Raw genomic sequence first — 56,051 nt, 5'->3', positions numbered from 1 at the left:
AGTCGGCGGGCAGGCCGACCGTGTCCACAGCGATGATCCCCACCGTGCGCGGACTGATGAGATCGGCAACCGCTTGCGGATCGATGGTTCCGGTGTCGGGGCGCACGTCGGCGAACACCGGTGTAGCGCCGACGTATTTCACCGCGTGCGCGGGTGCGGGGAAGGTGAAGTCGGCAACGATGACTTCATCTCCTGGCTGCACGCCCAGGGCGAGCATCGCCAGGTGCAGGGCGGCGCCGCAGTTGCTCAGCGCGACCGCGCCGGCGGCACCGTAGCGCTGGGCCAGCTCCTGCTCTAGCGCTTTGCCTTGTGGGCCTTGGCCTGCGGGCCAGCCTGAGGCGAAGACTTCTTTGACCGCGGCTAGTTCCGTGTCGCCCAGGCTCGCGTGCACCAGCGGGATGTTGTCCATGGCTTACCTTTCTGGCCCGTATCGCAGCGGCGTGATCTGGTTGACGTCATAGCGGTCGCGCAGCCGTTGCACCGCTTCGGGGTCGACGGTCTGCCCAGCCGAGAAGATGTCAAAGATCTCCTCGAAATACCGCTCGTGATCGGGCGACGGATAGCTTTGAAACAGCATGCGGGCTGGCTTGCCGGTGGCGTTACGGAACGCGTGCGGGCAGCCGGGTGGCACGAACATGCAGCTTCCCTGCCCCGCCCGCACGACCCGGTCGCCAGCGGCGGATTCCCAGTCGTACCAGTTATCCCCACCCCGGCGCACCGGCTCGAAGGCCAGCAGGTCGAGCTCGCCTTCCAAGACGTAGAAGAACTCCTGCGACCGCGCATGACTGTGTGCGCCAACGTCAAACCCCGGCGGCACCACCACTTCGAAAGCCGACACGAAGGAGCCGTCAGCGCCGGTGACTTTGAACGTGACTTCCTGCGCTTTGGTCACGAGCTTGCGGCCTTGCCCGGCCGGCATCACGAGCCCGCTCATGCCACCCGGCTCCGTGCTGTCTGGGCCAGTTCCCGTGGGTAGGCAGGTGCTGTGGTCCACCGGCCGAGCGCCATTTCCGCGGTGATGCCTGGGCCGAAGCCGGCCACGATGCCGGTCGCTCCGGCGATCGGTTCTTCTTCGTCGAAGAGCCGCCGCAGCGCGTCAAAGACGACCGCGCTGGCGATGTTGCCGTATTCGGTGAGCGTCGCCCAGCTGTGGCGGAACATCTTGCGGTCGACATCGAGGAACTTGCTCAGATCGTCGAGGATGCGCGGGCCGCCGGCGTGGATGATGTAGAAGTCGAGATTGCCGATGTCCCAGCCGTGACCGGCCGCTAGCCCGCGCAGCACAGGTGCCAGCGGCTCCATCGTGCCGGGCACCCGCCGGTCGAGCTGGAAGTGAAACCCTGTGGCCCGAACGGAATAGGAGATCCATTCTTCGGTGCCGGGGATGAGGTAGGAGGCGTTGCGCTCCAGGGCCATGCCGGTGCCGCCGCTGCCCCGCACGACGGCGGCCGCGACGGCGTCGCCAAACAGCCCGTCGGATAGCAGCGAGCCGACTCCGTCGTCGTCAGGCTGATAGCACAGCGAGCAAAACTCGCACGCGACAATGAGGACGTTGCCGTCGGGATAGGCGGTGCAAAAGTCGTGGGCACGGTTGATGGCCGCGCCGCCGGCCGCGCAGCCGAGCTGGGCGATGGGAATCTGCCGTGTCCCTGACCGGAATCCCATGGTGTTGATGAGCCAGGCGGTCAGTGACGGCATCAAAAATCCGGTGCACGACACGTAGATGATGGCGTCGATGTCGCTCACGTGAAGGTCCGCGTTGGCCAGAGCTTCTTGGATGACTCCCGGGCATCGTCGCTTTGATTCGGCCTCATAGATCCGGTTGCGTTCGGCGAACCCCGGATGTTTAAGCGTTTGCTCGATCGGCTGCACGATGTGCCGTTTACGCACACCGGTGTTCTTGATTAATCGCATCACTAAGGGAAGCTGTGGCTTTCCGGCGTGTACCCGTTCAGCGAATTCCAGCGTTTCTTCCTGCGTGATGACATATTCCGGCACGTTGACCGATGGCTTGCATAGCGTTGGCATATAAGAGATCCACCTTCTCTAGCGTCCGTGCTCGTAAAGCCCACCTACCAAAGCGCTATGCCCGGGTCTTCGCGGCACTCAGAATCGCCTGCACGGGAATGACATCCGGAGGTATCTCGGCCGCGTCCTTGATGATGGTCTTCGTGACGGTGAACCCGCACTCGGTTAGCCATCGCACGTAGGTGGACAGTTTTTGCGGGCCGCCCTGGCCCATGGTGCAGCCGATGAAGAACGCTGGGAAGAAGTCCACGTTGTAGTTGCCGCGGTCGCGGAGGTCTTCGGGGTAAACGGGCACCATGATGTGCACCTGCCCGCCGATGTCCAGAGAACTGTTGACGCCATTAAGAATCCGCAACACGTCATCGCGGTCGAACATGTCCAGGAAGTGCTTGATCAGCACCACGTCAAAGCCCTGCGGCACACCGTCGAAAACATCGCCGCCGATGAACGAGCAGTGCTCGTGCACACCGTTGGCGCGGAAGTTTTCCAGGCAGTCGTCTTCCTTTTCCGGCAGGTCGAAGGTGGTCACGCGCAGACCGGGTGAGTTCTTCAGCCGGTACGTGTTGATCGCGCCGAGACCGGTGTTGCCCGCGAGGTCGAGAACCTTTGCCCCGGCTGGAATGTCGATGTTGCCGAAGAACCACGGGTCGACGCGGGCCGTCACCGTGTCCATGAGGGTGCCCCACGATTCGCGCAGGTCCCGGTGTTCGGCCACCGCGGCGTAGAGTGTGCCGCCGGAGCCGTAAAGTTCTTTCAGGCCAGTCAGTGTGCCGGTGCGGGCGCTGTCGGTGAGGTAGAACAGCTGACGCAATGCCACGACTTTGATCATGTTCATATAGGTGAGCGCTCGCTGCAGGTCGGCTTTGGCCACGTCAGCGAGCGCCGCTAAGAAATAGGTGGCGTCCTGTTCGCGGTACCCGATGAATCCTTCTTTCACCAGAAGGAACAGGAGTTGTTCCACAGCATCGGGTTTGACGCCCACCGCGGCGCCGAGCTTCTCTGCTGTCATGCCTGGCGTGTCGCGCAACGCGTCGATGATGCCGAGTTCGAAACAGGACAGCAATGTCATGAATCGCGATGGCCCGACCATATATTCGCGGAACCGGGCGAGGGTCGCTTCAGGCGTCATTTCACTAATCCTTGCTCGCGAAGCCGGCGCGATAGCTCGATGCGCTGCACCTTGAGCGTGGCTGTCCGGGGTAGTTCGGCGTGGGGAATCTGAACTGGCTCGGCCAGTTGCGGAAAGCCGGCAGCCGCGGCACGCCAGCGTTCACGGTCGAGCGGAACGTCCTCATGGGTGCACAGCACCGGGATCGGCTCAGAGTTGGGCCCTGGCACGACAACCAGTTCGACGAGCTCGTCCAGCCTGCCCAGCATGAAGTCCTCGATCTCCAGGCTGCTGCGCACACCGGGAATCATGTCGACCTCACGGTCGAGCATGTGCACACAGCCGAGTTTGGTGCGGTAGCCGACGTCGCCGGTGCGCCACCATTTGCCGAACCTGTTGGCGTCATAGCGGTCCTGCTCACCGAAATACGTCTTGGCCAGGCCTTCCCAGCCGACTTCGATGAAGCCTGGGTTCTGCTCGGAGGGCCGTTTTCCGTTGCGGCTCACGATGCGCACCTTGGCCGAGCCGGGCATGGCGAATCCGACGCAGCGGCCGTCCGCCTTGTGCGCCGACTTACGGAAATAGGGCCTGCCAACGGCAGGGCCGACTTCGCTTTGGCCGTATATCTGGAAGAACAGCGGCGCCCGGCGCTCAGATGCCTTGAGCAGCCGGCTCATCGTGCGCGGATGAATCGCGTCGAAGGTGCTGCTGAAGTATTTCACCGACGCGAATGGCTTACGTGGATCGTCGGCCAGGCCTTCCCATTCCATCAGCGAATTGGGCAGCGCCTCGATGAAGCCGGGCTGGTTTTCCAGAAAGAACCCGGCGACTTTGCCTGGGTCGGATTCGTTCATCAGCAACACCGGCATGTCCCGCAACAGGGCCAGGGCCATCGCGGCGAACATTCGCGAGTGGACAAACGAGATGTGGATCGCCACGGTTTCGCGTTTGCGCATCAGCGATAGCAGCCACCATTGTGGCGTGAGCCGGGCCGCCATGGTCCGGGGCGTGTGCACGACAAGCTTGGGAATGCCTGTGGTGCCAGACGTGTGGGTAATCATCGCGGGCTCGTCCTGCGGGCGGAACACCGGCTTGACGCGCGGTGAGCCAGCAAGCTCACTTAGCGATTTCGCTCCCGGGCTATGTCCACTCACGACAATCACCTGCCGGGTGACGGCGGCGATCGGCACGTCGGCGAGCACGCCGAGTTTGCCGGTGTCGGTCAGCAGCACGGGCTGATCTAGCCGTGCCAGCAGCGCGGCGACATTAACCGCATTAAGAGCAGGAGAAAGCATCACTGGTACCGCGCCTATGCGCGCGGCAGCTGTGGCTAGTACCCAAACATCGGAATTTGCGGTCTTATAAATCACGAGATGCTCACCGGGCCGCACCCCGCCGGCTGACAGCCTTCCTGCCAGGTCGTCGACGTGACCGGCCAGTTCAGCGATGGTGATGCGTCTTCCCGCCGCTGGGAGGACATCTAGGTCGTGATCCAGCGTGAGCAGCGTGGAACCATATCTGGCCGCGGCCATCTCGGGCACGACACCAAGGTGCAGGCCATTTTTCCGTAACGACCTGTGGAGCATGAAGCCCGCCATCTAGACCGCCTCCTTTACAGATTTTCGGGCAATCCAAGATGCGGGTGAATATATCCCACAGACTCTTTCATGTGAATATATCGATGGGAAATTTCCTTTTACGGCAACGTTAATCGCCTGCGTATGGGCTACATGCGGAAAGCCGCCAGCATTCACTCTTGACGTTGGTGCCTTAGCGCTTCAGCGCTTCCAAGGCCGCAACTTCTCCGGGTTCCGCACGACCCAGATGTGCTTGATCCGCTCGCCCACGACGTCGAAGGCCAGCACCGTCACGGTGACGCCGCCTTCCTGGGCCACGAGGCCGGGCTGGCCGTTGACCGTGCGTTGCAGCAACGTCCACCCCACCGCGCGCGTCGCGATATCCACCAGCGTCCGCGCGACCTGCTCGCCGCCCCGAATCGGGTCAAGCACGGCGCTCACGAGGCCGCCGCCGTCGGCGATAGTCGTGGCACCCGGGTCGAGGATGCCGATGAGCGCGTTGATGTCCTTGGCTTCCCAGGCCAGCTTGAAATCCCTGACCACGCTGGCCTTCTGCGCGGTTGTCGTCGCGGGGGCTTCAGCCGCACGCACGCGGCGTCGGGCCGAGGAAGCCAGCTGACGGCACGCCGCCGGGGTGCGCCCGACGATCTCGGCCACTTCAGTGAAGGAATAGCGAAAGACATCGTGCAGGATGAACGCGACGCGTTCGGCCGAGGTCATCGACTCAAGCACGACAAGGAAGGCCATGTTGATCGATTCGTCCAGGGTGACACGATCAGCGGGGTCAGCGATGGCACCACCGGTGCGGCCATTGACCCACTCCGTCGGGTCCGGCACCGGCTCTGGGACCCATTCGCCCACATAGCTTTCCCGCCTGGCCCGGGCCGATCCCAGCACATCGAGGCAGATCCGGCTCGCGACTTTGGTCAGCCAGGCACCGGGCGACTCGATGGCTTTCTGCTGCAGCTCAGACAGCGAATACCACCGGGCATAGGTCTCCTGAACCACATCTTCGGCGTCAGCCAGCGAGCCAAGGAGCCGGTAAGCGAGGTTGATCAGCTGACGGCGTTCGCTCATGATCGCGCTCAAGCCGGGATCGAGCTGACCTCCTGGCTCTTCTTGCGTGCTCACGGTGTGGCCGTCCCTCCATCGCAGCTGCCTCACTTATCCGACGAAACAGCCCGCCGAAGTGTGAGGCCTCACATTATGAGCCCCCGCGTCGTCGTACTAGTGAATGGCCGAGAGGGAGGAAACAGATCTTGGAACCCGTGAACGTCGCGATCATCTACTACAGTGCCAGCGGCACCCTGCATACCCTGGCGAAAGCCGTTGCTGAAGGGGCCGAGAAGACCGGTGCCAACGTGCGGCTGCGCAAGGTCACCGAGCTGGCTCCGCAGGAGACGATTAACACCAACCCGGCATGGGTGCAGCACATTCAGGACAGCTCCGATGTGGAGGTTGCCACCAACGACGATGTGGCTTGGGCTGACGCTGTCCTGTTTGGCACACCTACCCGCTTCGGCAATCTGTCCTACCAGCTCAAGGCATTTATCGATGGCGCCGGTCCACTGTGGATGCAAGGCAAACTCGCTAACAAGATTTACTCGGCATTCACCGCCAGCCGCACTGCGCACGGCGGGCAGGAATCCACGATTCTGGCGCTGTCCAACGCGTTCTACCACTGGGGCGGCATCATCGTGCCGCCCGGCTACACCGACCCGATCCAGTTCCAGTCCGGCAACCCCTACGGCACGTCACACGTGGCCGGCGACGGCCCACCCGGTGACGTGCAGCTGGAAGCGGCGCGTTACCAAGGCAGGCGCGTCGCCGAAACCACGGCCGCCCTCAAGGCGGGGCGCACCGTCTAACCCACAGACCATCACTCTTATGCGCTCGCAACGTCTCGGCAGCCGGCCGGGCACGCACGCCCGGCCGGCTCTGAGACCCGCATAATCTAGGCGCCCGTCACCCCATGGCGGGCGCCTAGGTGCATCACACCTGGCCTAAGTCGCGGCGAGTTACTGCCCCGCCGTCACTCCAGATGATTTGGCCGTTGAGATAACTCGCCCAGTCGCTGTTGAGAAACAGCAGAACCTTCGCCTGTTCATCAGCGGTCGCGAGCCGCCCCATCGGCCGGGGCGGCCGCAGGATCGCCTCCCCGAGCACCTTGACCGAATGCGCGAGGAAAGGTGTATCGGTCACCCCCGGGGCCAGGACGTTCACCCGGATCCCGCTTTCACAAAGCGTGAACGCCCGGTCCACCGTGTAGACAATCATCGTCTCTTTGGCGACCCGGTAGGCATCACGCTCGGCCAGGTAAGCGTCGTTCTCGTTCGCCCAGGCCACCGCGTCAGCGAACGTTTCGGTCGCGGCCAGCTGCCGCAGTCTGTCCACATTGGCCGTCCAGTCGCGGCCCGCTATCGACGCGGTGCTAACGATGGCCGACCCCTGCGGCAGGCGCGGCACCACACCTTCGAGGAACGCGCGGTAGCCAATGAAATTCACCCGCAGCACGGTTTGCCGGTCAGCGGCGCCACTGGACAATCCAGCGCAGTTGAAAAGCGACCACACTTCGCCCGGCAATTTCCCGGCCGAGGACTCAATGGACTGCATGTCACCGAGATCGGTCTGCACGAAGTGGTCGAGGTGATAGCCCGGCGGCACGCGATCGACGCCGATGACGTCGGCACCAGCGGTGAGCAGCTGCCGGGCGACCGATTCGCCGATGCCTGACGAACACCCGGTCACGACGGCTGGCTTGCCGCGATATGACGCCAGAAGGTCACTCACGGCCGGCTCCCGTCGCTTAGCCGGTCGAGGTAAAGGTCGCCAAGCAGCGTGGTGACCTCCCCGGCCAGAAGTCTGTCCATGTCCACTTCGGACTGAAGGAACTGGACGCACACGTCAAGCAGCCGCCGTTTGAACAGCGCCTCGCGCAGCTGAACCGGCCGCGTCGCCGCGTTGACATCGATGTCGACCTGTGCGGAAAGCCAGCTCGTTAGCTCGCTGTAGCCAAGTGTTTCGTTCACCGCTAGGTCTCCCCGAATGATCTGCGCATCCCGGGTGGAAGGCTAACAATCCACCCGGCAAGATCACAACGGCGATCATAAATCTCTCGATGCCCTGTCCGTTACGGTCAGCTCACACCGGCCGTCCACACAGGAGCGCTTGAGCCGGCCCCGCGAGATGGTTTGTATCAACCCGATCGCCCAGCAGGTCGGGCACCCCCGCAGGGCGAGCAGTCCTGCTGGTGCGAGCAGCAAGCTACCTAGCCCCAGCACGGGAATGAGCGCGACCGAACCGGCCAGTGCGCCGAAACCTATTACGCCACGTGCCAGATGCCGGGCGACCGAGGTGCTGGCGAAGCTCTGCCCCTCAGCCATTGCCGTCTCCCTGCAGCTGTTGGTGAACCGCCGTGCGGGCACGGTGTAGCCGCGACTTCATGGCCGCGGTGCTCAGGCCAAGGGTGTCAGCGACCATCCGCCCGGGATAACCCTGAACATCCCGCATGATCAGCACCCGCCGCTGATCGGAGGGCAACGCGGCGATCGCCGCCGCGACCCGTTCGGCCTCAAGGCGTTGCAGCACATCGTCCTCAACCGACCGCGTGCTCGCCTCCGCAAGCGGTTCGCGGTGCCTCATCATCGTGCGCAACCGCCGCAGACACTCGTTGCGCACGATGCGAAACATCCAGGACGCCAGCGCACCCGAGGCCCGCAAAGCCCCAATCTTGCGGTACAAGATGATCAGCGCCTCTTGCGCGGCATCCTCCGCGTCCTCAGGTGAGGCACACAGCGAGTAGGCGAATCGCTGCACATGCGGATACGAACCGGATACCAGCACAGCGATCGAATCGGCATCACCACCTTGCGCGGCGGCGATCAGCTGCTCCCCAGGCCATGCCGAGTTAGCCACGCGAGCGACCTCGCCTCCGCAACACGAATACCGCGCATGTACAGATGAGCACAGCCCCGACGATAACGGCGGCAATAGCGAGTTCCATGTCTACCTCCTGCTTGTTTACTGGGACACGCATAAGAGACGCGCGCTTCGCCAAAGGATTCAGCCCGGTTGTTCAAGGGTGTCTTCGCTGCTCTAAGTAATCGGTCCACTACTGTCCGACTTGGATCGTCCGAGGAGGACTTATGCGAGCAGCGGTCAACGCTTCCCTTCTGGCTGTCGTCGCGACAACACTTGTCGCCGTTCAGGCCAGCCCCGCCCAGGCGGCCACCTACGACACCACGCTGGTAAGCCGCGCCGCGGCCGCCGCCGACGCTGTGTCAAGCAAGCCAGTGGTTTCCGCCGACGGCCGGTACATCGCGTTCGTCTCCGACGCCGACAACCTCAGCACCGAAGACGACAACAGCCAGCCCAACATCTTCGTACGCGACACCGTGGCGGGCGTGACAACCCTCGTCAACCGCGCGGACGGCATGACCGGCGCCGCAGCCAACGGACCCTCCGGACTACCGTCCATCACCCCCGACGGACGTTACGTAGCGTTCGAATCCAAGGCCAGCAACCTGAGCACCGAAGACAACGACACCTGTCTCGGACTCGGGTTTGAGGAAGAGGGCCCGTGCACCAACGTCTTCGTGCGCGACCTCATCGCCGGCACGACAACGTATGCCAGCCGGGCCGGATCACCAGCTGACGGCGGCTCCTACACACCATCGATCTCCGCCGACGGCCAGCGGGTCGCGTTCACTTCGGTCGCACACAACCTCAGCAACGCTGACAACAACTTCTGTGTCACCACCGAAGGCTCGCCCTATCCGTGCACCAACTTCTTCGTGCGCGACCTGGCAGCTGGCACCACAACGTACATCGCCCGCGGGCAACAGCCATTCGGCATCGAACTTCCCTGTGCGCCAAAGATTTCCGGCAACGGCCGCTACGTCGCTTTCGACACCGACGAGACATTGCTGCCGGGCCTGGAAGACAACAACGCCTACCACGACGTCATGGTCTACGACACCCAGTCCGCCACCATCACGTATGCCAGCCGAGCCGAAGGAATCAACGGCCCCCTGGCACAACTCGGGCCCTCCGTCTGCCCCTCCATCTCAGCCGACGGCCGGCACGTGGCCTTCACCTCCGAGGCACACAACCTCAGCAACGAAAACGTCGACGGCAACACCATCAACATCTACGTGCGCGACATGACCGAAGGCCACACCTACTTCGCGAGCCGGGCCGACGGCGCCACAGGCGCCGCGGCCACGCTCCACTCCCACCAGCCATCAATCTCCGCCGACGGCCGGTACGTCACCTTCGTCACCGCAGCACAAAACCTCTCCAGCGAAGACACCGACATCTGCGACGACATCTTCTGGGGCGTCAACCGAGCGTGCAGCGACATCTTCGTGCGCGACACCCAAGCCCACAGCACCGCATACGTCAGCCGCGCAACCGGTCCCGCCGGTGCCGCCGCCGACACCTATTCCTGGTACCCAGCCATCTCCGGCGACGGCAAGATGATCGCATTCGAGTCCAGCGCCAACAACCTGAGCACCGAAGACTCCGATGCGTTCCACAACATTTTCGTACGCGACTGGGGCGCAGGCATCGTCGCACCAGCCGTCAGCGACCTATCCGTCACCATGACCGCATCAGCAACCGCCGTGGCCGTCGGCTCAAACGTGACCTTCACCGTGCGAGTCACCAACGGCGGACCCGCAGCAGCAACGGGTGTAGTCGTCACCGACCCACTGCCGCCCGGAATCTCCTTCATCAGCGCGACGGTGAGCCAAGGCAGCTATGCCGCCGCAACGGGTGTCTGGTCAGTTGGAAACATCGGCGTAGCCGCGAACGCCACCCTCACGCTGACGGGCCAAGTCACGACCTCAGGCATACACACCAACACCGCTCAGATATCAGCCTCAGGCCAAAGCGACCCGGATTCCGTCCCCGGCAACAACAATCCAGCCGAAGACGATCAGACCGCACTACACATCACCGCTACAGCGGGCTGCCCAACCACGGCCACACGCACCGCTGACTACGACGCCTGGATCACCCGAAGCTGGGCCAACACCAACTTCGGCAAGGACACGATCAACAAAGTCCGCAGCAAACTCAACGCCGACGCCCGCACGCTCGTTCACTTCGGGCTGCCCGCACTTCCAGCCGGCTGCAAAGTCACCAGCGCCAAACTCCGCATGTACGAAGGAACCGCGGTCACCGGCCGCACCCTGCGCGTAACCCAGGTGACATCAGCCTGGACCGAGACCGGCGTCACGTGGAACAACCAGCCGCCAACCACCGGCACCGCAGCCACAGCCTCCGCCAAGGCCGGCTGGGTCGAGTGGACGGTCACCACCCAAGTCGCCGGCCTATACACCACAGGCAACCGCGGACTACAGATCCGCGACGCGGCCGAAGGAGCCGCCGGCTACGAACAGCGCCTCCACAGCCGGGAAAACGTCAACAAGCCAACGCTCATCATCACCTACGGCGCGAGCTGACAGTATTCGGGAAAGAGCCATCGCCAAACAAAATCCTGGTGGCCAGCACACGCCCAACCGGAGTGCGCAGCAGTGTGAAAGCCGCCGACGCAACCTGCGGCGTGCGGATCGCTGCCAAGGCCCGGCGCATGAAAAGACGGCCGCGAAAGCGTGCCCGCAAAGCCGCGCCGTCATAGTGCACCAGCGCATCGGGACGCCCACAGCGCAACGAATCATCGAGAACGGAAGCAGCCAACTCCGACAAACGCAAGCAAGGGTCAAGACCACCGGCCGTCAGAGGCGACACAGCACCCGCCGCATCGCCAACCAGCAGCCCGCCAGGGCTAGCGATCCGGCGCAGGACACCACCGACCGGGATCGGACCGCCACGCCACTCAACGGCAGCCGCCAGGTGACCGGACGGCAACCCGGGTGCCCGGGCCGCGAAACGCTTCAGCGCGTGGCGCAGCCCGTTGGGGAACCTGTCCGCATAACCGGCAACACCGACGTGCACGCTATGCCCGTCATTGACAACCCAGGCCAGATAGCCGGGCGCGAGACTCGGATCGAGTACACAATGAAATCCTGGCGTGCCACTAGCCGCAACGGGAGCGAAGACTTCCTCCGCCCCTGTCAGGAAAAGCTGATTACGATCCAGCCCCAGCTCGCGTGCCACCCGTGACCGCGCACCATCGGCACCAACAACGAACCGGGCACCCACCATCACCGGCCCACCCGCCCCGTCCAAAGCCACCACGTTCGCACCCGCAAGGCTCAGAAAGCGCACACCCAACCGAATCCGCACCCCCGCGGCCATAGCCAGACGCGCAGCCTCACTGTAAAGCGCAGGCATATCCCCCACCCGAAACTCTTCGCGAGGACTGTCCAAAATCACCGGCCGGCGCAGCCCCGGCGGATACAACACCACCCGATGAATCGGCGGCCCAAGACAATGCGGTGCCAAAGGAAAATCATCGAGGGTACGCCGCACGAAAATCCCAGTCGTGCGAATACCTTCCGTCAACCGGCTACGGCGTTCCACCAGCAGCACCTCATGGCCGCACTCGGCCAGCAGTCTCGCGGTGTGCAATCCAGCCAGCCCGGCTCCCACGACAACCACGTCATAAGACTCCATGCCGCGACCGTAACCACGGCAGCCCCCGCGACAGGCCACCAGACACAAGCCTTCACAACCTCCACCCACCCTCTGCACAGAATCTGGCACCGATAATCCGTTGCCATGTGAGCGCTGTGCGCTTACCTTGGTGTCCAGACGTTTTCCACTAAGGAGATTCCGCGATGTTTACGCAGACGAGCATTGAACCGCAACAGCTGATGCTGTGCGGGCGCTCGGTGCTGCACGTCGCGGCCCGACCGAATCTGTCCGGCAACTGGGATTATTTCCCGGCCAGGCGGCAAATCTAGACGCATCCAATGCGCCAGACGCCGCCCCTCCGGGAAATCCCGGGCCGGGCGGCGTTTTCGTTTCCCTCCAACAGTTACCTCCTATGGGTGTAGCTCAGTTCGGTCAGAGCGCCGGTCTCCAAAACCGGATGTCGCAGGTTCGACTCCTGCCACCCATGCGTTTCGCATGCCCCGGCACGCCGGTGGCACCGCACCTTGAGAACTCCACAGTGGACAGCATGAAACCCGGGCATGGCAGCACATTGTGTTGCCCCGCCCGGGATTTCCGGGACGAGGGAGATGGCTGACCCGCCTGCTTTGGGAGCAGGACACACCGAGTTCGATTCTCGGGTCCCGGACTCATGGGCCGCACGCCACCGGTGTGCGGGGCTGCCTGGCGTGCAGCCCGTGAACAGTTCGACTCTGTTGCGGTCCACGATGCACGCGAGGCGGGTTCGGCTAGTGGTCAGGCCGCCAGACTCTCGATCTGGAGACAGGGGTTCGATTCCCCTACTCGCTGCTCATGCGGTCGTAGCTCACCGGGTAGAGCACCACTCTTCCAAAGTGGATGACGGGGTTCGAGTCCCCGCGGCCGTTCTCATTGGGGAATGGTGTAACCGGCAACATGCCCGGCTTTGACCCGGGAGACTGCAGGTTCGAACCCTGCTTCCCCAGCAACACATATAGGAGGTGATCCCGGTGGAAGCCGTACTCGTTCTCAACGCCGACCTTGGCCCGCTGCACCGGGTCAGCCTGCGCCACGCCATCCGGATGCTCTGCCGCCGGGTCGCCGTGGTGCACGAATCGGAGCCCCACATACGTATCGGCGTGTTCCCGAGGCCGAAAGTCCTGCGGCTAGTGTCCTATGTGGTCACTTGCTGGCGCTACACCAAGGGACCAGCCTGGTCGCGCGGCGGCGTGCTTCGCCGTGACGGCAATCGCTGCGCTTACTGCGGCGGAGAAGCCTTCACCATCGATCACATCCTGCCCAGTTCACGGGGCGGAAAGAACACTTGGCTCAACACCGTAGCCGCTTGTGGCGGCTGCAATCAGCGCAAGGGTGACCGCACGCCCGCCGAGGCGGATATGCGACTGCGGTTTCAGCCCAAGGCACCTTCTTGGTATGCCATCGCGAAGCGCTGAACGGGTCCGGCGGGACCATCACCCCCGCCGGCCCCATTCCCTGGTCATGTTCTAGGGCTGGGTGCTGGTGCACAGCGACGCCTTGCAAGCAACGCCCGCGGGGGTTCAACTCCCCGACAGTCCGCAACCGTCTATATAGGACGCATGCCCGGCTAGTCCAATTGGAAGAGACACCGCGTTTAGGCCGCGGAGGTTGTGGGTTCGAATCCCTCGCCGGGTACACAGTACAAATGCCGACGTAGCTCAGTGGTTAGAGCGCTCGCCTGTCGAGCGAGATGTCGAGGGTTCGATTCCCTTCGCCGGCGCGCACATTGTGGAGAGGTGGCCGAGTGGCCTAAGGCGCTGCCCTGCTAAGGCAGAACGGACTTTCCGTCCCGGGTTCGAATCCCGGCTTCTCCGCCAATCCCGTCGCGGCCGAAGTGGTTGAGGCGCCTCGCTGATAACGAGGAGACAGAAGGTTCAACTCCTTCCGACGGGACCATGCCCCCATAGCTCAGCGGATGAGAGCACTTGATTACGAATCAAGGGGTCGCAAGTTCGAATCTTGCTGGGGGCACGCAGTAACAAAATGTGGAGGGTGGCGCCATGGTGGCGAAACGGTCTTGAAAACCGTGCCCGGTGACACCGGAAGGTTCGACTCCTTCACCCTCCTCTATTGGGCCGCTAGCTCAGTTGGTAGCAGCATCCGACTCTTAATCGGAGGGTCCTCGGTTCGAGTCCGAGGCGGCCCACTTGCGGGTGTGGTGGAGTAGAACCACGTCGGGCTCATATCCCGAAGGCGCCGTGCAAATCGGACACCCGCCACTAATGTTCTGGTAGCTCAGTTGGCAGAGCGTCGTCTTGACATGGCGAAGGCCGCTGGTTCGAACCCGGCCCAGAACACTTGCGCGTTCGGCTATCGGTTAGGCCGCTTGGTTTTCACCAAGGAAAGAGGGGTTCGACTCCCCTACGCGCGACTATTCCGGTGTAGCTCAACTGGTTGAGCAGGCCCCTGTTAAGGGCAAGGTTCCTGGTTCGAGTCCAGGCATCGGAGCGCAGGCAACGCCCGTATAGCTCAGCGGAACGAGCGCCGGTCTTACAAACCGGATGTCCCAGGTTCGATCCCTGGTGCGGGCACGGTGATTATGGTGTACGGGTTGTGCACGCCGGATTGTGGCTCCGGAGGTCGCGGGTTCGACTCCCCGTGATTACCCCAAGCGGGTGCGCCGACGTGGGAGAGTCGGGCCTGGCTGTAACCCAGGTGCTTTGTGCTCAGGGGGTTCGAATCCCTTCGCCCGCACATCTTTTCAATGCCTTCGTAGCTCAGCGGAGTAGAGCGCCAGATTCCGAATCTGGAGGTCGCTGGTTCGATCCCAGCCGGGGGTACGCATGGTTCCGTGTCCGAGTGGTTAAGGAGCTGGTCTGCAAAACCAGTGTTCGCCGGTTCGAATCCGGCCGAGACCTCGATTGCTGTCCGCTGTGGACATTCTTCCGCAGGCGAGCGTTGGCGCTCAGTTGCTCCTCATAAGGGCGGCCTGCCCGGATCGTCACCGGGGCCTGCGACAAGGAGGGCCGAGCCGCTGGCTGGGATCTCCGGCGCACTGTCCGGTGCGAAGCTGAGCGGTTACTTCATTTGGGTTGAAACAAGACCGCACTGGCGTTACGGATCTCGGACGGTGCACCAAATGGCACGTTCCCGGTGTGATGCCGGCGGTTACTTCTTGGTTGATGGCTTGCAAAGCCTTGCGGTTTCGACACCGCGAGACCGGCGGCGGTGCTGTCCTCGGGAACGCTTCAAATTGAATATTGCACTTCCCTGGTGCGACTTTGATCTCAGGGAGCAGATGGCTGATGAAGGGTGCCCGGTGCGTAGGCCGCGGATACTTCGAATCCTAATCGAGAGGTCGCAGGTTCGACTCCTGCCGTCCCCACTCTCGGGGGCGTAGCTCAGAGGCAGAGCACTATGTGCCGCGACCGACTTGTTCTCGGGCACCTTTCAGTCGTCGCTCTCTCCACATTGGAGGGTTTTATAAGATGAGCAAGTTCAACAAGGTACGCGCGAAGGTTGCCGCGCTTTCTCCTATCGTGACTGGACGTTTGGCGAAGGGGCGCACTCACGAGGGTGCGCCGGGTTATGTTCGCGATGCTAAGGGAGAGCTGTTCTTGCTGGCTGTGTCGAACATGTCTGGTGAGGCGTCGTTCTATGAGTCCGCGTCGCAGCGGGACAGTCGTTTCGCTGAACTGGTGCATGAGGTGGCGCTTGCCGATCCACAGTGGATGGCCGCGTTTTTGCCGTGGTTGCGTGATGGGGCCAACATGCGCTCGGCCGCTCTTGTTGGTGCGCTTGAGGCGGCTAAGGCGATGCTCGCGGTGGGGATGAGCGGGGGCCGCCAGTTGGTGGCTTCGGTGTTGCAGCGGGCGGATGAGCCGGGTGAGGCGTTGGCCTACTGGACGGCGAACTATGGGCGGGCTATTCCTAAGCCGGTCAAGCGTGGGATCGCTGATGCGGTGGCGCGTTTGTACACCGAGTTTGGCTTGCTCAAGTATGACTCTGCGGCCAAGGGCTTCCGGTTCGCTGACGTGATTGATCTCGTGCACCCGACTCCGGGCGCGTTGTGGCAGAGCGATGTGTTCAAGGTGGCGTTGGAGCGGCGGCATCAGCGGGCGGATCTGTCGTTGGCGGGGTTGCCGATGCTGGTCGCTAACGGGGCGCTTCGGGAGGCGGCGCAGAGGGATCCGGCTGTGTTGCTGGATGCGGATGCGCTCAGGGCGGCTGGGATGACGTGGGAGGACGTGCTGTCGCTTGCTGGGTCCACGGTGGACAAGGCGAGGTTGTGGCAGGCGTTGATTCCGTCGATGGGTTACATGGCGCTGTTGCGTAACCTGCGTAACTTCGATGAGGCTGGCGTGTCCGATGGTGTCTCGGCGAAGGTCGCGGCTCGTTTGTCGAACCCGGCGCAGGTGGCGCGGTCGCGGCAGTTTCCGTTCCGGTTCCTTGCCGCTTACGAGCAGGCGCCGTCGCTTCGCTGGGGTCACGCTCTGGACAAGGCTTTGCGGGCGTCGCTGGTGAACCTGCCGGCTCTTGGCGGGCGCACGCTGATCCTGGTTGATACGTCGGCGTCGATGACGCAGCGTGCGTTTTCGGCGCGGTCGACGATGACTCCGGCTAAGGCGGCTGCTGTGTTCGGGGTGGCGTTGGCGGCCAAGGGCGAGAAGGTTGATCTGCACGGGTTCGCTGACGGTGTTTTCCGGCACGAGGTGGCTGTGGGCGGGTCGGTGCTCAAGGAGGTTGACCGGTTCGTGGCGCGGACGGGCGAGGTGGGTCATGGGACGCAGATCGCTGGTTCGCTGCGCGCTTCGTACCGTCGGCATGATCGGGTGGTGATCATTTCGGACATGCAGACGGTGGACCGCGGTGTATCTGAGGCGGTGCCGGCGAGTGTGCCGGTTTATGGCTTCAATCTCGGCGGCTACCGTGCGGCTGCCTACGCCACGGGTTCAGGCAACCGGCACGAGTTCGGCGGCCTGACGGACGCGACGTTCCGGATGATCCCGCTCTTGGAAGCGGGCAGGAACGCCAGCTGGCCGTGGGTGGCATAGCGACGTGATGGGGGCCTGAAGGCCCCCATCACTGATTCCGGCAAACGTCTGCGCCTTGTTGTCTGGTTATTTAGCATATGAGATCGGAGTCAGTTTTCGTAGCATTCCTCATGTAAACGGAAGTTTGGGTACCGCATGACCGTGGTTGAGGGCCTGGCAGGTCTCGATGAGGGGGTGACTTCTCCTTCGCCTGCCAGCCGCATGCATCAGGTGTTCGAGGCCTCGTGCGACCGGGATCCGGCGGCGATAGCGCTCGAATGCGCCGGTGAGCCGATCACTTATGTGGAACTCGACGTCCAGGCGAACCGGCTCGCTCATCATCTGCGTGGCCTCGGGATAGGCGACGGCTCCCGCGTGGCCATCCTGCTGCACCGCGCTGTGGCGACGTATGTCGCGCTACTGGGGATCGGCAAGGCTGGGGCGGCGTTCGTGCCGATCGATCCCGAGTCCCCGCCGGACCGTGTCGCCTACATAACCGGCGACTCCCAAGTGGACCTTCTGATCACGACGTCGGACTTGGCCGCGGAGCTGCCCGAGCTGAACGCGCCAGTTATCGCCCTCGATCAGTGTTCCGCCGAGTTGGCCGCGCTGCCGGGCGAACGGCCCTCGATCTCAGGCGGCCTGGACGACCCCACCGCGTACATCATCTACACCTCCGGCTCCAGCGGCCGCCCGAAGGGCGTCGAGGTCGCGCAGTCGAGCATCTGCAACTTCCTGAGCATCGTGCCGGAAATCTATGACGTTCAGCCCAGTGATCGTGTGTATCAGGGGATGACGATCGCTTTCGACTTTTCGATTGAAGAGATCTGGCCAACGTGGGCGGTGGGCGCGACTTTGGTGGCAGGCCCGACCGACTCCAGACGGCTCGGTGCGGAACTGGCCGATTTCCTTGAGAGCGAAAACATCACCGTTTTGTACTGTGTGCCGACGCTGTTGGCGACCATCCCTCGTGATCTGCCGCTCGTGCGTAATCTGCTCGTGGGCGGTGAGGCGTGCCAAGGGCAGCTGGTCGAGCGGTGGAGCAAACCCGGCCGCAAGATTCTCAACACGTATGGGCCCACTGAGGCGACGGTTACCGCGATTTGGTGCGAGCTGTTGCCTGGGCGGCCGGTCGTCATTGGCCGTCCTTTGCCGACCTACTCCGTGGTGATCCTGGACGAACAGCGTCAGCTCGTGCCCGACGGTGAGGTTGGCGAGATTTGTATCGGCGGGCCAGGGGTGGCCCGTGGTTACGTCGGGCGCCCTGAGCTGACAGCTGACCGGTTCATTGAGCATGCGCTGGCTCCTCCGGGTGGAAAGCTTTACCGCACAGGGGATCTGGGGCGGCTCACCGCTGACGGTGAGATCGAGTATTTGGGCCGGGCCGATGCCGAGGTCAAAATCCGGGGCCACCGCGTCGATCTGGGCGAGATCGAGAGCGTGATCCTTGATGACCCGCAGGTGTCCAAGGCGGTTGTCGCGCTCATGCCGCGCCCTGATCTGCCTGATGCGCCACGTGAACTGTCGGCCTACTTGGTGCGCAAGGGCGACGGTGACGACGAGTTGTTGTTCGCGCGGCTTTCCGAGGCGCTGCGCAACCGTCTGCCCGCGTATATGGTTCCGTGCTATCTCGACATTGTCACCGAGTTGCCCACGATGCCCAGTGGCAAGATTGACCGTAACCGGCTTTGCGCTCCGAGCGGGCGGAGGCTACTCAGAACGAGCGGTCCTGTCGTACCCCCGGAAAATGTTTGGGAAGAAAAGGTTCTTGCCGTTTGGGCTGAGGCTTTCGGGATCGAGGAAGAGGCGCTGTCGGTTGAGGCGAATTTCTTCACTGATCTGAGTGGGCATTCGCTGCTGGCGGCCCGGGCGGTCTCGCTGTTGCGGGAAAGGCGACTGGGCGGGCAGCCGGCTTTGCGGGATATTTACCGTCATCCGACGGTGCGGCAACTCGCCGCTCACTTCGCCGCCACAGCTGATAAGCCCGAGACGGCTGCCGCGCCTCGCCCGCAGCCGCTGCGTCACGACAGCCGCCGCATCGCACGGGCTGGAGCCGGGCAGGCGATAGTGATTTATCTGCTGGCGCTTATCGTCACGTTGCCGGTGTCCTATGTGTACACGTGGAATGACGGTGACGTTTCCGTTGGCGTGCTTGCCGAGCTGATGACGGCGATCCTGATTAGCTATCTGTTCGTGCGCTGGGTCGTGCCGCTGCTGTTGGTGAGGCCGCTTGCGGCGGGCATCCGTCCGGGCAAATATCCGTTGTGGGGCTTAACCTATGTGCGGATCTGGGCGGTGAACCTGTTGCTGACCGTCGGGCCGCTGCCCGTGTTCAGCGGATCGCCTTTGATGGCAACGTATTTGCGGCTGCTTGGCGCGAAGGTGGGTCGGCGCACGTCGATCGCGACGAGTGCGATCAGTTTGCCGTCCATGCTGGAGGTGGGTGCGGACGCTTCGATCGGCTACGGTGCCTCGCTTCGCCCCTGGCGGGTGGAGGACGGCTGGGTGCACGTCGGCCGGATTACGGTCGGCGCGGGCGCTTTCGTCGGTGCCAACGCCGTGCTGGAGCCGGGTGCCACGATCGGTGTGGGTGCGGCGCTCGGTGAGCAGTCGGTGCTCGGTCACGGTGAAACGGTGCCAGATGGCGCCCGCTGGTCGGGTTCGCCGCCAAGCCCGGCAACGGAACTGTCGCCCGTAGTGGAAAGCATGCTCACCTCACGCGGGCAGTTGCGCGGCTGGCGGCTGCGGCACGTCACGGCAGCGTTGCTTAGCCTTGTGGGCCTGGAGATTGTCGCGATCGGAATGATCCTGCCCAGTGTCGCGCTCGTGTGGTGGGCGCTGCTGACGTGGGGTGTCCTCGCCGGCCTGATCGCCACGTTGCTAGCCGGCCCGGTCTATATCGTCACGGTCTGCGCGGTGGTCGCGATCGGGAAACGTATGGTTCTCCCCCACGCACCCGTCGGCATCCATCCCGTGCGCTCAGGTGTGGGTGTGCGTAAATGGATTACCGACAAGCTGTTTGAGTTCAGCCTGACGTTCACGAATTCGCTTTACTCCACGTTGTACACCGTGCCGTGGCTCAGACTGCTCGGCGCGCGGGTCGGCCGGGGTGCTGAGGTGTCGACCGCCGCTCATCTCGATCCCGACCTTCTCATCCTTGGCCCGGAAAGCTTTGTGGCCGACATGGCCAGCGTGGGTGCCGCGACGTATGCCAACGGCAGGGTCGCGTTCCTTCCCACCGAGGTCGGCAGCCGCGCCTTTGTTGGCAACGCGGCTGTCGTGCCGGCCGGAACCAAACTGGGCGACGGATCCCTTGTGGGCGTGGGCACGTTGCCACCGGCCGGTGTGCCCGCGGGCACTTCTTGGCTCGGGTCGCCGGCGATGCACCTTCCCGTGCGGCAAAGCAGCGGTTCGTTTTCCGAGGCGCAAACCTTCCGCCCGGCGCGTAAAGCGGTGGCACAGCGGCTTTTCATCGAGTTCTTCCGCGTCACTTTGCCTGCGTCGCTGCTGGGTGTCTCGTTCTATTTGTATCTGCTCGTGCTGTCGTCAATAGTGCGCGGGCGCGATCTGCTGCTGCCAGCTTTCGTCTCGCCGCTTGTCGCCATGGCGACGGGTGTTGCCGTGATCGCCTGTTGCGCGGCGATCAAACGCAACGTCGCCGGAACGTATCGTCCCCGTGTCGAACCGTTGTGGAGCCCGTTTGTCAGGCGCACCGAGTTTGTCACGGGCATGTATGAAGCCGCCGCGGTTCCGGCCGGTGCGGGTTTGCTTACCGGGACTCCTTTCCTGCCACCGGTTCTGCGCTGGTTCGGGGCGAAAGTCGGGCGGCGGACGTGGATTGGCACCACCTATCTCACCGAGTTCGACCTCGTGGTGATTGGCGATGACGCCGCCGTGGGTGTCGAAGTGTCGCTGCAGACCCACCTGTTCGAGGACCGCGTCATGAAGATGTCTGTGGTCACGATCGGGTCAGGCGCCGCCGTTGGCACCCGCGCCATCGTGCTTTACGACGCCGTTGTCGGTGACGATGTCGCGCTCAGTTCCCTTTCCCTGGTGATGAAGGGAGAACACCTCATCGCTGGTACGAGGTGGCGCGGCATCCCGGCACAAGGCCTGGCCTGACATCCGGCGAAGGAGGACAGCGCATGAACGCAAGGCCTGTGGCACTGGTCTATCGGGGACCGGCCTCGTTGCCCGGATGTCCCGAGGCGGTCGCGGAGCTTCTGCGATCTAGCTTGTGCGGCTTTGAGGTCCACTACGTCGGTCCGCGTGAGAAGACGCCACTGTCGGATGCGGCCCTTGCCGGGGCGGCGGTCTATGCCCAGCCTGGCGGCGATTCGCTCAAACGCGGCTACCGCCACATGCGCCGTCATCGCGATTCGATTCGCAAGTTCGTCCACTCTGGAGGCCGGTATCTCGGTTTCTGTCTTGGCGGCTATCTCGCTGGCGCGACACCGGGTTTCGCGCTGCTGCCCGGAGACACCGACCAGTACATCGCCTCGCCCCGGGCGACAATCGACTCAGAGGACAACACACTGGTGCGCCTTCGGTGGCGGGGTCAGGAGCGCGTTCTGTTCTTTCAAGACGGGCCGTATTTCTGGGTGCGCCCGGAAGCCTCGGTGGCCGTCATGGCGACCTATCCGAACGGCACCATCGCCGCCATGGTTTCCGGCTTCGGCTCCGGCCGTGTCGGCGTGGTCGGACCGCATCCAGAAGCGACACAAGACTGGTACACCGACGCCGGCTTGCGCATGACCGGAAGCCTTGGCGCTGACCTCGGGCACGACCTCGTGGAAACGGTGATGACGTCATGACCGAGCACAGGCTCATCGGTGTTGACGCCGCCCGTGGCGCCGCGCTGCTCGGGGTCATCGCCGTGCACGCGTTGCACGAGTCGCACCGCGATGGCAGCCCGACGTGGTCGTTCTCGCTTTTCGCGGGACGGTCAGCGGCGCTTTTCGCTGTGCTAGCCGGGGTGGGTATCGCCTTGATGACGGGCCGTCAGCGGGTGCCGCTGGCAGCTGGGCGGGCGAGCGCCGCTGGGCTGGCCGCAAGAGCGCTCGCGATTGGAGGTTTCGGGCTGGCATTGGGATATGCCAACGCTTCCCTAGGTGCGGTGATCCTGCCCTATCTCGCGGTGATGTTCCTGCTGGCGATTCCGCTCGTCTTCCTTCCCACTCGGATCATCGCGGTTCTCAGCGTTTTGATCGCCGTCGGGATGCCCGTGCTCGGTCACGTTTGGCGGCCACGGCTGCCCGTCCCGGACTTGCTGAACCCGACCATCGGCTCGCTTATCGACGATCCGCTGGGGCTGTTGTCGGAGCTGTCGCTCACGGGCGAATATCCGGCGCTGCCGTGGATGGCGTACCTGTGTGCCGGGCTCGTGATCGGCCGGCTGGACCTGACGCGCCAGCGGGTCGCGATCGCCTTGACCGCGGTTGGAGCGGTGCTGGCCACAGCGTCAGCGTATGTTTCGTCCTATCTGGACCCCTTCGCCGGAGCGCACATTTGGCCAGCGCAGCCGGGCAGCTATCTCACCGGTCCAGAGACCGCCGAGTTGCTGATCCTCGGCGGCGACGGCACGACACCGGCGTCCACGTGGTGGTGGCTGGCCATTGACGCCCCGCACACCGGGACACCGTTTGATCTGATGGGCACCACGGGTGTCGCGATCGGGGTGCTCGGGGTCATGCTGCTAGCTAGCAAGATGCGGTTCATGTCCGCGCTTTTGGCGCCGCTGGCCGCCGCGGGCAGCATGACGCTGACGCTGTATGCGGCGCACATCATGTTCATCAACTCCGACTACGACACCTACAGCGCGGCGACTGGCTGTCTGGTGCAGATCGGTGCCGCGCTGTTGACCGGGCTGGCGTGGCGGGCGACGATCGGGCGCGGACCGCTGGAAGCGATCACGACCACGGTGGCCGCCCGCGCCCGCCGCTATGCCACGCGGCAGCCCGATCCTCAACCAGCACAAGGATCTTCACCAGCTTTAGGGTCGCTCACGTCAATCCACTGATTGGCGCATATCCATGTATCGATTTTTGTCTTAGCTTCTGCGCATAGGTAAGTCTCTTATCCCCACGGAGGCACCATGAGCCAGCAAACCCCACCCCAGCAAGGCATCGGGCATACCCGCCGGCTTCTGCTCAAACTGCTCGGCGTCGGCGGCATCACCGGCGCGGGGGCGTTGTCCGCCGGTGCGCTAGCTCTTGCCGAGCCAGCAGTCGCGGCGACGTCTAAGCCCACAGGCGTGTTCAGTTATGTCGCGGCCAAGAACGTCGACGCTGTCGTCTCGTTCATGCGCGCCGCGTTCGGGGCGACCCAGACGCTGCGCTTGACCGACAGCGGCGGGGCCTATCACGCCACCGTCAGTGTTGGCGGCGGCGAGATGTACATCGGCCGCGAGGACGCGAGCAAGACGTTCCTGGCCGCTTCCACCCTAGGCGGTGCAAGCACTTTCCCCATCATCATGGTGGCCAGTGCCGATGCCGCTTTCGACCGGGCCGTTGCCGCCGGAGCCACCATCCAGCAGCCACCGACCACCATGCCTTTTGGCCGGCGCCTCGCCTGCGTCGTGGACCCCTTCGGTCAGCCTTGGCAGCTCAACGAAGCGCTGACGGCCGTCCCGACAGCGAGCGCCACCGTCGTCCCCGTCTGACCGGCAACACCACGCACCGATCCACAAGCCGGTTCCCGCGCCCGGGAACCGGCCTTCCGCCTGTCTCGTATTTCGTCGTCTCTACTTGTATCTGGAGAACACAGTAGATAGCGTCGATGCGATGCACGCTCCGCTTCATAGGAGGTATGCGTGAGCAGCCCAGCACAGACGGATCAAACGGCAGCCGCGCGGCCACGGATCCAGGCGGTCGATCTGGCCAGCTCAGACGATCCCTACCCGCACTACACCGCTCTGCGCGAGCAAGGCCCGGTGGTGCGCGGAGAGTTCGGCCAATGGCTCATCGTTCGCCATGAAGCGGTTTCGGCGTTGCTGCGCGACCCCCGCCTGGCGAGCCACTTTCCGCCCGACTTCATTCGCCTGACGCTAGGCCACGGGCCAGCCTCGACCTTCCCGGGCCGCATCGTGCTGACCGCCGACCCACCGAGTCACACCGCCGTGCGGCGTTTCGTCGGCAAAGCCCTGGGCACCCCAGTGATCCGGGCCATGACCGGCAGCGTCCAGGCACTAGTGGATCAAATGCTCACGCCCGCGATGGATTCAGGCCGCCTCGATATCGCGGCCGAGCTCGCCGTGCCGTTGCCAGTGGCCGTGATTTGCCGCCTCATCGGGGTGCCTGACGAGGACCGTGACCATGTGGTGCCACGCGTCATCGACCTGGCGAAAGTGTTCGACGCGGCCAACCTGGGCCCAGGCGAACTAGATGAGGTCAACGAGGCTGTGGTGTGGCTGCGTCAATACATCGCCGATCTCCTGCTGAGCGCATCACCAGTACCAAATGGAAATCTCGCGCAGATGTATGCCGCTGAGCCGGCGGCCGAACGGATAGAGATCGACGAAATTGTCGATAATCTGCTCTTCCTCTTCCACGCCGGCTTTGAAACGACGATGGGCCTGATCTCCAACGGGTGTGCGGCCTTGCTGGCCTATCCTGACCAGATGGCGCTGCTGCGCAAGGATCCATCGCTCGTGCGCACCGCCGTCGACGAATTCCTGCGCTTTGACTCCCCTATTCAGAACGCCATCCGCGTCGCCCGCGAGCCAATCGAGATCGGCGGCATCAAGATTCGCACCGGGCGCTCGGTGATGTTGCTACTGGGCGCGGCCAACCGTGATCCAGCGGCCTTCGAACGCGCCGGCGAGCTGGACATCACCCGCTCCCCCAACCCGCACGTCGGCTTCGGCGGCGGACTGCATCACTGTCTCGGCACCGCCCTGGCACGCCTGATGGGCGAGCTGGTTTTCCAGACCCTCGCCGTGCGGTTCACGGCGATCGAACACGACGGCACCGCGACGCGGCGCAGGCACGGAAGCCTGCGCTCGTTTGAGCACCTGCCGCTATCTGTTTCCAGGTGACAAAACCGGGAGCGCACACCGCGCTCCCGGTCTGCAAAAACCTTTCAGTGGCGCGGCTTTGCCAGCTCCTGCAACAGCGCGGCCCGAATCGATGGCCGTGACCCGAACACGAGCAAGAACGTGGCCTCACGCACCAGCCGTTGCGCGTGCCCATCCATCAGCACAGCACGGCTGCCGTCGTGAACCGCCAGAGCGGTCGCCGCACGCATCGCCAGCTCCGAGCAGGCGGCCCTTGCCGCGGCAACATCCTGCGGGGCCGCGTTTCCGAGCTGTCGGCGCACACTGTCCAATTCGGACACCATGGCGCCGTCAGACAGCATGCTAATGGCCCGCCCTGCCACACCCAGCGCCAGCGAACCGTTGAAGCGCAGCATCTCCGGCTCCCGTTCCAGCCAGGCCGCATGCGGCACGAGACCGCTGACCCGCTCGGCTGGCACGAAGTGGTTATCAAAGCGGACCGTCACCGTGCGGCTGGACTGCACGGCCACCATCTGCAGCGGCTCAACGCTGAGCGTGGCGCCTTCCACCGCGTCGATCAAAGCGAAGACAAGCATGTCCTCGTCGTCGCGGGCGGCGGTGTAAAGCGTGTCGACCGAACCCCATCCGGTCACCCACGGCGCCTCGCCGCTAAAGACATATCCGCCATCAACCGCTTTGGCGCGCAGCACCGGCGGGCCAGGGCGCACCGCGGCGCCAATCGCCAGGCCGGCCCGGCGTTTGCCAGCGGCCAAGGCAGCCAGATAGTTCTCGCGAAGATGATCGTTGCCCGTGTTGGCCGTCGCCATCACCGCACTGTGGTGCTGCACCCAAACAAACGCTGTGGTGAGACAGCCTCCGGCGATCAACTCGACGACGGTGCGTGCGTCGGAGAAGTCACCCAAGTCGAGGGTGCCCAGCGGCGGTGGCGCGGCAAGGCTGTAGAAACCCTTTTCCGCCAATAGATTCAGGTGGCTCGCCGGGACAGCGCCGTCGGCGTCGACCGCCAGCGCCGCGGGGAAGAGCACCTCGTCGGCGATGCGCTGGGCCTCGCGCAACGAGGCGGAGGTGAAGGTGCCAGCGGTCATGAAGAACTCCCTCTCATGTTCACAGCTTGATTTCCTGCCGCACCACGGCTTCGGCAAGTGCGGCATAACGTTGCACGCATTGGCGCGCCCATTCCGGATCGAAGCGGTCACGGTCGCACAGCACGAGCGCGTTGAGCCCTTCTCCCTGCGGCACCACCACGAATTCCAGGGCGAACCGGCGCCGTTCGAGCTGAGCCTCCAGGTCGTCGAGTTCCTCACCTTCCATATCGGCCCGGGTCATGAACGAGCCGAGCAGCTGGAACATGATGTCGTCGGTGCGTCCCGGGCCTTCGATGGTGCCGGGCGGCAGCAATTGCAGCGGAAGATCGCAGTGGCGCATGCCGTTGAGCACCGCGTCGCGGGCTTGGCGCACCAGGTTTGTGTCGCCGTCGACACGGCACCGCAACAGCACCATCGTAACGAAGAATCCGACAGTCTCCCGGACTTCGGGCCGGCGGTTGGCGAAAAGCGAGGCGACAGTCAGGTCATTCTGGCCGGTGAGCTCGTGCAAGACCTTGTAGAACAGGGCGAGCATGACCGGGAACAACGTGGCCCGGTGTTCGCGCGCCAGCTTGCGCAGCCCGGCGGTGACCTCTTTGCTGATGGTCACTTCGCAGGAAACCCAGCCCGGTTCGCCAGCTGATCTGGGCACCGAAGCCTTTTCCGGCAGCGCTGGCAACGTGGCACCGGCCAGGTGACCGGACCAGTACTCCGAAAGCGCGGCCCTTTGCTCACCGTCGAGAACACCGTGGTGCCAGTCGGACCAATCGGCGTACTGCCAGTCCACATTGGGCAGATCCGTCTCGCCTCGATAGAGAGCCCGCAAGTCACGCTGCAGCAGAGCGTTTGACCAGTCGTCACTGACGTAGTGGTGCATCGTCAGCACCACGACGAAATGGTCGGCGGCGATCTGAATCAGCGTGGCCCGGGTGGGCCAGACCGCGGCGTCGATCGGGTCTCGCAACTCCGCGGCGATAACGTCACGCGCCGCCCGCCGAGGGTCCGGTTCGGCCGAAACATCGACGTGGCGCAGCTCGACCGGTCTCGCGTCGTTCACGATCTGCCTGAGCTGCCGTGCCTTCACCGTGAAGGTCGTGCGCAGCGACTCGTGCCGCTCGGTAAGCCGCTCGATCGCCACACGCAGAGCTTCGGCGTCGCACTTCTCACGCAGATGCCACAGCACCTGCTCGTTGAGGGAATTTTCCCGCCCACGGTAGTGATCCATGAGCCATAGGAGGCGCTGCCCCACTGAGGCCGGTAACTCTCGCACGCATCGACGCTACTCCAGACTCGTATTTGTGGGAATACTGTGCTTGTATGTACTCGTATCTTTTGAAGACACTCGCTCACACGAGGAGACGGCGATGACGGTCGTGCGATCCAGCGAGGTCGCCTTCGATGTGCGCGATCCCGCGCTCGTCGATGACCCGTTTCCCACCTACGCCGCGATGCGCGAGGCTGGGCCGATCCTGCGCGGCGGGCCCGGGCAGTGGATCGTGCCGCGGTACCAGGAAGTTTCGGCCCTGCTCAAGGATCAGCGCCTGACCAAGACTCTGCCTGAGGCCTATTACCGTTACACGGTCGGCAATGAAGAGCTCAGCGCGTTCCTTTCCGGGCAGAATCTCGGGCAGCGCAACCGCTTGGCCAGCAAGGTCCTTGTCGGCTCGTTCAGCCCCGGCCTGGTAAAGCGCCTCGGCTCGCACATGACCTCGCTTGTCGACGATCTGCTGGACGCCCCACTGGCAAAAGGCGAGATGGACATCGTCACCGACCTGGCCCTGCCGTTTCCGCTGATGGTGATCTGCGAGTTGCTCGGCGTGCCGGCACAGGAACGCGAGGTGCTCTGGCCGCACGCCGCGACCCTGGTGCGCGCCTTCAGCGATGTCGCGTTCCTGTCCGATAAGGACGTTGATGACGCGGCAGCCGCCCTGCGCTGGCTTCGCGAATACCTGACGGATCTGCTCAAACGCGGGCCAGAACCCGACAGCCTGCTCAGCCGGATGGCCACCACCGAAGCAGACGGGGAAAAACTGACTCCCCCAGAGATCGTCGACAACGCCATCACCGTGTTCTACGCCGGCTTCGAAACGTCAATGGGCATGGTTTCCAACGGCATCGTCCAGCTGATGTCCGAACCCGCACAGCTCGCGCGGCTGCGCGCCGACCGCACCCTGATCGCCTCCACGGTGGAGGAGATGCTGCGTTTCGAGGCGCCTATTCAGGTGACCATGCGCAGCCCGCTGGAGTCGATCGACGTCGCCGGCCAGACTGTCCGCCCCGGACGGGTGTTGTTTCTGCTTGTCGGCTCGGCCAACCGCGACAGCGAACGCTTCGCCGACCCAGATCACTTCGACATCGGGCGTGACCCGAACCCGCATCTGAGCTTCGGGGCAGGCAGCTACAAGTGTGTCGGAGCCGCGTTAGCGCGCGCCGAAGGAGCGGCTGTCCTCGACCGGCTGCTGGCCCGTGTCGCGGATTTCGAACCCGCCGCGGCACCACAACGGCGCCCGCGCTTCAACTTCCGCACGTATGAACGCGTGCCGGTCCGGCTTACGCCGGCCTAGGCGCGGGGAGGCATGGCATGGATCTGCGAGACAGCCCGCAAGAGGCGTCCTTTCGCGACAGTCTGCGCGGATGGCTGCGCACGCGACTGCCAGAGTCGCAGGCCACCGAACGCCAGTGGAGCCTTGACGAACTCAGGTCCTGGAGCAAGGAGCTACACGAAGCTGGCTATGCCGGGCTGACCTGGCCCGCCGCCTATGGGGGGCGCGGGCTTTCCCCTAGCTACCAAGCCATCTTCGCCGAGGAAAGTGCCCTGGCGGGCGCACCAGATCACCTCAACGTCATCGGCATGAACATGGTCGGCCCCACCCTCATCGCCCACGGCACAGCTGAGCAGCAGGCACGCTTCCTGCCCGGCATCTTGTCCGGCGATATCCTTTTCTGCCAAGGCTTTTCCGAGCCCGACGCGGGTTCGGACCTGGCCTCCGTGCGCACCCGTGCCACACCCACAGGCGACGGCTATGAGGTCAGCGGAGAAAAAGTCTGGTCCTCCTACGCCCACCTGGCTGATTACTGCCTGCTGTTGGCGCGCACCGGGCCCAGTGAACCCAAGCACCAGGGCCTGACCTGTTTCATCCTCGACATGCGAGCCCCCGGGGTACAGATCTCGCCGCTGCGCCAGCTTTCCGGCGACAGCGACTTCAACCAGATCATCCTGGAGCAGGCGGCGATCCCAGCCGAAAACGTCGTCGGGCAGGCCGGGGCCGGCTGGGGTGTCGCCCTTTCGACACTGGCTCATGAACGCGGCACCTTTGGCATCACGCTGACCGCGCGGTTGACAGTGCAGTTCCAGCGGCTGTTGCGAACGGTCCGCGAAACCGGCAAGCAGCACGATCCGTTGGTCCGCCGGGAGATCGCCGAACTTTACGCACGGCTGCAGGGTTTGCGCTACACGGGATACCGGGCGCTGTCAGCTCTGGCCGCCACGGGCCAGCCCGGGGCTGAATCCTCTGTCCTCAAACTTGAGTGGTCGCTTGCCCACCAACGGCTTTGCACCCTCGCGCTGCGGCTGCTCGGCCCAGCGGCCGCACTCGACGGCGAGGATTCGCCGTGGCAAGGCCACTGGCAGCGGATGCGCCTTCGCAGCCGCGCCAACACCATCGAGGGCGGGACATCGGAAATCCTGCGCGGCATCATCGCCGAGCGCGTACTCGGCCTTCCCAGATCGAGGTAGCACGGCGCGATGGACTTTTCTCTTACCGGCACACAGCGCGAGATCGCCCACTCCGCCCGGAGGCTGCTCGCCTCCGGCGGAACCTGGCAAGAGCTGGGCAAGCAAGGCTGGCTCGACGAGGACCTGGGCTCGGTCGAGCTGGGCCTGCTCGCCCAGGAAGGTGGCTACGCCCTCAACCCCACCCCGTGGTGGAGCACGGTCGCCCTGCCACCACCCCTATTCGAGCCTCGACCGTCCACATTGGCCAGTGGTGAGTTTTCCGCCCAGGGATCAGCCATTTCCGGGTACGCGTCGTTCGTGCCCGACGGCGCGAACGTGCAGCGGCTGGTGCTCGTCGCTGGCGACAGCGTCTTCGGAGTGCCGACACAGCAGCCAGGCGTGCGTGTCCAGGAACAAGCCAGCCTCGATCAGCACCGGGGCATGGCACGCATCGAACTCGACAGCGCACAAGGCACCCGGCTCGCCGACGCCAGCGTGATGACATTGGTACGGCGGCGGGTGCAAGTCCTGATCTCCTGCGAGGCGGTCGGTGTCGGCGCGCGTGCCATGGATTTCGCCGTCGACTACGCCAAAGTGCGGGAACAGTTCGGCCGCCCGATCGGCTCGTTTCAGGCTGTGGCACACCAGCTGGCCGACGGTTATGTCGAGCTGGAACTGGCCCGGTCGCTGGCCTACCGGGCCGCATGGCTGGCAGGTGCGTCAGCACAAGACGGCGAACTGGACGAAGCGCTGTGGTGTGCTCTGGCGACGACCCGCCAAGCCGCCGTGCGCAGTTGCGAGATCGCCATCCAAACCCTTGGCGGAATGGGTGTCACCTGGGAACACCCCTTGCATCACTGGATGCGCCGCGCGCTGTGGTTGCAGGCTTACGATCCTTTCGGAGCCGACCCGTTCGAGTCGCTTGCTTCAGTCTTGCTCGAGAGGAGCCCGCAGTCATGATCAGCCCCGAGGCCGTCGCCGAGATCGCCCTGTCCATGCCCGGCGCCCACCAGGGCAGCCATTTCACCACGATCGACTTCAGGGTGAGCAACAAAATCTTTTGCTCCCTGCCGAAGCCGGGCCACATGGGCATGCGGATCAGCCCGGCTGAGCAGGCCGCACTGTTGCAAGAGGATCCTGAGACCTTCTCCCCCGCGAGCGGTGCCTGGGGAAAGCAGGGCTGGACCGTCGTCAAGCTCGAGACCGCCGATCCCAAGCAGCTGCGTGAACTGATCACCGATGCCTGGCGCGGTGTCGCGCCGAAGAAGTTGCTTAAGGAATTCGACGAGGCCGAATGAGGAGAACCATATGTATTCACCGCTCATCCCGTTTCTGCGCTACCGCGACGTCCGCGCGGCTCACGACTGGCTGATCAACGCGTTCGGCTTCGAGTCATACGACACCACGGAAGTCGACGGCACCATCGTGCACGCCGAGCTGAGCTGGCGCGGGCTTGCCTCACTGCAGCTGGGCAGCGCGGTCGAAGACGGCGCGGTCATTATGCTTAGCCCGCTTGACCTTCCGGGACTCAACCAGGGTGTCTACCTCTACGTCGGCGAACCGGCCGAAGTGGACGAACAGTTCAAGCGAGCGGTCGCGGCCGGAGCCCCCGTCGTTTACGAGCCGCGCGACGCGCCGTACGGCGCACGTGATTTCGGTGTGCGTGACCTCGAAGGGCACTACTGGTCCTTTGGTTCCTACATCGCCAAGTAGTCGTCTTGACGTCGAGTGATGCTGGCGCCCCACGGGTGCCAGCATCACTCGTATTAGCGAGTATTTGTAGACAACACTAGTAAAGGCGACGGTAGTATGCGGGAATGGTCGTCTTCGAACCACCTCTGATCGCCGAGTCTTGGCCCCGCCGAGTGCGCGGAATGCTGGATCGGCAGGTGATTGTCGACTCGCTTGGGACCATGCTAATGATCCCTCCTGACGGGTTGCCTGTTTACTTTTTCCCGCCGTCTGACCTCGCGCCAGACCTGCTGATCGCAGCAGGCAAGCCCGATCACGAAACCTCCCGCGGGATGACCCGCGTCTGGTCTATTAGGACCGCGGGCAAGGTGATCGAGGAAGGCGCGTGGAGCCTGATCGAGCCGGTGCCCGAGTTAGCCGCATTACGCGACATGGTGGCTTTCCGGTGGCAGGCCCTCGATTCCTGGTACGAGGAGGATGACGAGATTTTCGTCCATCCCAAGAGCCCGTATCACCGCATCGACGTGCTGCACAGCTCACGGCACATCAGGGTCGAACTCAACGGCCACGTTCTGGCCGACTCCCGCCGGCCACGGCTGCTCTTCGAGACCGGGCTTCCCATCCGGTACTACATCCCGACCTCAGATGTGAATATGGACCTGCTTCGTCCAAGCCGGACAGTCACGCAATGTCCATACAAGGGCATGGCGTCGTACTGGTCAGCGGAGCTTGGAAACGAGACGGTGCGCGATGTCGCGTGGATGTACCGGTACCCGGTACCTGAATGCCCTAAGATCGAAGCTCTTGTATCATTCTTCAACGAGCGATGCGACCTTGTTGTCGACGGTCAGTTGCAGGCCAGGCCAATAACGCCGTGGTCTTAAAGCTTTCAACCCCCTTTTAACCTGATATGAAAGGCCGGGCTATGACCCAAGTTACCAAGGCGGCCGCCGCCAAGGCGCCGGTTACGCCACCCACCCCGATTGGCGGTAGGAGGCGGACAGTCGCGCTGGTAGCGATCCTGCTGGGACTACTGCTGGATCTGCTCGACATTGTCATTGTCAACGTTGCCCTGCCTACGATCCAGGAAGAGATCGGTGCTACCGCCGCCCACATGCAGTGGATGGTCGGCGGTTATACCCTCGCCTTCGCCACGATGCTCGTGACCGGTGGCCGCCTCGGTGATATCTACGGCCGCAAGAAGATCTTCATGATTGGTATGACCGGCTTCGCCTTGGCGTCACTGGCTGCCGGGCTCGCCTTCGCACCAGAGCAGCTGATCATCGCCCGCTTTGTGCAAGGCGGCATGGGTGCGCTCATGGTTCCGCAGGTGCTGGCGATCCTGCAGGTGATGTACCCGCCCAACGACCGGGGCAAGGCTTTCTCCGCACTGAGCGTCATCTTCGCGGTCGGCACCGTCGGTGGCCCGATCGTGGGCGCCCTGTTGACCACAAGCAACATCGCGGGCCTGACCTGGCGCACGATCTTCCTGGTGAACCTGCCCATCGCCGTGGCCTGTTTGTTCATCACCGCGCGGCTGGTCCCCGAGTCCAAAGCAGACAATGCCAAGAGTCTCGACATCAAAGCCGCCATTTTGGTTGGCCTGGGCATGCTGCTGCTTGTCTTCCCGCTGATTCAGGGACGCGAGCTGGGCTGGCCGACGTGGACGTTCATCAGCCTGGGTGCGGCTGTTTTGGCTTTCGCCGGGCTCATCATTTCGGAGAAGCGCCGCACAGAATCGCCTCTGATCCCGCTTTCCCTGTTCAGCCACCGCTCTTTCCGTGGCGGGCTCGCGGTCTCACTGTTCTTCATGGCCGGCGTCATGCCGTTCTTCCTGATTAACACGCTGTACCTGCAGATCGGCCAGGGATACTCGGTCCTCGCGGCCGGCTTGACCGGTGTGGTGTGGGGCTTCGCCGTCCCGCTGTTCACCTTCGTGTCGGCTCGCTTCATCACGCCACGCATCGGCCGGCTCGGCCTGCAAATAGGACTGGTCATGCTCATCGCCGGCATGGCGCTGCTGATCGGCGCGATCCGGCTCAACGACGACATCAACACGCTCGTGCTCGCTCCCGGCCTCATCATCGGTGGCGCTGGCATGGGTATGACGTTCGCACCGTTGCTGACCTACACACTCAACGACGTGCCGTCCAACGACGCTGGCTCGGCCTCGGGTGTGTTCAACACGATTCAGCAGGTCGGTTCCGTGATCGGCATCGCGCTCAGCGGCATGGTCTTCTTCCTCGTGCTCAACGCGCAGGCCACCGATGTTAGCGGCGCCAGGGATGCCGAGCTTCGGGCATCGCTTGCGCAGCAAGGAGTTTCTGGCACCACCGCGGACACAGTGGCTGGGGCGATCCACTCGTGCTTCGCCGAACGGATGAACGTGGCCAACCCCGCGGCCGACCTGCCACAGTGCGCCGCGGTGACGGCCACTTTGGACGAAAAGACCGCCGCGGCGGTAAAGACTGTTCAGGCCCAGTGGCAGCACGGCGCGACCCATGACGCGTTCCGCTTCACCACTGAGCGGGCGCTGCTGTTCCAGATCGGCATGTTCGCCATCGCGATCCTGATCAGTTTCACCCTGCCCCGCAAGGTCGGCGCCTAGCCAGATCCAGTGATAACAAAGATCCGCGGCTCCTGCGAGCCGCGGATCTTTGTTGTTCCAGTGGCTGCTTAGCTCGCGGCCACATGCTGGTCGTCGTCGGCCGGGGCCTTGCCTGAGTGGCGGCCCGCGTAACGCGCACCGGTCGCCCGGCGCTGCTCGGCTTTGTCACCACGGCGCTCCACTGGCACGTGAGAGGTTCCCATCGCCAATCCCGTAGCCGATGGCATGTAGTCGTAGACAGCCTCGTACTCGCCGTCACGCACGACAAACGTCTCATGCCAAACGCCGACGTCTCCGTTGTTCTTCATGCGCTTGAAATAGTCGGCCCACACCTTCGCGTGCGGCGCGTCCGGATCATTGGCGAAGCGCTCCAGCTGCTCAACACTGCGGAAATAGCCGATGAGCAACGGACCGCGCAGATTCCAGAAGGCGTGCGCGCAGAGCGCACCGTTCTTTTCCTGCTCACCGAACAGGCTCATGAGGATCTTCCGCATCGCGCGGAAGTTTGGATACCACTTGTGAATCTTCCAGTACTTGTTGATCCGCATGCCGGTGATGAAGACGGCGAAGTCGCCCTCGATCTCCGCGGTCATCCGGGGCCGGATTGGTGGCTTGCCTGTCTCGCCCATGCGGTCCTCGTCCTCTCTTCTATCCCCGTCTCGAATACGTGCAAACACTAGCGTTCCCTGGCCAGACACAACAAGCATGTTGACGTGTTTCAGAACCTCACGACACCCGCCGTTTGCCGTAATTTCGTGCAAATACCCAGGTAGTAAGACGCATTGACACTCTTCACGCTGTACGTTTATGGTCGGAATGGACCTAATACACGACTAAGGGTGGGGGCGTATCAAGTGAACCTCAACAAGCGTTTGGCCGAATACAAGGAAAAGCAAGAGGCGGGTGAGGTCCCTCCGATCACGACAGCACATCTGGAGGTCATCTATCGCGGTGCTGAGCAGCTGATCGCCAGCGGCCAGCACAAAACCGTTCCTGAGGTTGGCGCGAAGTTCCCCTCATTCGCCCTGCCGGATGAGAAGGGGACGATCATCTCCTCTGACGAGATCCTTAAGCGCGGTCCGCTAGCGATCGTCTTCTACCGTGGAATCTGGTGCGACTACTGCAACTTTGAGCTCGAAGCGCTCGAAGAGGTCTACCCGCGGATCAAGGAACTCGGCGGCGAACTCGTCGCGGTGTCACCGGTGACGATGCCGGGCCTGCGCGCGGCCATCCGCCGCAACAACCTTTCCTTCCCACTGGTAAGCGACCGTGGCAGCGAATATGCCCGCCGTTTCAACCTCGTCTACACCATGAGCGAAGAGGTCATCGGGGTCTGGGGAAGCTTCGGCCTCGACTTCAGCCAGGTCAACGGCGATGACGGCAAGTCCATGACCATGCCTGCCGTCATCCTCAGCGATCAGCAAGGCGTCATTCAGTTCAGCGAGGCGCACCCCGCACACTGGCAGCGCACTGAACCAGACGATCTCGTGGCCGCCTTCGAGCGGCTTGCCGCTTAGCCCACAACGAAAAGCTGCTGGAGCAGGCACACCCTGCTCCAGCAGCCAAAACCGAAACTATTTGCCCGGGTTGTAGGTCCCGAAACTCCACAGGTGACCTTCGGGATCTGTGCACGTGTACTCACGCGAATCGTAATATCCCATGTCCTGCAAGGGATAAAGGACCTCCGCGCCAGCCGCGACCGCGCGCTCATAGTGCGCGTCGATATCGGCTTTCTCAATGCGCACAAAGACGCCCTGGCTGGAAAAACTGGTCTGCTGCGGGCTGCGCATCGGAAGAGCGCCACCGCCGTCGGTTGCCGTGAGCAGGACAACCCCGTTGCCGATCTTCAACTCGGCGTGCTGGATATCGTCTTCGCCCTCATCGCCAACATCAATTCTCTCGGCTCCAAAAGCCTTACCCAACCACTCGATCGCCCCTTTCGGATCGTCATACGTGAGGTAGGGCATGATCGCATTGCTGAGCATTGAACCTCCCCTGTCGCGGGCATTTGCGGGTATTCGCCGATCCTATGGGCACTCGGAGAGACTGTCCAATATGACACCATCTACGGCATCACTGGCTGAAAATCAGCGATGGTGTGCGAGGGTCGTGAGATACTCCACCGGCAACCGGAACCCCGCACTCGTTTGCTCACCGCCGCTCGTGAAAAGTGCTCTGAGATCAGCCTGGGCCTGCGGCCATCTTCCAGAAGCGGCCAGAACCCGGCGGATAGCGACTATCGCCGGCACCATCGTGCTCACCTCATCCAAAGCCTGATCTACGTCATCCCACACGACATCAACAGTGTCGACCCGAGTGGTCAGCTCGACCGGCAGCCCCGCGAAGGTTGACCGGATCAGTTCCGGCACGGCCCACGCCTCAACCGGTGGCCCACCTGGACCGCCAAGATACTTGCCAAATAAGGGTTTCAGGCTTCCGAAGGGGCTATCAGGCAGCCAGGCGAGCACGCCGATGACGCCACCCGGCGCGCACACCCGCACCAGTTCGCGTGCCATGGCCGCAGGGTCACTGGCGAACATGCAGCCAAAGGCGGACAGCACCCGGTCGTAGGACTCATCAGGCACGGGCATAGCGGTCATGTCCGACTGAATCCATTGCACCCCAAGGCCAAGCGCGTCCGCACGCCTGCGCGCGACCGTCAGCAGACCGGCGGCGAAGTCAAGCCCGGTCGCGTTAGCGCCCAGGCCCGCCGCCGCGATGGCCGCAGGTCCTTGGCCGCAAGCCACATCGAGTACGCGGTGTCCGGGCAGGACGGTCTCCTTCGCCAAGTTGCGCGCGGCATCTGCCCACCTATCGCCGACCGTGGCGTAGTCACCCAACTCCCAAAATTGTTCTGGCTGCATGTCGCTCCCTTGCCGCGTGCCCGAAAAGTCGCAATTACTCATCGTCTCACGGCCACCGGCGGGAGATTCGGCGCACTCCCCTTTTCCCTTCGCCATAAGGCAAATCGCGTGCAACCGACACGGTTGCACGCGATGGAAATGGGGCCGGGTTTGGTTATGCGGCGCTTTGGTTCTCCGCCGCCTGTTTGGCGTTGGCCTGGCGACGGCGAACTGCCGTGTGCCCCTTCTCCTCGACCGGCAGATGCTTGCCCGCCGACGCTAGCCCGAAGGCGAAAGGAAGATTGGTGTAGACAGCTTCATATTCGCCGGCCCGGATGACGTAGGTCTCGTGCCAGACCGCCACGTCACCTGTCGCGCCTACCTTTTTGACAAAGCTGCGCCAGGCTCCGAGGTGCGGTAGGTCGGGGTTGTTGGCGAAAGCCTCAAGATGCTCGACACTGCGCCAATAGGTGATCATAATGGGGCCACGCGGTGACACCCATGCGTGCAGGTCAAGCAGGCCAAGGTCAGGCTGCTCGCGAACCTTTACCAGGATTGGCATCATCAGTTTGAATGTCGGCCACCAGCGGTGAACCTTCCAGAACTTGTTGATTCGCATGCCGGTCATGAAGATGGCGAAGTCGCCTTCGAGTTCGGCTGTCATCCGCGCTGTCAACAACGGATTGCCGCTACCGCTGCCCATTGAGCCTCCTAATTGGAGTGTGTGATCAGAGTAGACGCGTATCTGACACAGATGCAAGGTTGTATTCGGTGTCGTTGGTAGACACTCGTTTCTTTCATAGGATCGTCATGCCAAGGTGTCCTAAAGGAAGGTTCAAAGTGGCTGAGACGCTGAGCAATTCGGTCATGCCGTATCTAACCTACGATGACCCCAATGCGGCTCTTGAGTGGCTCAAGAAGGCATTCGGTGTCGAAGAGATCGCCCTGACCACAGGGCCGCAAGGCGAGATCGTCCACGCGGAACTGAAGATCGGTACGGGCATCATTCTTCTTACTGGTGCTAACGGGAACGGGGTGTTGCCTATGGGTAGCCCGCGTAGCTTGCCCCATAGCCACCAGGGTGTGTTCGTACGGATCGACGGTGCCAAGAACGTGGACAAACATCACGATCAGGCGGTCAGTGCCGGAGCCAAGGTGCTGATGCCGTTGCAGGACATGCCTTGGGGTTCGCGGGAATACACGTGCCAGGATGTGGAAGGCCACATCTGGAGCTTCGGCACCTACAACCCCGGCCGGAGTTAGGCTGTGGTCAGCGCGGCGCGTGCGTGAGCACCCGCCGCGCTTACCCACTACGCGGCTTTCAGAAATTGTGGCGGAACGAATCCGAGCCGGCAGGTCGACAGACCACCGTCGACCGGAATGACCGTGCCGGTTAGATAAGAACCTGCCGCACTGCACAGGAAGACCGTCGTGCCAACGACATCGGCCGCGCGGCCGATGCGTTTGAGCGGGGTCACCGCCTCGATCACAGGCCTGAACCCTTCCAGAACCTCTGCCATCATGCGCGACGGGAAACTACCCGGAGCGATGGCGTTCACCGTCACGCTCGGGGCGAAATCAGCGGCCAGAATGCGCGTCAGATGGTGCACCGCGGCCTTGCTCGTCGAAGCCGAATAGGTGGGAAACTCGGCGACTCGCAGTGCGTCCACCGAGCCGATGTTGACGATGCGTGCCGGGTCCTCGGGTGTGCCGCTTTGCTTGAGCAAGCTAGCCAGTTCCCTGGTGAGGTAGAACGGAGCCTTGAGGTTGAGGTCAAGCACCTTGTCCCACCCCTCGGCGGGGAACTGCTCAAGCGGTGCTGACCATCCCGTGCCCGCGTTGTTGACGAGGATGTCCAGCCTGTCCTCTCGTTCCTTGATCTCGCGGGCGAGGCGGACGCATTCCTCCTCACGGCTCAGGTCGGCCGGGATCGCCACACATTCGCCTACTGGCGACAGCTCGGCGACCATGGCGTCGCATTCGGCCTTGTTGCGTGCCGTTATGTAGACACGGACTCCCGCCTCGATGAACCCGCGAGCGATCATCGCCCCGATGCCGTGGGTCGCACCCGTTACCAGCGCCGTCTTTCCAGCTAGGGAGAACAGGTCACTCATCTGGCACTCCTCTCAGAAACACGATTTGGCCGACAGATGACTACTTCTTCGGCAGGAGCATCGTTGCTCCGATACCCAAGCCGAACATGATGACCATGTACCAGAGCGCGAGCACCATGCTTCGCTGGTAGTCGAGCTTTATTGCCTGAGCGGTGTGCCCCGCGACGATCGTGGCCGTCTTCTGCGCAGCCTCGGTTGGCTGGCCTGCCGTCTCGGTGGTGCGGCACGAAGGAACGTCACGATAGGGGTCGGCCGAGCCCATACGGTCGATAAAGCAGGTGCGGAACCGGCTGACGGTGCGGTCAATCTCCTGTGCTGGCAACGCCGTAGCGGCCAGATCCGAGCGCAGACCCGGAATGACCTTGTCCACGGCGCCTGCCGCCTGCGTGCCCAGGATGCTAAAGAACAGCACCCCGCCGGCGGCGATACCGAGCACCGCGCCAACCTGCTGAACCGTGTTGTAGACACCCGACGCGGGACCGGCGTCGTTCACCGGCACATCGTGCAAGGTGAAACTGACGATCGGCGGGAAACTCATGCCCATGCCCATGCCGCCAATGAACAGACCGGGCGCCATATGCCAGGGCGTCACGGTGTCCACAGTGGAGATAGTCCACATAAGAATGAACATTCCGGCCATCATGAGCAGCAACCCCAATTGCAGCCCGGCGCGGCCGAGTTTGGGGTGGATGACGCGTGAGGACACCGCGCCGAATAGCGGGACAGCTATCCCCCACATGATGCCGGTCAGGCCGGCCTTGAGGATCGGGAAGCCTTGGCCCACTTGCAGATAGAGCGTGTTCAGCAGGAAGAACGGCATGACGCCGCCCATGAAGAAGATGGACACCAGCAGCCCACCATCGAAGGAGCGGAAGCGGAACAGCGTCATCGGCACCAAGGGTGAGTCTTTGCGGCCGCGCTGGTGCACCACGAACAACGCCAGGACGAGCAGTGAGGCTGCCATGCTGACGAAGGTCCACCACGGCCAGCCCAGTTCACGGCCCTGCACCAGTGGGTAGACCAGCAGGAACAGCGCCGCCGTGAGGATGATGACGCCAGGAACATCAAGCCTTTTCGCGTTCGCTGGCTTTGATTCCGGCACCACGATCAGCGCGGTGATGATGGCCAAGATTCCAACGGGGACATTGACCAGGAAGATCGATCTCCAGCTGAGCCCGGCGAAGTCAGCCTCCGTTAGGACCGCGCCGAGGAGCGGTCCGCCGACGGTGCCGATGCCGAACACTCCACTGAGGATCGCGAAGGCACGGCCCCGCTCGTGTGGCGCGTACATGACCTGAATGGTTGACAGGACCTGCGGCACCATCAGCGCGCCGAACGCGCCCTGGACGATCCGGGCGGCAACCAGCTGGCCCGGTGTTTGGGAAAACCCACAAGCCATCGAAGCGATGGTGAAGCCGGCCATCCCGATGACGAAGATTCGCTTGCGGCCAAAGAGATCACCGAGTCGCGCCGAGGTGATCAGCATGAGGGCGAAGGACAGGGTGTACCCCGCGATCACCCACTGAATGGCGGCCGCATCGATACCGATGCCCTCTTGGATTCTCGGCAGGGCGACGTTGACGACGGTGATGTCCAGCAGGTCGACGAGCAGTCCTAATAGGACTACCAGCAACGCCAGCGTGCGGCGGCGGCCCGTCGCCGCCGGGACGAACGCGTCCGGGACGGGGTTTTGCGGCTGCGCAGCGGCGTCGGGCGCCGCGACGGGCTCCTTGCTTGTCTGTGTGCTCACTCGTTGTGCTCCTCAAAGATGATGAACCACAAAGAACCGGTGGCTGACCGCCGAACCAGTGCATCCGGGCCTGAGCGCCACTCCGCCGTCATGGCGACAGCCCGGCTGGTGCCTTCGCGCGGCGGGAATCTGCGTCACGGGCGGTCATGCGGCAAACTACAGTCGGTTTTCTTCCTGTTGTCTTCATCTATGTGGACAGGGTTCTCAACACTCGGGGATAGAAGAAAACACCAGTCTCGTCAGCTATGAGGTAGGTATCTAATTCCTAATTGGACACGATGTGGGGGCAGCAATCCATTGCGGGAATTGCGGATTACTGCGGACATCGACGGCGTCATCGCTATCTATGTGACCGCATGCGTACCAACAGGCGCACAACAGCATGGAACGAGTCAGGGCGCGGCAACCCGCTGCCGCGCCCTGACTCGGTGGAATGTTGTTTAGCTGGCAGGTGGCTCGTGCACGCCGAAGGAGACCCCTTGGTTGTCCTTGCATTCGGCGAACCTGCCGTATTGCGGGCCACCGTCCATGATGGCGTCAGCTTCGCCGCCCGCGTCACGGATGCGCTTCACCGCCTCGTCGATGTTATCGACAGACAAGTAGACAACCAGCTCGCGGGTATCGTCGCCGCCGTGGATGCCGGCGGTGACCGTGTCGGTGTGGACCCGGAAACCGTTGGGCTTAGGTCCCCAATTCCACGCCGGGAAAACCGCGCTGTAGAAGTCCCTGGCCTTCTCGGCGTCGGGAACGCCTAGTTCCATAAAGGTTGGCACGCCAGACATAGCTCCTCCTTCTTTGCCGTGTTTTGTACTCTCCGGCGTACTGTAGCCGCACTGGTGTAAGCAAGGGTGTAGGTCTAGTGTTTACGAGTGTCTTAGACACTCGTCGATAGGAGGACCTGTGAGTAGCGCTGTTCCGCGTTCTAATGAGGAGATTGCGGGCTACTACGACTATATGGGCCCGTTTTTCTCTATCCTTTTCGGGAAAAGCAACCACATGGGAATGTGGGCGCCCGGCGATGACACGTCCATCAGCGACGCGCAGGATCGGCTGACCCAGGCCATCATCGATGCCACTTCCCTGAAGCCCGGTCAGCGTCTGCTGGATGTTGGTTGCGGCAATGGCCGGCCCGCCGTGCTCGCGGCCCAGCAGACTGGCGTCACCGCGGTCGGTGTCAACCTGAGCACCCAGCAGATCGAGGACGCCAACAAGCTCGCCAGTGAAGCAGGACTGGGCGACAAGGTGACCTTCGCTGTTGAAGACGCGATGCACCTACCCTATGAGGACGCGTCATTTGACGCCGTGTGGGCGATCGAGATCCTGTCGCACACCTCAGACCGGGTGGCCGCGATGCGCGAGATGCTCAGGGTGCTGCGCCCGGGTGGCCGGATCGTAGTCTCCGATGTCAGCGAGCGGGTCAAACTCGATGACGCGCAACGCGAGGGTTTGTTCGCCGCCTTCCTGATGACGTCGATCGTCTCCCACACTGACTACCCGAAACTGCTCAGCGAGGCGGGATTCGCCGAAGTCAAGGTGCAGGATCTCAGTGGCGAAGTTGGCCTCACCCTGACCAAAGTGCTGGATACCTACCCGCAAAAGCGTGCGGCGATCGCCGCGGCTTACGGCGAGGAAATGGCCGACGCGCTGGCAAGGGACTTCCCGACGATGAGCGCCATGCAACGAGACAACCTCGGCTACCTGCTCATGTCGGGCGTCAGGCCCGCCTGAGACAGCTTGAACACACCGCAGGGGCGGGTGGCAGGTGCCGCTCGCCCCTGGTTACCACGACTGTGCGCGAACATTGTGGGACGCTATCGCGATGACGACCGATGACCGGCCATTGTGGACGATCAAGATAGCGGTGCTCGCCACCGAAGACGAAGTTGACCGGCTCACAGAACGGCTCGTCGCCACGATCTGCCCGGACGCGGATCATGAAGGCGACTGCCAGATCCCATGGACGATGACGACCACCGATGGCAGCAGCCTCCCACTGCGCCAGCAGGCCGCCTTGCGCGAAAGCATCCGGCTGACCAACCCTGGTGCAGAAGGTCACATGTCGCCATAGGAGAGGCGAAAGCCCAGGCGGGGGTACGCAGACGTGGTGCCACAGCGGCATTTGGCGCCACTTTGTGGTGGCTGGGCACATCTGCCCCGGCCGGCACCACGGGCACGGTGGTGTCATGTTCAAGAAGATCGGGCTAGCGGCGGTATGCCTTGCCGCCATTGTCCTCACGCCATCAGCCGCACAGGCCTATCAGCCAAACCCCTACAGTCCCAACGCCGTTTGCGGTGCGGGCTATACCGTTGTCGACACCGCCGAAGCCGTTGAAGCTGACGGATCAGGCGGGGAAAACCGTGTCGGGGCGGTCTTCCTGCTGCGCTACTACAACACCGGCTGGTTTTGCGCGGTGACCATTAAGTACCACCTCGTTGGTCTCGCCAGCGACACCGGCGTTTCCCTCAACGGCCTCAAAGATGAGGCACCGCGGTGGTACTACGCGGGACCACTGAAGGTCTACATTGGTCCCGGCCAGTGCGCTAACGCCAACGGTTACGTGACCGGCACCCAGGGCCAACGGGTCTACCAGCGCCGCGACCCGATGTTCCCCGTCTTCTACTGTCTGCCATAGACATTGCCAAAGGCGCCGCCAGGCGGGGCGGCGCCTTTGGCAATGCCGACGTTATCGCCGGGTGGTGATCCCTTCGCTGTCGGCGGCATCGTCGTTGGCGACGTGCTTTCGTTGCAGGTCCTGGATTTCCTGGCGATGATCGCGCAGTTGATGACGTGCCGTCGAGCGGCGCCGTGCGTTGCGGCCGAGCCCACTAAGCAGCATGACCAGGCCGAGTAGCGCCAGCGCGCCGACCACGAAACCGGCCAGGAAGACCTGTCCCATGGTGACCTCTATCGAATCGCCAAGCAGTTCGACGGCGGCTGCTGGTGCGGTGAAGATGCTGTCGTTGGCCCAGATTAAGGCGAGCGATATGCCCACCATGGCGAGGAACAGCAAGAGTCCAAGAATTACCATGTGTCGCTGCTTCCAGCCCGCGGTGCGGGCGGTAATGACGCTTGTGCCTAAGGGGTACCCAGCGTCGCCCTTGGCGTAACAAGGCAAGGTTAGACAGGCGACGCCCAGGCCAAGATGTATCCAGCTGAGTTGGCGGCCGTGTGCACGGCGAAGGGTGCGAGCAAGCCGCCACCGATGTGGCGCACGAGGCACAGCAGCAGGCCCAGTCCCATGGCGACGGTCATGACGGCGATGGGGGCGAAGACAGGTCCCGCGCCACAGAAGAGGCTGTGAACCGCCAGGTCATCACACTTGCCCTGCTGTAGCGCCGGGAAGATGTGGAACAGCCCGAATAAGGCACTCGCACCCAGCATTGGCCCCCACCGCCACTGCTTGCCGTTAAAGCCAAGTAGCGCCGGCAGCACGCCGCGGAAGGCCACCTCTTCGAGTAGCACCGTGCCGAAGGGAACGCGGATGAGCACCGCCCACAGCAGACCACCTGAGGAAATGCTCGCGGCCGGGCTCGCCGTGAACACCTCCCGGATCGGCGGCAGCACCCAGCCAACGGTCAGCACGGCGGCTACACAGCCCAGGCCAATAAGCGCCGCGAGAATCGTTCGCCTGCCAACGATGAGCCCGATCGCCTCCCGCGTCACGCCCGCTTTGACAGCGATCACGATCAGCGTTGCCGCCACGGCCGTGTTGATCAGCGGGTAGGCCCAAGCGGACACCACGGTTCCCGCCAGGACCGCGGTAGCCGCTAGCAACGCGACGCAGCCCGCTAAGGCGATGCGAATACGCGCCGACGCTGACACCGAGTCCATGCCATAAGCGTAAAAGCGTGCGTTACTGCGGGGCAGCCGGGTGGAGTCAAGGTTTGGCATGCGGTCTTCGCGGCATAGGCCAGCGCACATCACTTGCCCAGCCAGCCTTTTCCAGCGCCCAGATAACGCGGGCGGAAGGGTCAAGTTGCCCGGGCAGGACGCCGTGGCGGGCACAGGTCGGGTCGGCGTGATGGGAGTTGTGCCAGTTCTCCCCAAACGAAATGACCGCGAGTGGCCAGAAGTTGGCGGCACGGTCAGCGCCGTGGGTGGCGAACGGCCGCTGCCCATACACGTGACAGACCGAATTGATGGACCACGTGATGTGATGCAGCAAACCGATGCGCACGAGACTGGCCCAGAAGAACGCGGTCAGCGCGCCCTGCCAGGACCACGTCACCAAACCGCCAATGAGCGGCGGGGCGAACGCTGAGAACAGCGCGATAGGCCCGAAGAGACGGTCGACAAGCTTGATGTCAGGATCAGCTAGCAGGTCGGGGGCGAACCGGTCGCGGTTGGACGATTCCCGCCTGAACATCCAGCCCATGTGTGCGAACAGGAGCCCTTTGGCTATGCCGCTGACGGTGGCCCCATAGCGCCAAGGCGAATGTGGATCGCCTTCCCGGTCGGCGTAGGCGTGATGGCGGCGGTGATCGGCCACCCAGATGATGGGCGCGCCTTCGATCGCCAGCGATCCAGCCGTGGCGAGGGTAATGCGCAACCAGCGTTTCGCTTTGAACGCGCCGTGGGTGAAGTAGCGGTGAAACCCAACGGTGACACCGAATCCGGAGACAAGATAGAACGCCAGCGCCAGGAATAGGTCCAGAAAGGACAGTCCCCATCCCCACGCCACCGGCACGGCGGCTATGAGCGCGAGCAAAGGCAAGGCGACACCGGCGGTCAAGACCCCCAGAGCCCACCGTGGCGGCGGTTGTTCCAACAATGGCTTGCCCACGGCAGACGGTGCGTGCCTTTGCGGGCCAACAAGAACCATAAGAAAAGACCCTTCATCCGTGCGCACGAAAACGCGGACGACCGCCAGGGTCTAGGGCGGTGCAAACATGGCGAAGCTGTGTCTATGGTAGCTGGGGCCCGGCGTTCAGTGGCTCCTCCGCCTGGGCGGTGGCGGTTAGCGCACTGGCGAAAAGGATCAGCTGGTTGAGCAGATTAAGGAAAATCAGCAAGCCGACCGCCGCCGCGACGGCCTGATAGACCGGCTGGACGGCGATCGCGTTGACGTAGACGCGCCCGATGCTCGTGAGCCCCTGGACCCCGGCGGCGATCAGCAGCGCCGGCCCGGCCACCCGGCGCAATGGCATCCGCAGCCGTGGCAGTCCCGTTAGCACAGCCATCGACAACACCGTGTTAACCGCAAGCCCCATGGTGAACGCCGCCACCGCGGGCAAAGCACCCCCAGCACTTGTCGCCGCATTGCCTAAGAGGCCAACCAGGTACTGAGTCCCGGCCTCGATTCCCAGCGCCACGATCAAAAGCAGGCCAAGCCCAACGAGCACCAGCAAGTCGGTCAGCTGCCGGGTAAAGAACTTGCCCGGATACTGCGGCACGCCCCAGATCGCCCGGATAGCCGAGCGCAGCGAGTCGACCCAGAACATGCCAGAGACCGGCAACACGACCAGACCCGCGATCCAGGCCACGCCCCGGGCCTCACGCAACTCCGCGAGATCAAGACGGGGTACTACCCGCGGCAGCCGTTCCTGCATCGCCGCAAGCAATCCAGGATTGTCCACAATGGATCCCAGGGCCGCGAAGCCAAGCAGAGCAAGGGAAAACACGGCGAAGAAGGCGTAGTAGGTCACCGCGGCGGCTAGCCGGCCACCGTCAGCACGGTCATACCGCATCGCGGCGCGCGCCACGTGATCTAGCCAGCCGGCTTTGCGGCGCAGACGTGCCACGCCCTCAGATAGCCGCCGCCGTAATTCGCTCACCTGCCAGGAGTACCCGCCAGCGGCATTTCGACACTTCCCCGCCAAGGCTGGTACGAAACCGCGGTATCCGGGTAAGGCAGTGGCAACGGGACTCGCGAAGGAGATCTGGTGGCCGAGTCAGACACAGAGCGCAGCCGGCTTCGCCGTGCGGCACAGGCCGCCCGCGCGAGGATTCGAGCGGCTCGACAGGCGGCTGAGGACGCTGAGGACACCGCTGTCGATGCGGAGTCCTCCGATGAGCCCGGGCGTGACGCCGACATCCAGGTCCCCTACGGGCTGCGGGTCACCGTCGCCTGGACATGGCGCCTCCTGGTGCTCGCCGCAGGCGGATACGTCCTGCTATGGCTGGTCAGCCACCTGTCAGCGGTCTTGATCCCCTTGGCCATCGCGCTGCTGCTGTCTGCGTTGCTGGCTCCGGCGGTCGGGTTCTTACGCACCCGGGCGCGGATGCCTGGTTCGCTAGCGACAGCGATCGTGCTCGCCGGCGGGCTTGTCGTGGTCGCGGGCACCCTGACGCTCGTGATCACACAGTTCGTCCAAGGTGGACCAGCATTGGCCGAAAAGGCGACCACCGGAGTCGGCCAGATCCAGCAATGGTTACGCGATGGGCCCTTGGGCCTTTCCACCCAGCAACTCGATGAAGCGATCGACGCGGCCGGCCTCTGGCTGCAAACCAACCGCCAATCCTTGACGAGCGGCGCCTTCGCCACGGCAACCGCTGGCGTGCAAGCGATCGCCTCGGGTCTGCTCATCTTGTTCGTCACCTTCTTCTTTCTGCGCGACGGAGATCGCCTATGGCGATTCGTCACCCGGGCTCTGCCGCGGCGGACCCAGCGCCAGGCCGGGGATGCCGGGCGGGCGGCATGGCTGACCCTCGTCGCCTATGTGCGCGCCACCGTGCTCGTCGCATTCATCGATGCCGTCGGCATCGGTATCGCTCTGGCCATCTTGCGGGTGGAGTTCGCTTTGCCACTAGCCGCGCTGGTTTTCCTCGGCGCTTTCATCCCCATCGTCGGGGCGACCCTGTCCGGGGCCGTCGCCGTCCTCGTGGCTCTCGTCGACGAAGGTCCCTTCACCGCTCTGCTCGTCCTCGCGGCGGTCATCGTCGTCCAGCAAGTTGAATCGCACATCTTGCAACCGCTGATCATGGGCCGGGCCGTGTCCATCCACCCGCTGGCCGTCATCATCGCGATCGCCGCCGGAATCGTCTTGGCTGGAATCGTCGGGGCGCTGATCGCGGTGCCCATTGTCGCGATGCTCAACACCGCGATCCGGCATGTGAGCAAGCGCCCGCCACCGCCGCCGCCGGATTCTGTGATCATCAGCGCCGAGCCAAACCCGTAACGCCGCGTGGCGTCAAAGAGCGTAGTCTGCAGAAAGACACGGAACGCTGCTCTGGACCCTGGCGGCACCACAAGGCTGTGTCCCTCCATTGAGGGAGAAGATCATGGGTCCGACCAGCACCACACATGCCCTAGGCCAAAGCGCCGTTCTCGTCTCCACACACATGACGATGGCTGCCCGGATCGCGCGTGGCTACGCGGGGCGTGGGCAAGAACTCGACGATCTGACTCAAGTCGCCATGCTCGAACTTGTCAAAGCCGCATCCAGATTTGACCCATCGCGTGGCGTGGCCTTCGCCCAGTACGCCTATCCGTGCATCGTGGGCGGGCTGAAGAAACACTTCCGCGACAACGGCTGGAGCCTGCATCTGACCCGTCGTTTGCAGGAGCTGCAGATGCAAACCAGCCGTGCCGTGCCGGGCCTGACCCAAACGCTTGGCCACGCCCCGAGCATCGCTGAGCTGGCCGTCCACTTGCAACTGTCCGAACAGGACACTCGCGACGGCGTCAACAGCCGGCTGGCCTACAGCACCCGATCACTCAACGCGCCCACGGCCGATGATGAAGACACCGAGCTCGGCCAGCGCCTCGGCGGGCTGGACGCGCGGATGGAATCAGTCGCTGACAGGCACGTGCTCGGCCAGCACCTGGCGCTGCTGCCCACCCGCGAACAACACATTCTGCGCCTGCGCTTCGGCCGTGGCCTGTGCCAGCGTGAGATCGCTGAGGAACTCGGCATCTCGCAAATGCACGTCTCCCGTTTGATTACCCGCTGCATCGGCTTGCTACGCACCGGCATGCTCGCGCGGCCTCAGCCGCCACTCTGACGAGGTCGCCCATCGCGGCACATTGTCAAGGTTCTGGTCCCCGCGGCCTCGACGCCGCGACGTCTTCACCGGCCCGCGCGTTGAGCTAAGGGTAAGTGTGCCACCCGGGACCCCGGTGGTGCGCCTGGAATCGACAGGTGTACTGAAAAGGGGACCCACAATGCTTGATACCAAACAAACCTTGGAACAGCTGGCCGTCCGGGTCGGCACCGGTGATCACGGTGCGTTCCAGCATCTCTACACCGCTTGCGCGCCAACGGCTCTCGCCGCCGCGCAGGGTCATGTGCCCGATCCGCACCAATCCATGCACGTGGTTCGTGCCACGTTCTGCGAGGTGTGGTGGATGTGCGCGTTCGACGCCCGCTGCGGCGCCGAAACCCCCGACATTCCAACGTGGATCACCGCCATCGCGCACCGCCGTGGCAGCGAACGCCATTATGCGCTGCATCTGATCGGCGAGCTCACCGTGCCTGGCCAAGCAGCGTTTTGGACCGGCCTGCTTGAAGACCACGATGAATGGGCACGTTTCGAACTAGCGGCGTTGCTTGACGCGTCGTGACGCGACCTAGGAGGGCCTGTGCGGCAAGTAAGAGTGGGATGCGAATTCGTCTACCTAGCGCAGGCGATCACGCCTGCCATCTTTCAAGTCGAACCGCGCGATGCGGCGCCCGTCTCGCTGATACGCCAGCAATGGACGATTCAGCCGCAGCAGCTGCCCGTTCGCCGCTACACGGATCTCTACGGCAACGCGTGCACACGACTCGCACTGCCCGCTGGCAGAAGCTTGCTGCGATATGAGGCGCAAATGCGGGTGCCCGATGCCACCGAGGAATTTAGCGAGCAGGCATCGCAGCAGTCACCGGACGACCTTCCCGACGATGTTCTCCTCTACACCTTGCCCAGCCGGTTCTGCCTGCCTGACGTCCTCGGAAGTGAAGCCTGGTCCCGATTCGGTGCCACGCCTGCCGGATCCAGTCGCGTGCGGGCGATCTGCGATTACGTCCACTCGCACCTGACGTTCAGTTACGGCAGCAGCAATCCGTGGACGACAGCGTCCGAAGTGAACATCTCCCGGTTTGGTGTTTGCCGCGACTACGCCCACCTTGCGATCTCGTTTTGCCGGGCCTTGAACATTCCGGCCCGGTACGTGTTCGGCTATCTGCCCGATATCGAGGTTCCGCCAGACGGTGCGCCGATGGATTTCGCCGCGTGGATAGAAGTGTGGCTTGGCGACCGGTGGTGGACGTTCGATCCACGCAATAATCGCCGCCGCAAGGGCCGCGTCGTCATCGGGCGTGGACGAGACGCCGCAGACGTAGCCATGGTCACTACCTTCGGCGCACCGGTGCTGGAATCGATGTCGGTGCACGCTCTAGAGGACCCGCCACAAACGTCATCGTGACGCGACGGTGGTGCTGCCACCTTCGTTGTCCCACACAGCCTTCTCCCGCGAGGCAATCGTTTTGGCGGACAAGATTTGCGGGGCACGGACGAGATTGCCGGAGCTGGCGGCGGTCTTCATCGCCTCCTCGGCCACGGGTTGTGGTGTGGATGGCGGCACTACCAGGAGGTCAACCTGATCGCCGCGCTCAGTAAGGGCTACCAGGAGTGCGGGGTCCATGCTGTTGAACCAGCCCAGCCGCACAACAAGCCCGCCGGCCGCTAGACGCCGGATGCGGCCCTGCCAAACGTTTCCGCTCAGCTGCATTTGGCGAACCGGCCCGTACCGGGCCGACAGCGCCACGATCAGGCCTGGCAGCTCGGCCTCCGGGTCCCATGTCCGGGGCCACCAGCCGCCATCTAAGACCGCGCGGCTGACGTGCTTTTCAGCCAGCAATAGCCGCAGCGCACTACCATCAGATGATCTCACTCTTATCGATATACCCGATGAACCTGGCATTGAAACCAGCAGGCATGCGAACCGGATTCCCGGGTACGAAGCGGGGGAAGGAGGAATCGCAAATGATCGAGATTCAGACACAAACGCTGAAAGTGCCAGGTGCGGTCCTGACCTACGACGTTCGGGCCGTGCCGGGCAGTTCAGCTCCGGCGCTGCTCATGATCGGTTCCCCGATGGATGCCAGTGGGTTCACTGACCTCGCGGCACGGTTCACCGATCGCACCGTCGTCACCTACGACCCGCGCGGAACCGCGCGCAGCACGAAGGATGACCCGGGCAGCGAGTCAACACCCGATCAGCATGCCGATGATCTTTCCCGCTTGATCCGCCACCTCGGCGGGCCCGCCGACGTTTTCGCCAGCAGCGGCGGCGCGGTCAATGGGCTTGCCCTGCTCGCCCAGCATCCTGAGCTGGTGCGGGTGCTCGTCGCACACGAGCCGCCTGCCGCTCAGGCGCTGCCGGACCGGGACAACGCGTTAGCTGCCCTAAAGCGGCTGCGTGACCTGTACGAAGACAAGGGATTCGGCTACGGCATGGCCGGATTCATCGCCCTGGCTGATCATCGCGGCGAGTTCCCGTCAGATTTCGGTGACGGTCCGCCAGCTGACCCGGCCGAGCTGGGAACGCCGGCTGAAGACGACGGCAGCCGCGACGATCCCCTGTTCGCGCAGAATCTCATTTCCTGCACGCATTACGAGCCCGACTTCGCTGCTCTTCGCCAGGTGAAGACTCGCGTCGTCATCGGTGTCGGAGCCGAATCCGAAGGTCAGATGGCTTACCGTGCCGGGCTGGCCGTGGCCAGGCGCCTCGGCAGCGAGCCCGTGATCTTCCCGAGCCATCATCGCGGCTTCATCGGCGAAGACCCGTTCATGAAGGGCGACCCGGACGCTTTCGCTATGGTCCTGCGGGACGTTTTGTAGGAGCGTTACAAAAATAACTGTGGACTACTGACGTAAGCGACCGTTCGCTTCTGGCGCGTCCTTGCGAAGGTAGTTCAGGGAGTCCTGTTCGGTTTCGTCGGAAGGCTGTTTCGGGTGTTTAGACGCATCGCCATCGTCAATCGTGGTGAGGCCGCTATGCGGCTTATCCACGCCGTTCGCGAGATAAACGCCGAGGCCACCGCGCCGCCCATCGAGACCATCGCGCTGTACACCGAGGCCGAGCGCATGGCGACCTTCGTCCGCGAAGCCGACGACGCCTACAACCTGGGCCCCGCTTCGGCACGGCCCTACCTGGATCACGGTGTGCTGGAGCGGGCGCTCGTGGAGACACGGGCCGACGCGGCCTGGGTGGGCTGGGGATTCGTCGCTGAGGACCCGGCGTTCGCCGAGTTGTGCGAGCGGATTGGCGTCACCTTCATCGGCCCGAGCGCCGAGGCGATGCGCCAACTCGGCGACAAGATCGGCTCAAAGCTGATCGCCGAAGAAGTCGGCGTGCCCGTCGCGCCCTGGAGCCGTGGCGCGGTCGACAGCCTGGACGCGGCCAAGCGCGCGGCCGCTGACATCGGTTATCCACTGATGCTCAAGGCCACCGCTGGCGGCGGTGGCCGTGGCATTCGCGTCGTCCGCAACGACGAAGACCTCGACGACGCCTACGAACGCACCAGCCTGGAAGCCAAGCGCGCCTTCGGCAGCGGCGTTGTCTTCCTTGAGCGCCTGGTCACTGGCGCCCGGCACGTCGAGGTTCAGGTCATCGCCGACGGCCAGGGCACCGCGTGGGCCCTCGGCGTCCGAGACTGCTCCGTGCAGCGGCGCAATCAGAAGGTCATCGAGGAGTCGGCCTCACCTGTGCTCGCACCTGAGCAGGCTGACGAACTCAAGGCGGCGGCCGAACGGCTCGCGCTCGCGGTGGGTTACCGGGGCGCCGGCACGGTCGAGTTCCTCTACCACCCCGGTGACAAGCTCTTCGCCTTCCTCGAAGTCAACACCCGGCTGCAGGTCGAGCACCCGATCACCGAGGTCACGACCGACTTCGACCTGGTCAAGGCACAAATCCAGGTCGCCTCAGGACAACGGCTCGGCGACCGGATCCCGCCCGAGGTCGGGCACGCGGTCGAGGCGCGGCTCAACGCCGAAGACCCCGACCGCGACTTCGCGCCCTCACCGGGACGCATCGAGCGGCTGGTGCTACCAGCGGGGCCAGGTGTCCGGGTCGACACCGGTGTCAGCGAAGGCGATCTGATCCCGGCCGACTTCGACTCGATGATCGCGAAGATCATCGCGTTTGGACGGACGCGTGAAGAGGCGCTGGGCCGGCTGCGCCGCGCTGTCGCACAAACCACGGTCATCATCGAGGGCGGCGCCACCAACAAGAGCTTCCTGCTTGACCTGCTAGACCAGCCCGAGGTCATCGACGGCAGCGCCGACACCGGCTGGATTGACCGGGTGCGCGCCGAGGGCCGCCTGGTCAACACCAAACACTCCGGCATCGCGCTTGCCGCGGCGGCCATTGAGGCCTACGAGGACTCGGCTCTCATCGAGCAGCAGCGTCTGCTGACCACCGCTCACGGCGGCAGGCCGCAAGTACAGCACCAAAGCGGACGGCCGATCGACCTCAAACTGCGTGGCGCCGCTTACCGGGTGACCGTCGCACAGGTGGGGCCGCACCGGTTCCGCGTCGGCATCGACGGTGCGTCCAATGTGGACGTTGAGCTGGAGCGCTTTGATGAGCACACGGGACGGGTGGTCGTCAACGGCCGCCGCTTCCGGCTCGTCACCGACACCCACGGCCCGATCCATTTGGTCGAAGTGGACGGAGTCACGCACCGCGTCAGCCGCGATGAAGGTGGCATCCTGCGCTCCCCCGCCCCGGCACTGGTCGTCGCCACCCCCGTCGCCGCCGGCGACGAAGTTGAGGCCGGCGCTCCCGTGCTCGTGCTCGAGAGCATGAAGATGGAGACCGTGCTGCGGGCACCGGTCCGGGCGAAGCTGCGTGAGATTCACGTATCCGTTGGCAGCCAAGTGGAAACCGGCGCGCCACTGCTGCGCCTGGAACCACTCGGCGACGGCAGCGAGGCCGAGGCGGCCACCGAGACGATCGACCTGGAGCTGCCGCCGGAGCAGGACGGGCTGACCCCGCAGGCACGCGTGACCGCGAGCATCGCTGATCTGCGCAGTCTCCTGCTCGGCTATGACGTGGACCCCAGCGATGAGCGCCGTGCGCTATCTGCCTACCTCGCCGGGCGCGCCGAGCTGGACTACCGGCCGGTCGAGGCCGAAGCCGGGCTGCTGCAAGTGTTTGCCGACCTTTCCGAGCTCAGCCGCAACCGGCCGGTCGGCGAGGAGACCAACACCGACACCCGGGTGCACAGCCCACGCGAATACCTCCACACGTATCTGCAAAGCCTTGACGTAGAACGGGCCGGCCTGCCCGACGCGTTCCGCCAGAGGCTCGCCCGCGTGCTGGCTCACTATGGCATCGACAGCTTCGACCGTACCCCCGGATTGGAAGAAGCGGTTTTCCGGATTTTCCTTGCACAGCAAAGGGCTTCGGCCGACGCGCCATTGATCGTGGCGTTGCTGCAGCAATGGCTGACCGATCCGATGCCCGGCGACGGCCAGCGCGAACTGGTCGGCCAAACACTGGAACACCTCGTTTCGGCGACCCAGGTTCGCTTCCCGGTCATCAGCGACCTCGCCCGCAGCATCGTTTTCCGCTGGGCCGCCCAGCCGATGCTGCGCCGCAGGCGCGCCGAGGTCTACAACGAGGTCCGCGGGCACTTGCGTCACCTCGACCGGTTCCCTGACGCGGCCGACCGCGGTGAGCGCATCGACAGCATGGTCGCCTCGCCAGAGCCGCTGGTGCGTCTGCTCGGCCAGCGCATCGGCCGGCCCGGCGCGGATAACTGCCCGATGCTTGAGGTGCTTAGCCGCCGCTACTACGGCACGAGTCAGGTCGATGAGGCGTCCTGCACCACTATCGAAGGCCATCCGTTCTTTACCGCGCGCTATGACCGTCATGGCAAGCGGTTCCAGCTCATCGCGACAGCGACCGACTTCGCCGAGCTGCCCGCCGCACTGTCCAAAGTGGCCGGTCTGGCCGATGCCGCGTCGGTTGCCGACATCTACCTGACATGGGCGGGCCAGCCCGACACCGAAGCGATGGCGGCCACGCTCAAAGACGCCATCGACGAAGCGGGTCTGCTCGATTCGCTAACGCGGGTAACGGTTTCGGTCGCCGGGCCGACCGGCATGGCGATGCACCACCACTTCACGTTCCGCCCAGGCCTTGGCGAGGACAGGGTCATCCGCGGGCTGCACCCGCAGATCGCCCAGCGCCTGCAACTGCCGCGGCTACGCGAATTCGACCTGACGCGGCTGCCGTCGATCGACGAAGAGGTCTACCTTTTCCGTTGTGTCGCACCAAGCAACCCGGCCGACGAGCGGCTCGCCGCGATGGGCCAGGTCCGTGACCTCACGCCACTGCGCGACGCCGACGGCCGCGTCATCGCCCTGCCAGCGCTGGAAGGCATGCTCGACGGCTGCCTCGACGCGATCCGCCGGGTCCAGGCTCAGCGCCCGGCCAAGAAACGGCTCGACACCAACAGAATCACGCTGTTTGTCTGGCCGTCGAGCGAACTAACGGTGCAGGAACTCAACACCGTCATCCAGCGCATGGTTCCCCGCACAGCGGGCGCGGGACTGGAATCGGTGCTCGTCCTAGGCCGCCAGCGCAATGCCGCGACGGGAGAGATCGCCGACGTCGCCGTCGAGGTTTCCTTCGACGCTGGTACCCGGATAGCACTCGCCTCGCCGACAACGGACCCGATCGAGCCTATCGACGACTACCGCCAGAAGGTGTTGTCAGCACGGCGGCGCGGCACGACGTACCCGTATGAGCTGACCGGCCTGCTGGCTGGAGCTGGCGGCACGTTCACCGAACACGACCTCGACGACACGGGCGAACTCGTCCCCGTCGACCGTCCCCGGGGACGCAACAAGGCCGGCATCGTCGCCGGCATCGCCAGCACCCCAACGGTTCAGTACCCTGAGGGCGTCACCCGCGTCGTGCTGCTCGGTGACCCCACCAAGGCACTGGGCGCACTGTCCGAACCAGAGTGTGCCCGGATCATCGCCGCGCTGAACCTGGCCGAGCGGATGCGGGTGCCACTGGACTGGTATG

At 63.8% G+C, this 56,051-nt stretch carries 53 protein-coding genes and 20 tRNA genes (2 of these 73 cut by a window edge); 48 read left to right on the top strand and 25 right to left on the bottom strand.

The window, feature by feature from the left end:
• The 6 genes from A3E1_RS48235 to sigJ all read right to left on the bottom strand — a co-directional run.
• A protein-coding gene (locus tag A3E1_RS48235) for an aminotransferase class I/II-fold pyridoxal phosphate-dependent enzyme (protein ID WP_020519229.1) crosses the window boundary here: on the bottom strand, window positions 1–409 show its 5' portion. The gene continues 704 nt to the left of window position 1, outside the view; only the first 409 of its 1,113 coding nucleotides appear in the window; it begins with the start codon at window positions 407–409; its stop codon lies beyond the left edge, outside the window.
• Between the two features lie 3 nt (window positions 410–412).
• Window positions 413–934 carry a cupin domain-containing protein gene (locus tag A3E1_RS0102855; protein WP_020519228.1) on the bottom strand — a complete coding sequence of 174 codons (522 nt, stop codon included), beginning with the start codon at window positions 932–934 and terminating at the stop codon, window positions 413–415.
• On the bottom strand, window positions 931–2,028 hold the full coding sequence (locus A3E1_RS0102850; RefSeq protein WP_020519227.1) for a type III polyketide synthase: 1,098 nt from the start codon (window positions 2,026–2,028) through the stop codon (window positions 931–933). Before A3E1_RS0102850 ends, A3E1_RS0102855 begins: the two co-directional genes overlap by 4 nt.
• Window positions 2,029–2,083: 55 nt before the next feature.
• Window positions 2,084–3,157 (bottom strand): methyltransferase, encoded by a 1,074-nt coding sequence (locus A3E1_RS0102845; protein ID WP_020519226.1) that lies wholly within the window; start codon window positions 3,155–3,157, stop codon window positions 2,084–2,086.
• A complete protein-coding gene (locus A3E1_RS0102840) occupies window positions 3,154–4,734 on the bottom strand; it encodes a class I adenylate-forming enzyme family protein (RefSeq protein ID WP_020519225.1) in 1,581 nt (526 codons plus the stop codon). Before A3E1_RS0102840 ends, A3E1_RS0102845 begins: the two co-directional genes overlap by 4 nt.
• Before the next feature lie 180 nt (window positions 4,735–4,914).
• Entirely contained in the window at window positions 4,915–5,844 is a 930-nt protein-coding gene (gene sigJ, locus A3E1_RS0102835; protein ID WP_020519224.1) for an RNA polymerase sigma factor SigJ, read from the bottom strand.
• A gap of 125 nt (window positions 5,845–5,969) precedes the next feature.
• Between sigJ and wrbA the strand changes: the two genes are divergently transcribed.
• Window positions 5,970–6,581 (top strand): NAD(P)H:quinone oxidoreductase, encoded by a 612-nt coding sequence (gene wrbA / locus A3E1_RS0102830; RefSeq protein WP_085952205.1) that lies wholly within the window; start codon window positions 5,970–5,972, stop codon window positions 6,579–6,581.
• 124 nt (window positions 6,582–6,705) lie between these two features.
• Here wrbA and A3E1_RS0102825 read toward each other — a convergent pair whose 3' ends face one another.
• The 4 genes from A3E1_RS0102825 to A3E1_RS0102810 form a co-directional block, all read right to left on the bottom strand.
• Window positions 6,706–7,503, bottom strand: a complete 798-nt coding sequence (locus A3E1_RS0102825) for a coniferyl-alcohol dehydrogenase (protein WP_020519222.1) — start codon at window positions 7,501–7,503, stop codon at window positions 6,706–6,708.
• Complete coding sequence (locus tag A3E1_RS46865) at window positions 7,500–7,742, bottom strand: hypothetical protein (protein ID WP_020519221.1); 243 nt, start codon at window positions 7,740–7,742, stop codon at window positions 7,500–7,502. The genes A3E1_RS0102825 and A3E1_RS46865 overlap by 4 nt, the downstream gene beginning before the upstream one ends.
• Window positions 7,743–7,817: 75 nt before the next feature.
• Window positions 7,818–8,096, bottom strand: a complete 279-nt coding sequence (locus A3E1_RS0102815) for a hypothetical protein (RefSeq protein WP_026208025.1) — start codon at window positions 8,094–8,096, stop codon at window positions 7,818–7,820.
• A complete protein-coding gene (locus A3E1_RS0102810; protein ID WP_020519220.1) occupies window positions 8,089–8,628 on the bottom strand; it encodes an RNA polymerase sigma factor in 540 nt (179 codons plus the stop codon). The genes A3E1_RS0102815 and A3E1_RS0102810 overlap by 8 nt, the downstream gene beginning before the upstream one ends.
• Before the next feature lie 230 nt (window positions 8,629–8,858).
• Here A3E1_RS0102810 and A3E1_RS0102805 point away from each other — a divergent pair, with 230 nt between their 5' ends.
• On the top strand, window positions 8,859–11,180 hold the full coding sequence (locus A3E1_RS0102805) for a CBM96 family carbohydrate-binding protein (protein WP_020519219.1): 2,322 nt from the start codon (window positions 8,859–8,861) through the stop codon (window positions 11,178–11,180).
• Here A3E1_RS0102805 and A3E1_RS0102800 read toward each other — a convergent pair.
• A complete protein-coding gene (locus tag A3E1_RS0102800; RefSeq protein ID WP_020519218.1) occupies window positions 11,161–12,294 on the bottom strand; it encodes an FAD-dependent oxidoreductase in 1,134 nt (377 codons plus the stop codon). The genes A3E1_RS0102805 and A3E1_RS0102800 overlap by 20 nt on opposite strands.
• 164 nt (window positions 12,295–12,458) lie before the next feature.
• Between A3E1_RS0102800 and A3E1_RS48765 the strand changes: the two genes are divergently transcribed.
• The 28 genes from A3E1_RS48765 (at window position 12,459) to A3E1_RS0102675 (ending at window position 25,299) form a co-directional block, all read left to right on the top strand.
• The gene (locus tag A3E1_RS48765; protein ID WP_020519217.1) at window positions 12,459–12,584 is read left to right on the top strand and encodes a hypothetical protein; all 126 of its coding nucleotides are present in this window, start codon (window positions 12,459–12,461) and stop codon (window positions 12,582–12,584) included.
• A gap of 83 nt (window positions 12,585–12,667) precedes the next feature.
• Window positions 12,668–12,742: transfer RNA gene (locus A3E1_RS0102790), tRNA-Trp, on the top strand.
• 269 nt (window positions 12,743–13,011) lie between these two features.
• A tRNA-Glu gene (locus tag A3E1_RS0102785) sits at window positions 13,012–13,083 on the top strand.
• A 5-nt stretch (window positions 13,084–13,088) separates the two neighbouring features.
• A tRNA-Gly gene (locus tag A3E1_RS0102780) sits at window positions 13,089–13,160 on the top strand.
• A 5-nt stretch (window positions 13,161–13,165) separates the two neighbouring features.
• A tRNA-Gln gene (locus A3E1_RS0102775) sits at window positions 13,166–13,238 on the top strand.
• Between the two features lie 24 nt (window positions 13,239–13,262).
• The gene (locus tag A3E1_RS0102770) at window positions 13,263–13,706 is read left to right on the top strand and encodes an HNH endonuclease (protein ID WP_026208024.1); all 444 of its coding nucleotides are present in this window, start codon (window positions 13,263–13,265) and stop codon (window positions 13,704–13,706) included.
• A 146-nt stretch (window positions 13,707–13,852) separates the two neighbouring features.
• Window positions 13,853–13,926 (top strand) — tRNA-Leu (locus A3E1_RS0102765).
• 12 nt (window positions 13,927–13,938) lie between these two features.
• Window positions 13,939–14,011 (top strand) — tRNA-Asp (locus A3E1_RS0102760).
• A 10-nt stretch (window positions 14,012–14,021) separates the two neighbouring features.
• Window positions 14,022–14,108, top strand: a tRNA-Ser gene (locus A3E1_RS0102755).
• 2 nt (window positions 14,109–14,110) lie between these two features.
• Window positions 14,111–14,187: transfer RNA gene (locus A3E1_RS0102750), tRNA-Ile, on the top strand.
• A gap of 1 nt (window position 14,188) precedes the next feature.
• Window positions 14,189–14,262, top strand: a tRNA-Arg gene (locus A3E1_RS0102745).
• Between the two features lie 16 nt (window positions 14,263–14,278).
• A tRNA-Ser gene (locus tag A3E1_RS46860) sits at window positions 14,279–14,358 on the top strand.
• 5 nt (window positions 14,359–14,363) lie between these two features.
• Window positions 14,364–14,437: transfer RNA gene (locus tag A3E1_RS0102740), tRNA-Lys, on the top strand.
• Between the two features lie 78 nt (window positions 14,438–14,515).
• Window positions 14,516–14,588: transfer RNA gene (locus A3E1_RS0102735), tRNA-Val, on the top strand.
• Between the two features lie 2 nt (window positions 14,589–14,590).
• A tRNA-OTHER gene (locus A3E1_RS46855) sits at window positions 14,591–14,662 on the top strand.
• 4 nt (window positions 14,663–14,666) lie between these two features.
• Window positions 14,667–14,739: transfer RNA gene (locus tag A3E1_RS0102730), tRNA-Asn, on the top strand.
• Window positions 14,740–14,749: 10 nt separating this feature from the next.
• Window positions 14,750–14,822 (top strand) — tRNA-Val (locus A3E1_RS0102725).
• A gap of 2 nt (window positions 14,823–14,824) precedes the next feature.
• Window positions 14,825–14,901 (top strand) — tRNA-His (locus A3E1_RS0102720).
• A 1-nt stretch (window position 14,902) separates the two neighbouring features.
• Window positions 14,903–14,985 (top strand) — tRNA-Tyr (locus A3E1_RS46850).
• A gap of 12 nt (window positions 14,986–14,997) precedes the next feature.
• Window positions 14,998–15,071, top strand: a tRNA-Arg gene (locus A3E1_RS0102715).
• A gap of 5 nt (window positions 15,072–15,076) precedes the next feature.
• Window positions 15,077–15,149 (top strand) — tRNA-Cys (locus A3E1_RS0102710).
• Between the two features lie 400 nt (window positions 15,150–15,549).
• Window positions 15,550–15,616: transfer RNA gene (locus tag A3E1_RS0102705), tRNA-Ser, on the top strand.
• A 103-nt stretch (window positions 15,617–15,719) separates the two neighbouring features.
• Window positions 15,720–17,285, top strand: coding sequence for a TROVE domain-containing protein (locus tag A3E1_RS0102700; protein WP_020519215.1), 1,566 nt, complete (start codon window positions 15,720–15,722; stop codon window positions 17,283–17,285).
• A 135-nt stretch (window positions 17,286–17,420) separates the two neighbouring features.
• A complete protein-coding gene (locus A3E1_RS0102695) occupies window positions 17,421–21,386 on the top strand; it encodes a Pls/PosA family non-ribosomal peptide synthetase (protein ID WP_020519214.1) in 3,966 nt (1,321 codons plus the stop codon).
• A 23-nt stretch (window positions 21,387–21,409) separates the two neighbouring features.
• Window positions 21,410–22,078 (top strand): BPL-N domain-containing protein, encoded by a 669-nt coding sequence (locus tag A3E1_RS0102690; protein WP_040390323.1) that lies wholly within the window; start codon window positions 21,410–21,412, stop codon window positions 22,076–22,078.
• On the top strand, window positions 22,075–23,283 hold the full coding sequence (locus A3E1_RS38565) for a heparan-alpha-glucosaminide N-acetyltransferase domain-containing protein (RefSeq protein ID WP_020519212.1): 1,209 nt from the start codon (window positions 22,075–22,077) through the stop codon (window positions 23,281–23,283). The genes A3E1_RS0102690 and A3E1_RS38565 overlap by 4 nt, the downstream gene beginning before the upstream one ends.
• A gap of 75 nt (window positions 23,284–23,358) precedes the next feature.
• Entirely contained in the window at window positions 23,359–23,925 is a 567-nt protein-coding gene (locus tag A3E1_RS44340; RefSeq protein WP_020519211.1) for a VOC family protein, read from the top strand.
• Window positions 23,926–24,075: 150 nt separating this feature from the next.
• A complete protein-coding gene (locus A3E1_RS0102675; protein ID WP_020519210.1) occupies window positions 24,076–25,299 on the top strand; it encodes a cytochrome P450 in 1,224 nt (407 codons plus the stop codon).
• 44 nt (window positions 25,300–25,343) lie between these two features.
• Here A3E1_RS0102675 and A3E1_RS0102670 read toward each other — a convergent pair whose 3' ends face one another.
• Window positions 25,344–26,363, bottom strand: coding sequence for an acyl-CoA dehydrogenase family protein (locus A3E1_RS0102670; RefSeq protein WP_020519209.1), 1,020 nt, complete (start codon window positions 26,361–26,363; stop codon window positions 25,344–25,346).
• A 19-nt stretch (window positions 26,364–26,382) separates the two neighbouring features.
• Window positions 26,383–27,633, bottom strand: a complete 1,251-nt coding sequence (locus tag A3E1_RS0102665; RefSeq protein WP_245571063.1) for a condensation domain-containing protein — start codon at window positions 27,631–27,633, stop codon at window positions 26,383–26,385.
• A 94-nt stretch (window positions 27,634–27,727) separates the two neighbouring features.
• Between A3E1_RS0102665 and A3E1_RS0102660 the strand changes: the two genes are divergently transcribed.
• The 7 genes from A3E1_RS0102660 to A3E1_RS0102630 all read left to right on the top strand — a co-directional run bounded on the left by A3E1_RS0102660 (window position 27,728) and on the right by A3E1_RS0102630 (window position 34,378).
• A complete protein-coding gene (locus tag A3E1_RS0102660; RefSeq protein WP_020519207.1) occupies window positions 27,728–28,927 on the top strand; it encodes a cytochrome P450 in 1,200 nt (399 codons plus the stop codon).
• Between the two features lie 17 nt (window positions 28,928–28,944).
• Entirely contained in the window at window positions 28,945–30,099 is a 1,155-nt protein-coding gene (locus A3E1_RS0102655) for an acyl-CoA dehydrogenase family protein (protein WP_020519206.1), read from the top strand.
• Window positions 30,100–30,108: 9 nt separating this feature from the next.
• A complete protein-coding gene (locus A3E1_RS0102650) occupies window positions 30,109–31,038 on the top strand; it encodes an acyl-CoA dehydrogenase family protein (RefSeq protein WP_020519205.1) in 930 nt (309 codons plus the stop codon).
• Window positions 31,035–31,376, top strand: a complete 342-nt coding sequence (locus A3E1_RS0102645; protein WP_020519204.1) for an MmcQ/YjbR family DNA-binding protein — start codon at window positions 31,035–31,037, stop codon at window positions 31,374–31,376. Before A3E1_RS0102650 ends, A3E1_RS0102645 begins: the two co-directional genes overlap by 4 nt.
• A gap of 10 nt (window positions 31,377–31,386) precedes the next feature.
• Complete coding sequence (locus A3E1_RS0102640; protein ID WP_020519203.1) at window positions 31,387–31,791, top strand: VOC family protein; 405 nt, start codon at window positions 31,387–31,389, stop codon at window positions 31,789–31,791.
• Window positions 31,792–31,895: 104 nt separating this feature from the next.
• Entirely contained in the window at window positions 31,896–32,654 is a 759-nt protein-coding gene (locus tag A3E1_RS0102635; protein ID WP_020519202.1) for a DUF427 domain-containing protein, read from the top strand.
• A 41-nt stretch (window positions 32,655–32,695) separates the two neighbouring features.
• Complete coding sequence (locus A3E1_RS0102630; RefSeq protein ID WP_020519201.1) at window positions 32,696–34,378, top strand: MFS transporter; 1,683 nt, start codon at window positions 32,696–32,698, stop codon at window positions 34,376–34,378.
• 68 nt (window positions 34,379–34,446) lie between these two features.
• Here A3E1_RS0102630 and A3E1_RS0102625 read toward each other — a convergent pair whose 3' ends face one another.
• Window positions 34,447–35,007 carry a monooxygenase family protein gene (locus A3E1_RS0102625; protein WP_020519200.1) on the bottom strand — a complete coding sequence of 187 codons (561 nt, stop codon included), beginning with the start codon at window positions 35,005–35,007 and terminating at the stop codon, window positions 34,447–34,449.
• Window positions 35,008–35,232: 225 nt separating this feature from the next.
• On the opposite strand from A3E1_RS0102625, the gene A3E1_RS0102620 reads away from it, so the two are divergent.
• The gene (locus A3E1_RS0102620; protein WP_020519199.1) at window positions 35,233–35,895 is read left to right on the top strand and encodes a peroxiredoxin-like family protein; all 663 of its coding nucleotides are present in this window, start codon (window positions 35,233–35,235) and stop codon (window positions 35,893–35,895) included.
• Window positions 35,896–35,952: 57 nt separating this feature from the next.
• Here A3E1_RS0102620 and A3E1_RS0102615 read toward each other — a convergent pair whose 3' ends face one another.
• The 3 genes from A3E1_RS0102615 to A3E1_RS0102605 all read right to left on the bottom strand — a co-directional run bounded on the left by A3E1_RS0102615 (window position 35,953) and on the right by A3E1_RS0102605 (window position 37,924).
• On the bottom strand, window positions 35,953–36,363 hold the full coding sequence (locus A3E1_RS0102615; RefSeq protein ID WP_020519198.1) for a VOC family protein: 411 nt from the start codon (window positions 36,361–36,363) through the stop codon (window positions 35,953–35,955).
• Window positions 36,364–36,465: 102 nt separating this feature from the next.
• On the bottom strand, window positions 36,466–37,242 hold the full coding sequence (locus A3E1_RS44335) for a class I SAM-dependent methyltransferase (protein ID WP_020519197.1): 777 nt from the start codon (window positions 37,240–37,242) through the stop codon (window positions 36,466–36,468).
• Between the two features lie 154 nt (window positions 37,243–37,396).
• The gene (locus tag A3E1_RS0102605; RefSeq protein WP_020519196.1) at window positions 37,397–37,924 is read right to left on the bottom strand and encodes a DUF4188 domain-containing protein; all 528 of its coding nucleotides are present in this window, start codon (window positions 37,922–37,924) and stop codon (window positions 37,397–37,399) included.
• 137 nt (window positions 37,925–38,061) lie between these two features.
• On the opposite strand from A3E1_RS0102605, the gene A3E1_RS0102600 reads away from it, so the two are divergent.
• Complete coding sequence (locus A3E1_RS0102600; protein WP_020519195.1) at window positions 38,062–38,484, top strand: VOC family protein; 423 nt, start codon at window positions 38,062–38,064, stop codon at window positions 38,482–38,484.
• Window positions 38,485–38,531: 47 nt separating this feature from the next.
• Here A3E1_RS0102600 and A3E1_RS0102595 read toward each other — a convergent pair whose 3' ends face one another.
• From A3E1_RS0102595 to A3E1_RS0102580, 3 genes are all read right to left on the bottom strand, one after another.
• Entirely contained in the window at window positions 38,532–39,335 is an 804-nt protein-coding gene (locus tag A3E1_RS0102595) for an SDR family oxidoreductase (RefSeq protein ID WP_020519194.1), read from the bottom strand.
• A gap of 40 nt (window positions 39,336–39,375) precedes the next feature.
• Window positions 39,376–41,085 (bottom strand): MFS transporter, encoded by a 1,710-nt coding sequence (locus tag A3E1_RS0102590; protein ID WP_020519193.1) that lies wholly within the window; start codon window positions 41,083–41,085, stop codon window positions 39,376–39,378.
• A gap of 440 nt (window positions 41,086–41,525) precedes the next feature.
• Entirely contained in the window at window positions 41,526–41,867 is a 342-nt protein-coding gene (locus A3E1_RS0102580; protein WP_020519191.1) for a VOC family protein, read from the bottom strand.
• Window positions 41,868–41,985: 118 nt separating this feature from the next.
• On the opposite strand from A3E1_RS0102580, the gene A3E1_RS0102575 reads away from it, so the two are divergent.
• The 3 genes from A3E1_RS0102575 to A3E1_RS0102565 all read left to right on the top strand — a co-directional run bounded on the left by A3E1_RS0102575 (window position 41,986) and on the right by A3E1_RS0102565 (window position 43,718).
• Window positions 41,986–42,813, top strand: coding sequence for a methyltransferase domain-containing protein (locus tag A3E1_RS0102575; protein WP_040390322.1), 828 nt, complete (start codon window positions 41,986–41,988; stop codon window positions 42,811–42,813).
• A 91-nt stretch (window positions 42,814–42,904) separates the two neighbouring features.
• Window positions 42,905–43,153: a hypothetical protein gene (locus tag A3E1_RS38550; RefSeq protein ID WP_020519189.1), complete on the top strand. Its 249-nt coding sequence runs from the start codon at window positions 42,905–42,907 to the stop codon at window positions 43,151–43,153.
• 115 nt (window positions 43,154–43,268) lie between these two features.
• On the top strand, window positions 43,269–43,718 hold the full coding sequence (locus A3E1_RS0102565) for a hypothetical protein (RefSeq protein WP_157631269.1): 450 nt from the start codon (window positions 43,269–43,271) through the stop codon (window positions 43,716–43,718).
• 51 nt (window positions 43,719–43,769) lie between these two features.
• Here the strand turns inward: A3E1_RS0102565 and A3E1_RS0102560 are convergent, their stop codons facing one another.
• The 4 genes from A3E1_RS0102560 to A3E1_RS38545 form a co-directional block, all read right to left on the bottom strand.
• Window positions 43,770–44,114: a hypothetical protein gene (locus A3E1_RS0102560; protein WP_020519187.1), complete on the bottom strand. Its 345-nt coding sequence runs from the start codon at window positions 44,112–44,114 to the stop codon at window positions 43,770–43,772.
• An 89-nt stretch (window positions 44,115–44,203) separates the two neighbouring features.
• Window positions 44,204–44,917: a CPBP family intramembrane glutamic endopeptidase gene (locus tag A3E1_RS0102555; protein ID WP_040390450.1), complete on the bottom strand. Its 714-nt coding sequence runs from the start codon at window positions 44,915–44,917 to the stop codon at window positions 44,204–44,206.
• A 46-nt stretch (window positions 44,918–44,963) separates the two neighbouring features.
• Window positions 44,964–45,869, bottom strand: coding sequence for an acyl-CoA desaturase (locus A3E1_RS0102550; RefSeq protein WP_020519185.1), 906 nt, complete (start codon window positions 45,867–45,869; stop codon window positions 44,964–44,966).
• Window positions 45,870–45,990: 121 nt separating this feature from the next.
• Window positions 45,991–46,860, bottom strand: a complete 870-nt coding sequence (locus tag A3E1_RS38545; protein WP_245571062.1) for a YihY/virulence factor BrkB family protein — start codon at window positions 46,858–46,860, stop codon at window positions 45,991–45,993.
• A gap of 108 nt (window positions 46,861–46,968) precedes the next feature.
• Between A3E1_RS38545 and A3E1_RS0102540 the strand changes: the two genes are divergently transcribed.
• The 4 genes from A3E1_RS0102540 to A3E1_RS0102525 all read left to right on the top strand — a co-directional run bounded on the left by A3E1_RS0102540 (window position 46,969) and on the right by A3E1_RS0102525 (window position 50,432).
• On the top strand, window positions 46,969–48,204 hold the full coding sequence (locus A3E1_RS0102540; protein ID WP_020519183.1) for an AI-2E family transporter: 1,236 nt from the start codon (window positions 46,969–46,971) through the stop codon (window positions 48,202–48,204).
• 103 nt (window positions 48,205–48,307) lie between these two features.
• A complete protein-coding gene (locus A3E1_RS0102535; protein ID WP_020519182.1) occupies window positions 48,308–49,030 on the top strand; it encodes a sigma-70 family RNA polymerase sigma factor in 723 nt (240 codons plus the stop codon).
• Between the two features lie 160 nt (window positions 49,031–49,190).
• Window positions 49,191–49,589, top strand: coding sequence for a sigma-70 family RNA polymerase sigma factor (locus A3E1_RS44330; RefSeq protein ID WP_020519181.1), 399 nt, complete (start codon window positions 49,191–49,193; stop codon window positions 49,587–49,589).
• A gap of 18 nt (window positions 49,590–49,607) precedes the next feature.
• Window positions 49,608–50,432 (top strand): transglutaminase-like domain-containing protein, encoded by an 825-nt coding sequence (locus tag A3E1_RS0102525; protein WP_157631268.1) that lies wholly within the window; start codon window positions 49,608–49,610, stop codon window positions 50,430–50,432.
• Here the strand turns inward: A3E1_RS0102525 and A3E1_RS44325 are convergent.
• Entirely contained in the window at window positions 50,424–50,900 is a 477-nt protein-coding gene (locus A3E1_RS44325) for a DUF5994 family protein (RefSeq protein WP_157631267.1), read from the bottom strand. The two genes, A3E1_RS0102525 and A3E1_RS44325, sit on opposite strands and share 9 nt — an antisense overlap.
• Before the next feature lie 92 nt (window positions 50,901–50,992).
• Here A3E1_RS44325 and A3E1_RS0102515 point away from each other — a divergent pair, with 92 nt between their 5' ends.
• The gene (locus A3E1_RS0102515) at window positions 50,993–51,850 is read left to right on the top strand and encodes an alpha/beta fold hydrolase (protein WP_020519178.1); all 858 of its coding nucleotides are present in this window, start codon (window positions 50,993–50,995) and stop codon (window positions 51,848–51,850) included.
• Between the two features lie 114 nt (window positions 51,851–51,964).
• Window positions 51,965–56,051: the 5' portion of an ATP-binding protein gene (locus tag A3E1_RS0102510; RefSeq protein WP_020519177.1), read on the top strand. Its footprint extends 1,361 nt past the window's final position; 4,087 of the gene's 5,448 nt are visible here — the first part of the coding sequence; its start codon is at window positions 51,965–51,967; its stop codon lies beyond the right edge, outside the window.

Origin of the sequence: Catelliglobosispora koreensis DSM 44566 (assembly GCF_000379685.1) — a bacterium.
Lineage (GTDB): Bacteria > Actinomycetota > Actinomycetes > Mycobacteriales > Micromonosporaceae > Catelliglobosispora > Catelliglobosispora koreensis.
Note: the sequence above shows the minus strand (reverse complement) of the source record. Positions and strands in the feature narration are given on the sequence as shown.

Bases quoted from the DNA above. Each gene is read 5' to 3' on its own strand.
- A3E1_RS0102855 (WP_020519228.1), bottom strand. From the start codon at position 934: ATGAGCGGGCTCGTGATGCCGGCCGGGCAAGGCCGCAAGCTCGTGACC.
- A3E1_RS0102850 (WP_020519227.1), bottom strand. From the start codon at position 2,028: ATGCCAACGCTATGCAAGCCATCGGTCAACGTGCCGGAATATGTCATC.
- A3E1_RS0102845 (WP_020519226.1), bottom strand. From the start codon at position 3,157: ATGACGCCTGAAGCGACCCTCGCCCGGTTCCGCGAATATATGGTCGGG.
- A3E1_RS0102840 (WP_020519225.1), bottom strand. From the start codon at position 4,734: ATGGCGGGCTTCATGCTCCACAGGTCGTTACGGAAAAATGGCCTGCAC.
- A3E1_RS0102815 (WP_026208025.1), bottom strand. From the start codon at position 8,096: ATGGCTGAGGGGCAGAGCTTCGCCAGCACCTCGGTCGCCCGGCATCTG.
- A3E1_RS0102805 (WP_020519219.1), top strand. From the start codon at position 8,859: ATGCGAGCAGCGGTCAACGCTTCCCTTCTGGCTGTCGTCGCGACAACA.
- A3E1_RS0102800 (WP_020519218.1), bottom strand. From the start codon at position 12,294: ATGGAGTCTTATGACGTGGTTGTCGTGGGAGCCGGGCTGGCTGGATTG.
- A3E1_RS48765 (WP_020519217.1), top strand. From the start codon at position 12,459: ATGTTTACGCAGACGAGCATTGAACCGCAACAGCTGATGCTGTGCGGG.
- A3E1_RS0102700 (WP_020519215.1), top strand. From the start codon at position 15,720: ATGAGCAAGTTCAACAAGGTACGCGCGAAGGTTGCCGCGCTTTCTCCT.
- A3E1_RS0102695 (WP_020519214.1), top strand. From the start codon at position 17,421: ATGACCGTGGTTGAGGGCCTGGCAGGTCTCGATGAGGGGGTGACTTCT.
- A3E1_RS0102690 (WP_040390323.1), top strand. From the start codon at position 21,410: ATGAACGCAAGGCCTGTGGCACTGGTCTATCGGGGACCGGCCTCGTTG.
- A3E1_RS38565 (WP_020519212.1), top strand. From the start codon at position 22,075: ATGACCGAGCACAGGCTCATCGGTGTTGACGCCGCCCGTGGCGCCGCG.
- A3E1_RS44340 (WP_020519211.1), top strand. From the start codon at position 23,359: ATGAGCCAGCAAACCCCACCCCAGCAAGGCATCGGGCATACCCGCCGG.
- A3E1_RS0102670 (WP_020519209.1), bottom strand. From the start codon at position 26,363: ATGACCGCTGGCACCTTCACCTCCGCCTCGTTGCGCGAGGCCCAGCGC.
- A3E1_RS0102660 (WP_020519207.1), top strand. From the start codon at position 27,728: ATGACGGTCGTGCGATCCAGCGAGGTCGCCTTCGATGTGCGCGATCCC.
- A3E1_RS0102655 (WP_020519206.1), top strand. From the start codon at position 28,945: ATGGATCTGCGAGACAGCCCGCAAGAGGCGTCCTTTCGCGACAGTCTG.
- A3E1_RS0102650 (WP_020519205.1), top strand. From the start codon at position 30,109: ATGGACTTTTCTCTTACCGGCACACAGCGCGAGATCGCCCACTCCGCC.
- A3E1_RS0102645 (WP_020519204.1), top strand. From the start codon at position 31,035: ATGATCAGCCCCGAGGCCGTCGCCGAGATCGCCCTGTCCATGCCCGGC.
- A3E1_RS0102640 (WP_020519203.1), top strand. From the start codon at position 31,387: ATGTATTCACCGCTCATCCCGTTTCTGCGCTACCGCGACGTCCGCGCG.
- A3E1_RS0102635 (WP_020519202.1), top strand. From the start codon at position 31,896: ATGGTCGTCTTCGAACCACCTCTGATCGCCGAGTCTTGGCCCCGCCGA.
- A3E1_RS0102630 (WP_020519201.1), top strand. From the start codon at position 32,696: ATGACCCAAGTTACCAAGGCGGCCGCCGCCAAGGCGCCGGTTACGCCA.
- A3E1_RS0102625 (WP_020519200.1), bottom strand. From the start codon at position 35,007: ATGGGCGAGACAGGCAAGCCACCAATCCGGCCCCGGATGACCGCGGAG.
- A3E1_RS0102615 (WP_020519198.1), bottom strand. From the start codon at position 36,363: ATGCTCAGCAATGCGATCATGCCCTACCTCACGTATGACGATCCGAAA.
- A3E1_RS44335 (WP_020519197.1), bottom strand. From the start codon at position 37,242: ATGCAGCCAGAACAATTTTGGGAGTTGGGTGACTACGCCACGGTCGGC.
- A3E1_RS0102605 (WP_020519196.1), bottom strand. From the start codon at position 37,924: ATGGGCAGCGGTAGCGGCAATCCGTTGTTGACAGCGCGGATGACAGCC.
- A3E1_RS0102595 (WP_020519194.1), bottom strand. From the start codon at position 39,335: ATGAGTGACCTGTTCTCCCTAGCTGGAAAGACGGCGCTGGTAACGGGT.
- A3E1_RS0102580 (WP_020519191.1), bottom strand. From the start codon at position 41,867: ATGTCTGGCGTGCCAACCTTTATGGAACTAGGCGTTCCCGACGCCGAG.
- A3E1_RS38550 (WP_020519189.1), top strand. From the start codon at position 42,905: ATGACGACCGATGACCGGCCATTGTGGACGATCAAGATAGCGGTGCTC.
- A3E1_RS0102565 (WP_157631269.1), top strand. From the start codon at position 43,269: ATGTTCAAGAAGATCGGGCTAGCGGCGGTATGCCTTGCCGCCATTGTC.
- A3E1_RS0102560 (WP_020519187.1), bottom strand. From the start codon at position 44,114: ATGGTAATTCTTGGACTCTTGCTGTTCCTCGCCATGGTGGGCATATCG.
- A3E1_RS0102555 (WP_040390450.1), bottom strand. From the start codon at position 44,917: ATGGACTCGGTGTCAGCGTCGGCGCGTATTCGCATCGCCTTAGCGGGC.
- A3E1_RS0102535 (WP_020519182.1), top strand. From the start codon at position 48,308: ATGGGTCCGACCAGCACCACACATGCCCTAGGCCAAAGCGCCGTTCTC.
- A3E1_RS44330 (WP_020519181.1), top strand. From the start codon at position 49,191: ATGCTTGATACCAAACAAACCTTGGAACAGCTGGCCGTCCGGGTCGGC.
- A3E1_RS0102515 (WP_020519178.1), top strand. From the start codon at position 50,993: ATGATCGAGATTCAGACACAAACGCTGAAAGTGCCAGGTGCGGTCCTG.